The 45,862-nt window shown below is 73.3% G+C and carries 35 protein-coding genes and 2 pseudogenes; 25 read left to right on the forward strand and 12 right to left on the reverse strand.

From position 1 onward, the window contains the following. The first annotated feature begins 218 nt into the window (after nt 1-218). From ACFYOJ_RS10920 to ACFYOJ_RS10965, 10 genes and pseudogenes are all read left to right on the forward strand, one after another. A complete protein-coding gene (locus ACFYOJ_RS10920; RefSeq protein WP_356551568.1) occupies nt 219-611 on the forward strand; it encodes a cell division protein SepF in 393 nt (130 codons plus the stop codon). Nucleotides 612-835: 224 nt separating this feature from the next. After that, on the forward strand, nt 836-2,053 hold the full coding sequence (locus ACFYOJ_RS10925) for an ATP-binding protein (protein ID WP_356551570.1): 1,218 nt from the start codon (nt 836-838) through the stop codon (nt 2,051-2,053). Next, the gene (locus tag ACFYOJ_RS10930; RefSeq protein ID WP_356551571.1) at nt 2,050-2,469 is read left to right on the forward strand and encodes a nucleotide pyrophosphohydrolase; all 420 of its coding nucleotides are present in this window, start codon (nt 2,050-2,052) and stop codon (nt 2,467-2,469) included. The genes ACFYOJ_RS10925 and ACFYOJ_RS10930 overlap by 4 nt, the downstream gene beginning before the upstream one ends. Nucleotides 2,470-2,639: 170 nt before the next feature. Continuing rightward, nucleotides 2,640-3,104 (forward strand): annotated as a pseudogene (locus ACFYOJ_RS10935) (DUF6099 family protein); the annotation flags it as partial. Nucleotides 3,105-3,386: 282 nt separating this feature from the next. Further along, nucleotides 3,387-4,310 (forward strand): LLM class F420-dependent oxidoreductase, encoded by a 924-nt coding sequence (locus ACFYOJ_RS10940; RefSeq protein WP_356551573.1) that lies wholly within the window; start codon nt 3,387-3,389, stop codon nt 4,308-4,310. Between the two features lie 145 nt (nt 4,311-4,455). Further along, the gene (locus ACFYOJ_RS10945; protein WP_356551575.1) at nt 4,456-5,940 is read left to right on the forward strand and encodes a 3' terminal RNA ribose 2'-O-methyltransferase Hen1; all 1,485 of its coding nucleotides are present in this window, start codon (nt 4,456-4,458) and stop codon (nt 5,938-5,940) included. Further along, complete coding sequence (locus ACFYOJ_RS10950) at nt 5,937-8,504, forward strand: polynucleotide kinase-phosphatase (RefSeq protein WP_356551576.1); 2,568 nt, start codon at nt 5,937-5,939, stop codon at nt 8,502-8,504. The genes ACFYOJ_RS10945 and ACFYOJ_RS10950 overlap by 4 nt, the downstream gene beginning before the upstream one ends. Before the next feature lie 103 nt (nt 8,505-8,607). Then, complete coding sequence (locus ACFYOJ_RS10955) at nt 8,608-9,831, forward strand: arginine deiminase (protein ID WP_356551577.1); 1,224 nt, start codon at nt 8,608-8,610, stop codon at nt 9,829-9,831. A 125-nt stretch (nt 9,832-9,956) separates the two neighbouring features. Then, the gene (gene argF / locus ACFYOJ_RS10960; RefSeq protein ID WP_356551579.1) at nt 9,957-10,964 is read left to right on the forward strand and encodes an ornithine carbamoyltransferase; all 1,008 of its coding nucleotides are present in this window, start codon (nt 9,957-9,959) and stop codon (nt 10,962-10,964) included. 103 nt (nt 10,965-11,067) lie between these two features. Next, nucleotides 11,068-12,510 carry an amino acid permease gene (locus ACFYOJ_RS10965; protein ID WP_356551580.1) on the forward strand — a complete coding sequence of 481 codons (1,443 nt, stop codon included), beginning with the start codon at nt 11,068-11,070 and terminating at the stop codon, nt 12,508-12,510. Here the strand turns inward: ACFYOJ_RS10965 and ACFYOJ_RS10970 are convergent. Next, nucleotides 12,467-12,907, reverse strand: coding sequence for an ATP-binding protein (locus tag ACFYOJ_RS10970; RefSeq protein WP_356551582.1), 441 nt, complete (start codon nt 12,905-12,907; stop codon nt 12,467-12,469). The genes ACFYOJ_RS10965 and ACFYOJ_RS10970 overlap by 44 nt on opposite strands. A 546-nt stretch (nt 12,908-13,453) precedes the next feature. On the opposite strand from ACFYOJ_RS10970, the gene ACFYOJ_RS10975 reads away from it, so the two are divergent. After that, on the forward strand, nt 13,454-13,921 hold the full coding sequence (locus tag ACFYOJ_RS10975; RefSeq protein ID WP_356551583.1) for a DUF6299 family protein: 468 nt from the start codon (nt 13,454-13,456) through the stop codon (nt 13,919-13,921). A 149-nt stretch (nt 13,922-14,070) separates the two neighbouring features. Here the strand turns inward: ACFYOJ_RS10975 and ACFYOJ_RS10980 are convergent, their stop codons facing one another. From ACFYOJ_RS10980 to ACFYOJ_RS11000, 5 genes are all read right to left on the reverse strand, one after another. Then, entirely contained in the window at nt 14,071-15,339 is a 1,269-nt protein-coding gene (locus tag ACFYOJ_RS10980; protein WP_356551585.1) for an ABC transporter substrate-binding protein, read from the reverse strand. After that, the gene (locus ACFYOJ_RS10985; RefSeq protein ID WP_356551587.1) at nt 15,336-16,361 is read right to left on the reverse strand and encodes a hypothetical protein; all 1,026 of its coding nucleotides are present in this window, start codon (nt 16,359-16,361) and stop codon (nt 15,336-15,338) included. The genes ACFYOJ_RS10980 and ACFYOJ_RS10985 overlap by 4 nt, the downstream gene beginning before the upstream one ends. After that, nucleotides 16,358-17,746, reverse strand: coding sequence for a VWA domain-containing protein (locus tag ACFYOJ_RS10990; RefSeq protein ID WP_356551589.1), 1,389 nt, complete (start codon nt 17,744-17,746; stop codon nt 16,358-16,360). Before ACFYOJ_RS10990 ends, ACFYOJ_RS10985 begins: the two co-directional genes overlap by 4 nt. Nucleotides 17,747-17,867: 121 nt before the next feature. Then, nucleotides 17,868-20,276, reverse strand: a complete 2,409-nt coding sequence (locus ACFYOJ_RS10995; RefSeq protein WP_356551591.1) for a tetratricopeptide repeat protein — start codon at nt 20,274-20,276, stop codon at nt 17,868-17,870. Between the two features lie 4 nt (nt 20,277-20,280). Beyond that, nucleotides 20,281-21,603, reverse strand: coding sequence for a serine protease (locus ACFYOJ_RS11000; RefSeq protein ID WP_356551592.1), 1,323 nt, complete (start codon nt 21,601-21,603; stop codon nt 20,281-20,283). Nucleotides 21,604-21,706: 103 nt separating this feature from the next. Between ACFYOJ_RS11000 and ACFYOJ_RS11005 the strand changes: the two genes are divergently transcribed. From ACFYOJ_RS11005 to ACFYOJ_RS11015, 3 genes and pseudogenes are all read left to right on the forward strand, one after another. Continuing rightward, nucleotides 21,707-22,096 (forward strand): trypco2 family protein, encoded by a 390-nt coding sequence (locus ACFYOJ_RS11005; protein WP_356551594.1) that lies wholly within the window; start codon nt 21,707-21,709, stop codon nt 22,094-22,096. 138 nt (nt 22,097-22,234) lie between these two features. After that, nucleotides 22,235-22,936, forward strand: coding sequence for a GNAT family N-acetyltransferase (locus ACFYOJ_RS11010; RefSeq protein ID WP_356551596.1), 702 nt, complete (start codon nt 22,235-22,237; stop codon nt 22,934-22,936). A 17-nt stretch (nt 22,937-22,953) separates the two neighbouring features. After that, nucleotides 22,954-23,100, forward strand: a pseudogene (locus ACFYOJ_RS11015) (virginiamycin B lyase); the annotation flags it as partial. On the opposite strand, the gene ACFYOJ_RS11020 reads toward ACFYOJ_RS11015, so the two are convergent. Further along, nucleotides 23,097-23,735: a hypothetical protein gene (locus ACFYOJ_RS11020; RefSeq protein WP_356551598.1), complete on the reverse strand. Its 639-nt coding sequence runs from the start codon at nt 23,733-23,735 to the stop codon at nt 23,097-23,099. The pseudogene ACFYOJ_RS11015 and the gene ACFYOJ_RS11020 sit on opposite strands and share 4 nt — an antisense overlap. 14 nt (nt 23,736-23,749) lie before the next feature. Further along, nucleotides 23,750-24,976, reverse strand: a complete 1,227-nt coding sequence (locus ACFYOJ_RS11025; RefSeq protein ID WP_356551599.1) for a helix-turn-helix domain-containing protein — start codon at nt 24,974-24,976, stop codon at nt 23,750-23,752. Between the two features lie 128 nt (nt 24,977-25,104). On the opposite strand from ACFYOJ_RS11025, the gene ACFYOJ_RS11030 reads away from it, so the two are divergent. Then, nucleotides 25,105-26,541, forward strand: coding sequence for an alkyl sulfatase dimerization domain-containing protein (locus ACFYOJ_RS11030; protein ID WP_356551601.1), 1,437 nt, complete (start codon nt 25,105-25,107; stop codon nt 26,539-26,541). Continuing rightward, on the forward strand, nt 26,538-27,971 hold the full coding sequence (locus tag ACFYOJ_RS11035; RefSeq protein ID WP_356551603.1) for an amidase: 1,434 nt from the start codon (nt 26,538-26,540) through the stop codon (nt 27,969-27,971). Before ACFYOJ_RS11030 ends, ACFYOJ_RS11035 begins: the two co-directional genes overlap by 4 nt. A 58-nt stretch (nt 27,972-28,029) precedes the next feature. Here the strand turns inward: ACFYOJ_RS11035 and ACFYOJ_RS11040 are convergent, their stop codons facing one another. Next, on the reverse strand, nt 28,030-29,052 hold the full coding sequence (locus ACFYOJ_RS11040; protein ID WP_356551605.1) for an Lrp/AsnC family transcriptional regulator: 1,023 nt from the start codon (nt 29,050-29,052) through the stop codon (nt 28,030-28,032). A 104-nt stretch (nt 29,053-29,156) separates the two neighbouring features. Between ACFYOJ_RS11040 and ACFYOJ_RS11045 the strand changes: the two genes are divergently transcribed. From ACFYOJ_RS11045 to ACFYOJ_RS11065, 5 genes are read left to right on the forward strand one after another with little or no spacing between them, the layout of a single operon-like run. Further along, the gene (locus tag ACFYOJ_RS11045) at nt 29,157-30,725 is read left to right on the forward strand and encodes an ABC transporter substrate-binding protein (RefSeq protein WP_356551607.1); all 1,569 of its coding nucleotides are present in this window, start codon (nt 29,157-29,159) and stop codon (nt 30,723-30,725) included. After that, entirely contained in the window at nt 30,725-31,780 is a 1,056-nt protein-coding gene (locus ACFYOJ_RS11050) for an ABC transporter permease (RefSeq protein WP_356551609.1), read from the forward strand. The genes ACFYOJ_RS11045 and ACFYOJ_RS11050 overlap by 1 nt, the downstream gene beginning before the upstream one ends. Then, nucleotides 31,780-33,663, forward strand: a complete 1,884-nt coding sequence (locus ACFYOJ_RS11055) for a dipeptide/oligopeptide/nickel ABC transporter permease/ATP-binding protein (protein WP_356551611.1) — start codon at nt 31,780-31,782, stop codon at nt 33,661-33,663. The genes ACFYOJ_RS11050 and ACFYOJ_RS11055 overlap by 1 nt, the downstream gene beginning before the upstream one ends. Beyond that, on the forward strand, nt 33,660-34,610 hold the full coding sequence (locus ACFYOJ_RS11060; RefSeq protein WP_356551612.1) for an ABC transporter ATP-binding protein: 951 nt from the start codon (nt 33,660-33,662) through the stop codon (nt 34,608-34,610). The genes ACFYOJ_RS11055 and ACFYOJ_RS11060 overlap by 4 nt, the downstream gene beginning before the upstream one ends. Next, nucleotides 34,607-35,905 (forward strand): amidohydrolase, encoded by a 1,299-nt coding sequence (locus ACFYOJ_RS11065; protein ID WP_356551614.1) that lies wholly within the window; start codon nt 34,607-34,609, stop codon nt 35,903-35,905. The genes ACFYOJ_RS11060 and ACFYOJ_RS11065 overlap by 4 nt, the downstream gene beginning before the upstream one ends. Before the next feature lie 74 nt (nt 35,906-35,979). Here ACFYOJ_RS11065 and ACFYOJ_RS11070 read toward each other — a convergent pair whose 3' ends face one another. Together ACFYOJ_RS11070 and ACFYOJ_RS11075 are read right to left on the reverse strand one after the other, a co-directional pair. After that, nucleotides 35,980-37,509, reverse strand: a complete 1,530-nt coding sequence (locus tag ACFYOJ_RS11070; RefSeq protein ID WP_356551615.1) for a UDP-N-acetylglucosamine 1-carboxyvinyltransferase — start codon at nt 37,507-37,509, stop codon at nt 35,980-35,982. 119 nt (nt 37,510-37,628) lie between these two features. After that, nucleotides 37,629-37,826, reverse strand: coding sequence for a DUF4236 domain-containing protein (locus ACFYOJ_RS11075; RefSeq protein WP_356551616.1), 198 nt, complete (start codon nt 37,824-37,826; stop codon nt 37,629-37,631). Nucleotides 37,827-38,131: 305 nt separating this feature from the next. On the opposite strand from ACFYOJ_RS11075, the gene acnA reads away from it, so the two are divergent. After that, the gene (gene acnA / locus ACFYOJ_RS11080) at nt 38,132-40,846 is read left to right on the forward strand and encodes an aconitate hydratase AcnA (RefSeq protein WP_356551617.1); all 2,715 of its coding nucleotides are present in this window, start codon (nt 38,132-38,134) and stop codon (nt 40,844-40,846) included. 85 nt (nt 40,847-40,931) lie between these two features. On the opposite strand, the gene ACFYOJ_RS11085 is transcribed toward acnA, so the two are convergent. Next, a complete protein-coding gene (locus tag ACFYOJ_RS11085; RefSeq protein WP_356551619.1) occupies nt 40,932-41,462 on the reverse strand; it encodes a hypothetical protein in 531 nt (176 codons plus the stop codon). A gap of 950 nt (nt 41,463-42,412) precedes the next feature. Between ACFYOJ_RS11085 and ngcE the strand changes: the two genes are divergently transcribed. Genes ngcE through ACFYOJ_RS11100 form a run of 3 tightly spaced genes read left to right on the forward strand, consistent with a single transcriptional unit; the run spans nt 42,413 to nt 45,730 of the window. Further along, the gene (ngcE, locus tag ACFYOJ_RS11090; protein ID WP_356551894.1) at nt 42,413-43,756 is read left to right on the forward strand and encodes an N-acetylglucosamine/diacetylchitobiose ABC transporter substrate-binding protein; all 1,344 of its coding nucleotides are present in this window, start codon (nt 42,413-42,415) and stop codon (nt 43,754-43,756) included. A gap of 7 nt (nt 43,757-43,763) precedes the next feature. Beyond that, entirely contained in the window at nt 43,764-44,825 is a 1,062-nt protein-coding gene (locus tag ACFYOJ_RS11095; RefSeq protein WP_356551621.1) for a sugar ABC transporter permease, read from the forward strand. Next, on the forward strand, nt 44,822-45,730 hold the full coding sequence (locus ACFYOJ_RS11100) for a carbohydrate ABC transporter permease (RefSeq protein ID WP_356551622.1): 909 nt from the start codon (nt 44,822-44,824) through the stop codon (nt 45,728-45,730). The genes ACFYOJ_RS11095 and ACFYOJ_RS11100 overlap by 4 nt, the downstream gene beginning before the upstream one ends. Nucleotides 45,731-45,862: the final 132 nt, after the last annotated feature.

Genomic DNA, 45,862 nt, shown 5'->3' on the forward strand with positions numbered 1-45,862 from the left:
GCCGCGCCGCGCCCCCCCCGCGCCGGCCCCCGCCCCCCCCCCGCCCCCCCCCCCCCCCCCCCCCCCCCCCCCCCCCCCCCCCGCCCCCGTCGTTCCCCCACCCCCCTCACGGCGGCCGCTGGACGGTCGCCGCCCGTGTCGCTGTTGGGCCGAACGGGTGAGGTGGCGTAAGAATTGGCTGGTGCACGCATTGAAGGCGAGTGAAAACGGGGGAGCCGGTGAGCAGCTACGACGTCACCGATGAGCAATGGGAAGGGCTCGCCCAGGTCGTTCCGCTGCGCGGGCGCGACGCCTGGCCGTCCTCGGTCGGGCATCGCGCGATGCCGGAGGCGGAGACGGAGACACGCCGCCGTTTCGTCGTCCTGAGGGTCAACGTCTTCGCGGACGCCCGCGAGGTCGCCGAGACACTGATGTCCGGCATCCCGGTCCTCCTGGACCTGACCAACGCCGAGACAGAGGTCGCCAAACGCGTCCTGGACTTCAGCACAGGCGTCGTCTTCGGCCTGGCCAGCGGCATGCACCGGGTCGACCGCAACGTGTTCCTGCTGACCCCGTCCGGAACCGAGGTGAACGGCCTGATGGAGGGCGCGGCAGGGGTGCCGGGGATGTGACGGCGGCCCCGGGCGGACCCCCGAGGGCCGCCCGGGCACCGCGGTCCGGCGCCCGCGCCGAGGACGGCGGTCCCGCACCCGGCGCCGCCGGCTCCCACCACGAGCGGTGAGGATCGCCTCCGACGTGTGACGGACGTCCGTCACCTGACCGCCCGTCCCCCGATCGTAGGAACGCCGCGCAGGCGGAACGGTTCCGCGGGCGGGCGGAGCCCTACGGTCCGCACATGGCCGTCCCCCCTGCGCCGTCCGTGTCCGCGCCGACCGCGTTGCCCGCGCCGTCCGCGCCGTCCGTGTCCACGCCGGCGCCCGCCGTTCCCGCCCCGCCGTACCCGGCCCGACCGCGCGTCACGGAGCTGCGGCTGTCCGCCTTCGCCCGGCACCGGCGTGCCGAGATCCCGCTCGCACCGCTCACCCTGCTCGCCGGCCCCAGCGGCTGCGGCAAGACCAGTGCGCTGCGCGCGTACGAGGCACTGGCAAGGCTCGGCGGCGGCGCGGAACTCGGCGAGGTCTTCCCCGACCCGCTCGCCTGCGTCCCCGAGCGGGCCCGGCCCGACGCCCAGCGGCGCCGCGGGTTCCGCATCGGCTGCACGGTCGACGGCCCCGAGGGCCCGGTACGGCTCGACGTGGCCGTACAGGCGGAACCCGACCTGCGCATCGTGGGGGAACGGCTGGTGGCGGGCGGACTCGTCCTGCTGCAGACCGCCCTGCGCGACCCGGGCCGGCGCACCGTGCAGGCCGCCTGGCACACGGCCGGGACGGCGCCGGTGACCCGCGCCCCGCTGCCCGACGACCGGCTCGGCACCGCACTGCTGCCGCTGCGCGTGGCCGGCAAGACGGACGGACAGCGCAGAGTGCTGGCGGCGGCCGAACAGGCCGTGGTCGCCCTGCGGTCCGTCTTCCCCTGCGACCCGCGCCCCGGCCGGATGCGGGCACCCGTGCCCGTCGGGTCCGGCCGGCTGCTCGGCGGCTGCGACAACCTCGCCGACGTCCTGTGGCGCACCCGGGCCGAGTGCGGGCGGCGGCACGCCCAGTTCGTCGCCGCCGTACGCACCGGATGCGCGGGACCCGTCGCCGACGTCCTGGCCGAACCGGGCACCGGCGGGGTGGTCCGGGCGCTGCTGGACCGGGGGGACGGCGTCCGCACCGGTCTCGCGCGGCTCGGCTACGGTGAACTGCGCTACCTCGCCCTCGCCCTCGTGCTGTTCACCGGCCCCGGGGTCCTGGAGGTCGACCCGGCCGGCGAGGTGCCCGCCGCGCTGCAGGCCCTCACCGTCCTCGCCGACGGTCTCGACCGCGGGCTGGACGCGCACCAGCGCGCCGAACTGCTCGCGCTGGCGGCCAGGATGTGCGACCGCGGCCACATCCGGCTCGTCGGTGCCGTCGCGGACGCCTCCTGGGCGGAGGGGACGGAGGGCGTCACGGTGGTACACCTGGAGCCGTGACCGAGCACCCCGATGCTTCTCCCGGCTCTTCCCCCGCCCCTTCCCCCGTTCCCGATCTGGCCGCGCTGCGCCGCAGGCTGGCCGAGTTCGCCGCCGCGCGGGACTGGCAGCCGTACCACACCCCGAAGAACCTCGTCGCCGCCCTCAGCGTGGAGGCCTCCGAACTCCAGGAGATCTTCCAGTGGCTGACGCCCGAGCAGTCGGCCCGCGTCATGGACGACCCGGTCACCGCGCACCGGGTGCGGGACGAGGTCGCCGACGTGCTGGCGTACCTGCTCCAGTTCTGCGAGGTGCTCGGCGTCGATCCGCTCGCCGCCCTGGACGCCAAGATCGACCGCAACGAGGCCCGCTTCCCCGCGCCCGGACGTGCCGGCCGGCCGCCCCGGCGGGAGGGAGGGGACGAGAAAGAGGAGTGACATGCTCCGATATCACTCTACGAAGTCGACAAAGCGCCATGACTCCCATAGTTGTCCGAGAATTTCCGTCTACCTCTATCTTTTCTTCCCATATCACTTCACTCTGGGTAGTGGACAAGGGAGTTCGGGCGGACGCGTCGTGAGCGCGTCGGGACAGACGGGGGCAACGCATGGACGCGGTGCGGCTCATCGTGACGAGCGGGCGTGCCCTGGCCGCCGGCGGCGAGGTGTCTCAGATCCTGACGGAGGTGTGGCAGGCCCAGGCCCTCGCCCAGGCGATCGGCAGCCGGCTGGCGGTCCACGGACCGCCCGAACTGCGCGACGAGGCACTGGGGCTGACCGAACTGGCGGGCCGCGGCTGCGGAGTGCTGCGCACCCCGGAGCTGGCCCCGGGTGAGCTGCGCGCCGCCCAGCTCACCGAACTGGGGGACGCGCGCCAGGCCTTGGCGGGCCTCGGCGCCCTCCTCGGCGAGGTCGGCATCGCCCTCGTCGGCATCGCCTGTGCGATGGACGACGAGAGCACGTACTGGCAGTGCATGGAGGCCATCGACGCGGCGGACGAATCCCGGGACCGGGTCCGGGAGATGCTGCGCAAACTGGCGGACCGGGACGCCAAGGCACCCGGCCGGTCCGCGGCGCCACCGGAGCGGCGCGCGATATTACCGCCCCGGCCCGTGACCTCGTCCGACCGGGCCGCGCCCCCGTCCGGCCGGGCCACGGCGCAGTCCGGCCGGGCCACGGCGCAGTCCGGCCGGGCCACGGCGCAGTCCGACCGGGCCACGGCGTCACCACGGCGAGAAGCGGGGTAGTGGGGCAACCCCGGAACCGCGCCGCCCCGGCACCGGACCGGTGGACATGCGCCGCGCTTCCCGGGTGCCTGTCCGGCGCACTCCCCCCGACCGGGCAGGATGGAGGGCATGGAACTCCGTATCTTCACCGAGCCCCAGCAGGGGGCGACCTACGACACCTTGCTCACCGTGGCGAAGGCCACCGAGGACCTCGGCTTCGACGCCTTCTTCCGCAGCGACCACTACCTCCGCATGGGCGCCGTGGACGGTCTGCCCGGCCCCACCGACGCCTGGATCACCCTCGCCGGCCTCGCCCGCGAGACCAAGCGCATCCGCCTCGGCACGCTCATGACCGCCGGCACCTTCCGGCTCCCCGGCGTGCTCGCCATCCAGGTCGCGCAGGTCGACCAGATGTCCGGCGGCCGCGTCGAACTGGGCCTGGGCGCAGGCTGGTTCGAGGAGGAGCACAAGGCGTACGGCATCCCCTTCCCCAAGGAGAAGTTCGCCCGCCTCGAGGAACAGCTGGCCATCGTCACCGGCCTGTGGGCCACGGAGGTCGGCAAGACCTTCGACTTCCACGGCGAGTTCTACGACCTCACCGACTCGCCCGCGCTGCCCAAGCCGGCGCAGGCGAAGGTCCCCGTGCTCATCGGCGGCCACGGCGCCACCCGCACCCCGCGACTCGCCGCCCGGTACGCCGACGAGTTCAACATCCCCTTCGCCTCGATCGAGGACACCGAGCGCCAGTTCGCCCGGGTGCGGGCCGCCGCCGAGGCCGCCGGGCGCGGCGCCGACGCGCTGACCTACTCCAACGCCCTCGTCGTCTGCGTCGGCAAGGACGACGCCGAGGTCGCCCGCCGGGCCGCCGTCATCGGCCGCGAGGTCGACGAGCTGAAGGCCAACGGCCTCGCCGGCTCCCCGGCCGAGGTCGTCGACAAGATCGGCCGCTACGCCGCCGTAGGCGCCCAGCGGATCTACCTCCAGGTCCTCGACCTCGACGACCTGGACCACCTGGAGCTGATCTCCTCCCAGGTGCAGACGCAGCTGTCCTGACCAGCCCCGCGATAAACACAGGCGCCTCCCACAGGCGCCGTGCGATGGTGTGACCGTCGTCCTGCCGAGCCCCCAGGATCACCCTTCCTGGGGGCTCTCGCGTACGGCGGCGAGTCGTGTCCGTCCAGCCGGAGAGGCCCTCCGCATGTTCCTGACCGTCACCACCACCGGCACCCCCGAACGCCCCGCGACCGACCTCGGCTTCCTGCTGCACAAGCACCCCGACAAGGCGCAGGCGTTTACCACCTCCTTCGGCACGGCCCACGTGTTCTACCCCGAGGCGGAGGAGCAGCGCTGCACGGCGGCGCTGCTGCTGGAGGTCGACGCGGTGGCGCTGGTGAGGCGCGGCAAGGGCAAGGGCCGGAGCGGCGCCCCCGACGCGGCACTCGCGCAGTACGTCAACGACCGCCCCTACGCGGCCTCCTCCCTCCTCGCCGTCGCGCTGAGCAACGTCTTCTCCAGCGCGCTGCGCGGCGTGTGCAAGGCACGCCCCGAGCGCGCCGCCGAGCCGCTCCCGCTGCGCGTCGAGGTGCCCGCTCTGCCCGCCCGCGGCGGCCCCGACCTGGTCCGGCGCCTCTTCGAACCGCTCGGCTGGACGGTGGACGCCGAGGCCGTCCCGCTGGACACCGAGTTCCCCGAGTGGGGCGACTCCCGGTACGTGCGCCTCGTACTGGAGTCGGCGGCCCTCACCCTCGCCGAGGCCCTGCGCCACCTCTACGTCCTCCTCCCGGTGCTCGACGACGCCAAGCACTACTGGGTCGCCCCGGACGAGGTCGACAAGCTGCTGCGGGCCGGTGAGGGCTGGCTGCCCGGCCACCCCGAGCAGAAGCTGATCACCAGCCGCTACCTGTCCCGCCGCTGGTCGCTGACGCGCGAGGCCATGGAGCGGCTGGAGCTGGTCCGGCTGGCCGAGGCCGACGACAGCGAGGTCGAGGAGATCGACAACGCCGTCGCGCGGGAGGCGGCCCCGGAGACCGAGGAGAAGCCCACGCCCCTCGCCGTGCAGCGCCGCGAGGCGATCCTCACCGCGCTCCGCGACAGCGCCGCCGCCCGGGTCCTGGACCTCGGCTGCGGCGAGGGCCACCTGGTGCGCGAGCTGCTGGGGGACCCGCGGTTCACCGGGATCACCGGCGTGGACGTGTCGGTGCGGGCCCTGACCATCGCCTCCCGGCGGCTGAAGCTGGACCGCATGGGCGAGCGGCAGGCGGCACGGGTGCAGCTCTTCCAGGGCTCCCTCGCCTACACCGACAAGCGCCTGAAGGGCTACGACGCCGCCGTGCTCAGCGAGGTGATCGAGCACGTCGACCCGCCGAGGCTGCCCGCCCTGGAGTACGCCGTCTTCGGTGCGGCCCGCCCCCGCACCGTCGTCGTCACCACGCCGAACGTGGAGTACAACGTGCGCTGGGAGTCCCTCCCGGCCGGCCACGTCCGCCACCGCGATCACCGCTTCGAGTGGACCCGCGAGGAGTTCCGCGCCTGGGCGGAGAAGGCCGCCGAACGGCACGGCTACGGCGTGGGGTTCCGCCCCGTCGGCCCCGACGACCCCGAGGTGGGCCCGCCCACCCAGATGGCCGTGTTCACCCTGACCACCACCGACGAGAACAACGAGAAGGAGGCGAAGGCCGCATGACCACCACCGGCACCACCGGCACCACCGCCGCCACCGTACGGGCCCGCTCCCTCCCCGTCACCGACCTCTCCCTCGTCGTGCTCGTCGGCGCCTCCGGCTCCGGCAAGTCCACCTTCGCCGCACGGCACTTCAAGCCCACCGAGGTCATCTCCTCCGACTTCTGCCGGGGCCTGGTCGCCGACGACGAGAACGACCAGAGCGCCAGCCGGGACGCCTTCGACGTCCTGCACTACATCGCCGGCAAGCGCCTCGCCGCCGGCCGCCGCACCGTCGTGGACGCGACCAACGTGCAGCAGGACGCCCGGCGTCAGCTGATCGAGCTGGCCAAGCGGCACGACGTGCTGCCCATCGCCATCGTCCTCGACGTGCCCGAGCAGGTCTGCGCCGAGCGCAACGCCACCCGCGCCGACCGCGCCGGCATGCCCCGCCGGGTCGTCCAGCGCCACACCCGCGAACTCCGCCGCTCCCTGCGCCACCTGGAGCGCGAGGGCTTCCGCAAGGTGCACGTGCTGCGCGGCACCGAGGAGATCGAGCACGCCACCGTCGTCACCGAGAAGCGGTACAACGACCTCACCCACCTCTCCGGCCCCTTCGACATCATCGGCGACGTCCACGGCTGCTCCGCCGAACTGGAGGCGCTGCTCGGCAAGCTCGGCTACGCCGACGGCGTCCACCCCGAGGGCCGCACCGCCGTCTTCGTCGGCGACCTCGTCGACCGCGGCCCGGACAGCCCCGGCGTGCTGCGGCGTGTGATGACGATGGTGAAATCGGGCAACGCGCTGTGCGTCCCGGGCAACCACGAGAACAAGTACGGCCGGTACCTCAAGGGACGCAAGGTCCAGCACACCCACGGACTCGCCGAGACCATCGCCCAGATGGACGGCGAGAGCGAGGAGTTCCGCGCCGAGGTGCGGGAGTTCATCGACGGCCTGGTCAGCCACTACGTCCTCGACGGCGGCCGGCTCGTGGTCTGCCACGCCGGTCTGCCGGAGAAGTACCACGGCCGCACCTCAGGCCGGGTCCGCAGCCACGCCCTGTACGGCGACACCACCGGCGAGACCGACGAGTTCGGCCTGCCCGTGCGCTACCCCTGGGCCGAGGACTACCGGGGTCGCGCCGCCGTCGTCTACGGGCACACCCCCGTCCCCGAGGCGACCTGGCTCAACAACACCATCTGCCTGGACACCGGCGCCGTCTTCGGCGGCAGGCTCACCGCGCTGCGCTGGCCGGAGCGCGAGCTGGTCGACGTACCCGCCGAGCGGGTCTGGTACGAGCCGGCCAGGCCGCTGCGCACCGAGGCGCCCGGCGGGCACGACGGCCGGCCGCTGGACCTGGCGGACGTGCAGGGGCGCCGGGTGGTGGAGACCCGGCACGCGGGCCGGATCACCGTGCGCGAGGAGAACGGGGCGGCGGCCCTGGAGGTCATGAGCCGCTTCGCGACCGACCCCCGGCTGCTGCCGTACCTCCCGCCGACCATGGCGCCGACCGCCACCTCGGGCGTGGACGGCTACCTGGAGCACCCGGCGGAGGCGTTCGCGCAGTACGCCGCCGACGGGGTGGCGCGGGTCGTGTGCGAGGAGAAGCACATGGGCTCGCGGGCGGTGGCCCTGGTGTGCCGCGACGCGGAGACGGCGAGCCGCCGCTTCGGCGTGGAGGGCCCCACCGGGTCCCTCTACACCCGCACCGGCCGCCCGTTCTTCGACGACGCGTCCGTCACCGAGTCGGTCCTCGCCCGGCTGCGCACGGCGATCGGCGAGTCCGGCCTGTGGGACGAACTGTCCACCGACTGGCTGCTGCTGGACGCCGAGCTGATGCCGTGGTCGCTGAAGGCCTCCGGGCTGCTGCGCTCCCAGTACGCCGCCGTCGGCGCCGCCTCCGGCGCGGTCCTCCCGGGCGCCCTGGCCGCCCTGGAGGGCGCGGCGGCGCGGGGCGTCGACGTCGGCGAGCTGCTCGCCCGCCAGCGCGCCCGCTTTGCCGACGCCGCCGCCTTCACCGACGCCTACCGCCGGTACTGCTGGACCACCGACGGCCTGGACGGCGTCCGCCTGGCCCCGTTCCAGCTCCTCGCCGTCCAGGGCCGCAGCCTGGCCGCCCTGCCGCACGACGAGCAGCTCGCCCTCGTCGACCGGCTCGTCGAGCACGACGGCACCGGCCTGCTGCGGACCACCCGGCGGCTGTACGTCGACACCGGCGACGCCGAGTCGGTGCGCGCCGGCACCGACTGGTGGCTGGAGATGACCGGCCGCGGCGGCGAGGGCATGGTCGTCAAGCCCGTGGACGCCGTCGTCCGGGACGGGAAGGGCCGCCTGGTGCAGCCCGGCATCAAGTGCCGGGGCCGCGAGTACCTGCGGATCGTCTACGGCCCCGAGTACACGCGCCCCGAGAACCTGGCCCGGCTGCGGCAGCGGTTCCTGAACCACAAGCGGTCCCTGGCGATCCGCGAGTACGCCCTCGGCCTGGAGGCCCTGGACCGGCTCGCGGACGGCGAGCCGCTGTGGCGGGTGCACGAGGCGGTCTTCGGCGTCCTCGCGCTGGAGTCCGAGCCGGTCGACCCGCGGCTGTGACCCTGTTCCCGGCCGGCCGCCCGCGAAGGGCCGGCCGGGAACACCGCACACGGGTCCGCGCGAGCGGGGGGTGAACGCGCGCCCGAATGGTCAGGATGGAGACATGGGATTCCACGTCGACTCCGAGGCCGGGCGGCTTGGCCGCGTCATCCTGCACCGGCCGGATCTGGAGCTCAAAAGGCTCACCCCCAGCAACAAGGACGCCCTTCTCTTCGACGACGTGCTCTGGGTGCGCCGGGCGCGCGCCGAGCACGACGGGTTCGCCGACGTGCTCCGCGACCGCGGGGTCGAGGTGCACCTCTTCGGCGACCTGCTCACCGAGACCCTCCAGGTCCCGGAGGCCCGGCGGCTCGTCCTGGACCGGGTCTTCGACGAGAAGGAGTACGGAGTGCTGGCCACGGACCACCTGAGGGCCGCCTTCGAGACCCTGCCCGCCCCCGAGCTGGCCGAGGTCCTGGTCGGCGGCATGACCAAGCGGGAGTTCCTGGAGGCGCACACGGAGCCGGCCTCCGTGCGCTTCCACGTGATGGAGCTGGACGACTTCCTGCTGGGACCGCTGCCCAACCACCTCTTCACCCGCGACACCTCGGCCTGGATCTACGACGGCGTCTCCATCAACGCCATGCGCTGGCCCGCCCGGCAGCGCGAGACGGTCCACTTCGAGGCGATCTACCGGCACCACCCCCTCTTCCGCGACGAGACCTTCCCCCTGTGGTCCGAGGGACAGGCCGACTACCCGTCCACCATCGAGGGCGGGGACGTGCTGGTCATCGGCAACGGCGCCGTGCTCATCGGCATGAGCGAGCGGACCACCCCGCAGGCCGTGGAGATGCTCGCCCACAAGATGTTCGCGGCCGGCTCGGCGCGCACGATCGTGGCCCTCGACATGCCCAAGCGGCGGGCCGTCATGCACCTCGACACCGTGATGACGATGGTCGACGGAGACACCTTCACCCAGTACGCCGGGCTCGGCATGCTCCGTTCGTACACCATCGAGCCGGGTGTGGGGGAGAAGGAGCTGAAGGTCACCGACCATCCGCCCGAGCACATGCACCGCGCGATCGCCGCCGCGCTCGGACTGGGCGAGATCCGCGTCCTGACCGCGACGCAGGACGTCCACGCGGCCGAGCGCGAGCAGTGGGACGACGGCTGCAACGTGCTGGCCGTCGAGCCGGGCGTCGTCGTCGCCTACGAGCGCAACGTCACCACCAACACCCATCTGCGCAAGCAGGGCATCGAGGTGATCGAGATCCCGGGCAGCGAACTGGGCCGGGGCCGGGGCGGGCCGCGCTGCATGAGCTGCCCGGTGGAACGGGACGCCGTCTAGCGGAACGGGACGCCGTTCGAGGGAGGGGGAGCGGGGCGCGGTCCGGAGAGAACAGGCTGTATATAAATTCAGAAGTTCGTATACACTTCCAGAAGTCCCTGTCCCTGTACCTCTGGAGCGCCCCCATGGCGACAGTCCCGACCGCCCTCGCCGGCCGCCACTTCCTCAAGGAGACCGACTTCACCGCGGACGAGTTCCGCGGCCTGGTCGAGCTGGCCGCGGAGCTGAAGGCGGCCAAGAAGGCCGGGAACGAGACACCGTACCTGCGGGGCAGGAACATCGCGCTGATCTTCGAGAAGACCTCCACGCGCACCCGCTGCGCCTTCGAGGTCGCCGCCGCCGACCAGGGCGCCTCGACCACGTACCTGGACCCGTCGGGCTCGCAGATCGGCCACAAGGAGTCGGTGAAGGACACCGCCCGCGTCCTCGGGCGGATGTTCGACGGCATCGAGTACCGCGGTGACAGCCAGCGGAAGGTCGAGGAGCTGGCCGCCCACGCCGGTGTGCCCGTCTACAACGGCCTCACCGACGACTGGCACCCCACCCAGATGCTCGCCGACGTCCTCACCATGACCGAGCACAGCACCAAGCCCCTGCCGGAGATCTCCTTCGCCTACCTCGGCGACGCCCGCTTCAACATGGGCAACTCCTACCTGGTCACCGGCGCCCTGCTCGGCATGGACGTGCGCATCGTCGCCCCCAAGGCCTACTGGCCCGCCCAGGAGATCGTCGACAAGGCCCGCGAGCTCGCCGGGGCCAGCGGGGCACGCGTCACCCTCACCGAGGTCCTGGACGAGGGCGTCCGCGGCGCCGACTTCGTCGCCACGGACGTCTGGGTCTCCATGGGCGAGCCCAAGGACGTGTGGGCCGAGCGGATCGCCGCGCTGTCCCCGTACGCGGTGACCATGGACGTCCTGCACGCCACCGGCAACCCGGACGTGAAGTTCCTGCACTGCCTGCCGGCCTTCCACGACCTGGGCACCGAGGTCGGCCAGGAGATCTTCGAGGCCCACGGCCTGGACTCTCTCGAGGTCACGGACGAGGTCTTCGAGTCCGCGCACTCGGTCGTCTTCGACGAGGCGGAGAACCGGCTGCACACCATCAAGGCCGTACTGGTCGCCACACTCGCCTGAGCAGCGCCTTAAGCTGACCGGCGGCCCGGAGCCACCCCTTCCGCGCCGCCGGCCGCGACCACCGTCGCGCCCCCCGCACCACCAGAAACGAGCACCACCCGCAATGCCCGCTCACCGCATCAAACCGCCCGCGCTCCTCGTCGCCGAATCCGGCGCCGACCGTGAGGGCCACGGCCTCAAGCGCACCATGGGGCTGTTCCAGCTCGTCTGCTTCGGCGTCGGGGCCATCGTCGGCACCGGCATCTTCGTCGGCCTGTCCGACTCGGTCGCCGAGGCCGGCCCGGCCGTCGTCGTCTCCTTCGTCCTCGCCGCGGTCACCTGCGTCTTCACCGCGTTCGCCTTCGCCGAGCTGGGCGGCGCGATCCCGGTCTCCGGCTCCTCGTACTCCTTCGCCTACGCCGGCCTCGGCGAGCGCACCGCCTTCCTGGTCGGCTGGTGCCTGCTGCTGGAGTACGGCGTGTCGGTGTCCGCGGTCGCCGTCGGCTGGAGCCAGTACGTCAACGAACTGCTGGACAGCGTCATCGGCCTCCGGCTGCCGCACGCGCTGTCCTCCGGCCCCGCCGACGGCGGCCTGGTCAACCTCCCCGCGGTGATCGTCATCGCCCTGGCCTGCGTGCTGCTGGTGCGGGGCGTGCGCGAGAGCGCCCGGGCCACCGCCGCGATGGCCGTCCTCAAGCTCGCCGTCCTGGTCGCCTTCTGCGCCATCGGCTTCTTCGCCTTCGAGGACGGCAACCTCACCCCGTTCTCCCCGGCCGGCCTCGGCGGCATCGGCGCCGGCACCACGGCCGCCTTCTTCTCGTACATCGGCTTCGACGCCATCACCACCGCCGGCGAGGAGGCCAAGAACCCGCGCCGGGACATCCCGGTCGCGATCCTCGTCTGCATCGGCCTGGTCACGCTGCTGTACTGCGCGGTCGCCGTCGCCGCGATCGGCGCCGTCGGCGGACCCGAGGTCGGCGACCGGCCCGCCGCGCTGTCCTACGTCGTGGACGAGGTCACCGGCTCCGCGATCGGCGGCGGTGTCGTCGCCTTCGGCGCGGTCGTCGCCATCGCCTCGGTGGTGCTCGCCGTGATGTACGGCCAGACCCGCATCCTGCTGTCCATGTCCCGCGACGGACTCGTCCCGCCGGTCTTCGAGAAGGTCTCGCCGCGCACGGCCACGCCCGTCGCCGGCACGCTGATCGTCGGCGTCCTCTTCGCGCTCCCGGCCGCCTTCGCGCCGCTGGACGCGGTGGTCAACCTGTGCACCATCGGCACCCTGGCCACGATGGCCGCCGTCAACGTCGCGGTGATCGCCCTGCGCCGCCGCGAACCGGGCCTGGCCCGCACCTTCCGCGTCCCGCTGTACCCGGTGACGCCGCTGCTCGGCGTCGGCTTCTGCCTCTACCTGATCTACGAGACGGGCGTCACGACCTGGCTGCAGTTCGCCGCGTTCCTCGCGGTGGGCCTGCTGGTCTACTCGGCCTACGGGCGCCGGCACTCCCGGCTCGCCCGGGCCGCGCTCACTCCTGAGGACGCCGCGGAGCGGGTACCGCAGGAAGCCTGAACCAGACCGCCTTGCCGGAGTCGGTGGGGCGGTGACCGCAGGACGAGCTCAGGGCGCGGATCAGCAGCAGACCGCGCCCGTGCTCCTGCCAGGGGTCGGGCGGTTCCTTGTCCGGGACGGTGAGATCGCCCGGCGGCCGCGGGTCGGGGTCGTGCACCTCGACCTGGCAGCCGGTCGGCAGCAGCTCCACCACCAGCTCGATCGGGGCGCCGCCGGCGGTGTGCTCGACCGCGTTGGCGACCAGCTCGGCCGTCAGCAGCTCCGCGGTGTCGCCGTCGGCCGTGTGCTCCAGCTCGGCCAGCGCCGTGCGGATCAGGGCACGGGCCACCGGCACCGCCGCGGTGCTGTGCGGCAGCGTGATGCGCCAGAGGGCGGGGGCGGAGGAGCGATCGTGCACGGCGAGTCCGTTCTGGAGCAGGCGGTCCTGTCCTGCCTACGACCCTATGAATGGTACGGCGCTGTCCGGCAGGGTCCTTCGACGGGCACCGCCCGGGACCTTCGTCCCGAGCCGGGGACGGCCCGCCACCGGCACCCTCCCTCACCCGCACGGGTGACCCGGCCGGGGCCCGGCCGGGGCCTCGCGGGCCGGCACGACAGGCCGGGAGGCCGAGGACCGGTGCCGCCCCGCGGCAGGCCGGAAGACCGCGGGCCGCGGCCCCTTCACGGCACTCCGGCCGCGTCCACCGGCGTCCTCCGGGCCCCGGCCGGTCCCGCGCGACGCGGAGGACGCCGCGAAGGGTCTCCCCCACCGCGGGCGGGGGCGGGCGCGTGCCACGGCGGTGGGGCGGTGCGTGCCACGACGGGGCTCCGCGTCGAGCACGCCGGTGTCCGCGGATCCGGGCCGGCCGGCGCGGACTCGCCACCGAAGGGGTGAGGGTCACCCCCGCCGGCCCCTTCGCCCGGTACCAGTGGAACCCCTCGTTCCGACCGACCGGGAGGTCCCATGTCCGTACGCCCCGCCGCCCTCGCCGCGGCCGCCGGCGCCGTCCTGCTCCTGCTCACCGCCCCCGCGGCGACCGCCACGACCGCCCCCGCCACGACCACCGCGGGCCTGGTCACCGATGCGGTGACCGTCGACGCGACCGGCCGCATCGCCGCCGACGGCACCGTCACCCTCTCCGGCACCTACCGCTGCACCGCCGCCACCGGCCCCGTGTTCGTCAGCTCCTCCGTGAGCCAGGGCGGTGAACCGCACCAGGACAGCATCGGCGGCAGCCGCGCGGTGTGCGACGGCCTGGAGCGCCGCTGGACCCACACCGGCCGGCCCACCACCAGCACCTCCGCCGACGCCCTGCGGGCCGGTACGGCCCGGGTCGAGGCCACCGTGCTGGAGCTGCGGCCGGTCGGCATCGTGCCGCTGCCGCACTTCCACGCCCGGCACACACAGGACGTCACCCTGGTCCAGGGCTGAGCCGGGTCACGGCCGGCCCGGCCCCCGTCGTTCCGCCGAGCCACGCCACCCCGCCGCGCCGGACCCGCCAGGAGACCGCCGGGCCCGGCGCGGACACCCCCGTACGCGCCCCGTATACGTGTCCCCCGTCCGCACGACGGACGCCGCGCTCACCGCGTGCTGCACACCGTCCTCGGCGCCGCCCTGGTGGTGGCACCCTGCGCGGACTGCGCGTCCTGCACCCGCTGCACGTCCTGCAGAAGGTCCGCGATGCCGGGTTCCTGACCGGCGGCGGTCCTCGCCAGGGTCAGCAGGACGGCCTCGTAGAAGGCGTCCCGCACCGCGGGCGGCATCACGTCCGAGGCGTCCAGACAGCGGGGCCCCGCCCCCAGACGCCGGGCGATCTCCCGCTCGACCGCGCCCCCCTCCGCCGTCACCCGGCGGTTCGCCGAGAAGACGTCCGCCAGATCGGCCCACTTCTGCTGGCCCTCGGCGGAGGCCAGCCGCCGGACGAGCGCACGGGCCTCGGGACGGTCGCCGAACAGCGCCGCGAAGTCGCCGGTCACCTCGTGCGCCCGCACCCGGCCGCGGCCCCCCGGCAGCAGCGGGGCGGAGTCCGTGACGCGCGCCTGCGGGGCCCTCTCCGCGTAGAAGGAGGACGCGAAGGAGCCCTGGTGCTCCAGCGTGCACCCGCCCCGGCCCTCGAACAGCAGCCCGTTGCCGCCCGGGGCGCCGCGGTGGTCGGTGAGCAGGGCCCGCCCGGCCGCGGCCCTGTCCTGCCGGAGCAGATCCGCCCACGCCTCCCAGGCGCCGCGCACCGCGTCGCTGCGCCACCACCGCACCCCGCCCGAGCCCAGCGCCCACTTCTCGTAGGTCTCCGGCCCCTCCCGCTGCAGGACGAGATCCTCGATCCAGTCGGTGCCGGGCCAGCCGGACGCGCCGTCGTCGCCCATGCCGACGCACCAGCTCCCCGGCGGCGCCGGACGGCCGGGCGGCTCGTGGCCCTGCCGGTACCAGACGATGCTCTTCAGATCCGCCTTGACCGGCACCCAGTACACCTGCTCGGAGGGTGAGCCGGTCGGCTTCCACGGCGCGCCGTACTCCTGCGGGTCGTAGAGACCGTTCAGCGGTTCGAGGAGGCCCTGGTCCGCGTACTCGGCGAGCTCACCGATGCCCGGCATGATCACGATGTCGGGGGGTTCCCCGGACTGCACCTTGGAGAGCAGCACCTCCCGCTGGGCGGCGGTGCCCTGGTAGCGGAAGGGGATGCCGAAGCCCCGCAGCAGGGACTCGAACCGCTCCGCCTGCTCGGCCGTCCATGTGCCGAGGATGGTCACCGGCTGCTTCTCGTCCTGCTGCGCCCAGACCACCACCAGGCCGCCGGCGGCGAGCAGCAGCATGACCACGACGAAGACCAGCATGTGGAACCGCCGTGTCACCGTCGCCTCCAGTAGTCGTTGTCGAGCCGCAGCCCGAGCCCCAGCGCGGGCAGCACGATGGCCAGCAGGCTGCCGACGAGCGTGCCCTGGTACACCGTGTCGGGCCAGGTGCCGTCGGCCGTCCCGCGCCGGACCTCCTCGGACAGCTCCGTGACCCGCTGCTGCGCGACGGCCACCCCGGACCCGTCGCTCCGCCAGGACACCGCGGTGATCTGCCGCAGGCCCTCCAGGGCACCGTCGAGGGCGCTCCCGGTGGAGGACGCCGTCGTCACGGGCACCACCGCGAGCAGCACGGTGAGGACGAAGGCCGCCAGCAGGTACGGATTCCAGTCGCGGCCGCAGCGGTCGCGCAGCACGAACAGCGCCGACAGCAGGGTCAGGAGCACCGCGGCCAGGGCGAGTTCGGCGGCCCACCAGCCAGCGCGCTGCCACCGCCCCATGGCGGCCGAGGCCTCGGCGTGCTCCAACTGCACCCGCTGCAGCGCTTCCAGGCGCGGGACGAGCCCCACCGTCTCGCGGGTGAGCAGCGACCGCGCCTCCTGGAGCTTCTGCTCCCGCATGTACGGCTGGTCGCCGTAGCGGGACGTGCCGAGGCCCAGCGAGTTGCTGTAGGTGGCGAGCAGGCCCTTGACCGTGCCGAGGTCCTGGTCCGTGCGGTCGGCGATGCGGGACAGGCCCTGGTCGGCGGCCGACAGCTGGGACCGGTAGGTCTCGCCGGAGCCCGCGACACCGAGCAGGTCCAGCCTGACCAGGGTGCGGGCCTCCTCGTCGGCGCGCAGGACCGCGAGCCGGGTGGCGGCGAGCCCCTGCACGGCGGGCGCCTCGCGGGAGGCGAGCGTCTCCGCGCCGAGCTGGGCCTGACGGCAGGAGAGGAACAGGGCGGTCGAGGCGACGGCCGTGAGCACGAACAGCAGCACCAGATGCGCCTCCAGCAGCCGGCGGGTCCGCCAGGGCCTCAGCCGCGCGCGCCAGTACGCGGCGGGGGAGTACCGGCGCCGGGAGCCGGTGCGTGGCGCCGTCACCGCAGCTCCCTTCCGCACACGATGCAGTAACGGGCCTCGCCGCCGGCCGGATGCCGGCAGACACGGCAGCACCGGCCCGGGCGGGGCCCGGCGACGGGGGGCGGGGGAGCGCCGGGGCGGGAACCGGCGCGCAGGATCATCGGGCCGAGCGCCCCCGTGTCGAACGCGCGCAGCCGCACGTGCCCCGCGGCCGCCTCCTCGATGTCGGCGACCGCGCGGATCTCGTCCAGCACCCAGTCGGTGCCGAACCGCGCCGCCAGCCGGGCGGCCTCCCCCAGACGGTCCTCGGCGACGCTCCGGTGGTGCTTCTGCAGCGCGACGAGCCCCTCGCGCAGGGCGCTGCGCATCCGGGCGGTGGCGTTGATCTCGCGCACGCTGTCGGCGCCCGCCCGGGGCTGGGGCGGGGAGTGCCCGGGCAGGTGCCAGCGGGCGACGACGGGCCTGTGGACGTCGCCGATGGAGACCATGGCGAACTGCAGCTCGGTCTCCAGCGGGTCGTCGTCGGCGTCGGCGGTCAGGGTGAGCAGGTAGTCGCGGCTGCCCTGCTCCCACTGGTAGGTCGGGAAACTCCACCGGCCGGGCCGGCCGGGCGGACGCAGCGCGCCGAGACGGTGCGGCCGGGGCGCCTTCTCGCTGAGCGAGACCTGACGCACGCAGGGCCGGGCGGTCACCTCGATCGGCAGCTGCGGGGTGTGCACCCGGCGCAGCCGCCGGATGGCGGCGGTGACCGCGCGGCCGAGCCCGTCGTCCACGAACTCGGCCGTGCCGTGCAGCCGTTCGGCCAGGGCCAGCAGGGGGTCCGGCGTCCAGTCCGCTCCCACGGCGAACACGTCACAGGTGAACCGGCCCGCACAGGACGTCAGTTCCTCCTCGAGCCGGGTCTCGCCGGCCGCGCTGCTGCCGTCGGTGATCAGCACCAGGTGACGCACCGACACCGGCCGGGCGGCGAGCATGCCACGCGCCCGTGCCACCCAGGCGGCGTATCCGGCGGGACGCGGCCCCCGCCGGTGCAGCGGGAGCGAACCCGCGGCGAAGGCGGCCCGGCGCCGCTCGTCCCCGTCGGCCACGGCCCACTCGTCGCCGCCCCGCGGATAGCAGCGGACCGGCTCGGGGCCGCTGCCCAGCACGGCGAAGGAGATGCCGTCGGGCAGTGCCCGCAACGCGGCCGGCAGCGCGTGCCGGACGGCCGCCCGGTTGTCCTCGGCGACGTCCACCGCGATGATCACGGCGAGCTGGACCGCGGGCAGTTCGGTGGGAGCGCCGCCGGCGGCCACGTCGACCCGCAGACGGGCCTCGATCCGCGCGCTGCGGCGCGGACGCAGGTCGCCGTCGAGGTCGACGCGCAGGCGGATGCCCGGCTGCGGCGGCCTGATGTGGCTGCTCATGTCGTACGTCACCGCTCCTTCACCCTCGTCACCGGGCGCACCGCCTGCCGGGTCCCGGCCCGCTCCGTCCCGCCGTGCCGCCGTCCCGCGCCGTGCCATGCCGTGCCGTGCTGCCGTGCGGTCAGAACACGGTCTGCGGACGTATCGCGTGCATGAGGTCCACGAGGCGCTCGTGGTCCTCGGCCGGCTCCTGATGGTGTTCCGCCAACCGCCGGTAGAGCGCCTCCAGTTGCTCGCGCAGTGCCCGCTCCGGGGCACCCAGCCGCCTCAGGCCGCGGGCGTCGAGGCGGCGGTACCCGCTGCCCGGGACACCGGGCCGGTCGCCGAGGCCGTGCACCGCGTCCAGTTTCCACTCGTGCAGTTCGGTGCGCAGGCGCAGCGCCTCGTCCGCGGACAGGCTCGGCTGTCCCGCACCCGGGCCGAGGTCCTCCAGGGCGTGCAGGTCGGCCAGCGCCGCGTCGACCTCGGCGGGCGGGGGCAGCGGATCGCCGGCGCCCGGCAGCCGGGCCGCGCGGATGCGCAGGGAGGCGATCCGGGCGACGGTGTGGTCCAGCGTGCCCGGCCGCACCCGGCCGAGCACGTCGAGGGCCGCCCGGCGGTCGCCCGCGCGCAGCGCCAGCCTGGCCAGCCCCAGGGCGGCGCCCCCGTGCGCGGGGTTGCGCGCGAACACCGCCTCGTACAGCTCACCGGCCGTGGGCTCGGACGTGTCGTCACCGAGCCACTCCGCGCAGTGGGCGAGGGCCAGCTTCGGGGCGTACTCGCCGGGCAGTTCGAGGTGGACCTGTGCGAAGCGGGCCCGGGCCTCGGCGACCTGCCGCGGGTCGTCGTCCAGGCCGGCGCTGCACAGGGCGAGCAGGGCGCGGTGCCACTCCAGCCGCCACCGGCGCACGGCGGGCGGCCCGGGGATGGAGTCGGCCGTGTCCAGTTCCTCCTGGGCCCTCTGCAGGTCCTCACGCGTGTCGCGGCCCAGCAGGACACGCACGTTGTGCAGGCAGATCTCCACCGAGCGGGGGCGCTCGTCCTCCTGCGCGAGGAGCTGGCCCGGGTCGAAGCCGCTGCTCACCGCGAACCGGGTGGCCTGCGGATCGCCCGGGTACGGCCTCGGCACCGGCAGACAGCCGGCGATCTCCGCGGCGGTGGGGGCGCCGAGGTCGAGCGCCGGCGCAACGGGCGGCTCGTAGCGGTCACGGCGGGGCCGGTCCAGCCAGTGCCCGATGCCCGGCACCGTGCCGAGCCGGGCGCCGGGCAGCCGCGTGGACGGCAGGAAGTAGTCGGAGGGCTCGGGCGGGTCGCTCTTGCCGCGCAGCGCGCGGATCTCCCGCAGGGCGCCGCGGAGCTGGCCGAGCATCTCCCGGGCGTCGGCGAAGCGGCGCCCCGGATCGGTCCGCACGGCACGGTCGACGACCCGGTGGAAGGACGCGGCGCCGAGACCGGGCACCTCGGTGACGGCCCAGCGGGCGAGCTCCCGCAGGGTGGCGCCGACGGTGTGCAGGTCGTGGGCGACGGTGGGCGTCGCCGACGTCCCGGTCTCGGGCGCCATGTAGTCGGGCGTGACGTGGGCGGGCGGCTGCGTCTGGCCCTGCTCGCGCATGCCGCCGAGGTCGATGACCTTGACGCCGTCCTTGTGGTGCACGACGTTGGAGGGCTTCATGTCGCCGTACACGAAGACCCGCCCGCCGTCGGCGTGCAGGTGGGCGAAGGCCTCGAGGATCTGGCAGCCGTACGCCGCGACGTGTTCGATGTCGAGGACGGACTCGCCGCGCCGGACCTCCTCGGTGACCTTCGCGAGGGTGCCGTCACCGACGTCGTCCATGACGATGTAGCCGCCGGTCACCGCACCGGTGCCGTCCCTGCGCGCGACGAAGTCGCGGATCTGGACGATGCGGGGATGGCGGATGGCGACGAGGTTGCGCCGCTCCACGTCGGCGAGGCGGGCGCCATCGTGCTCGTACCGGTTGAGCAGCCCCTTGACGGCGACGACGTCACCGAGGTGGGTGTCCTCGGCGAGGTAGACCCAGCCCTGGCCGCCGTGCGCGATGGGGCCCATCACCCGGTACTGGTCGCGCAGCAGGTCGCCCTCGGCGAGTTCGGGCCGGTACGAGTAGGGCTCGCGGCAGACCGGGCAGAAGCCCGCGACCGGCACCGGGCCCTCGGTGTAGGGCGGGGCGAAGGTGATGCCGCAGTCGGCGGACGAGCAGCCCATGAGGACACGCAGCGGCGCCTCGGGGTCGACGAGCCGCTCCCCGGCCGGACGCGGCTCCCGCTCCGGGAGCGAGAGGAGTTCGCGGGGGCCGAGGTCCCGCGGGTTCTCGGGCAGGGCGGGCAGCCGGGGACCGTCCTGCGCGCGGCCGCACACGGCGCAGTGACCGGTGGGCAGGACGGTGCCGCCGCAGGGGGCGCCGGAGAAACGCCGGTGCGGGCAGGGCGTCGTTCCCCTGTGGTTCTCCTGCTCCGCCCGGGGGTGTGCCCGCAGGCGCGCCTGGGGGTGCGTGGGGGGAGGCGCCTGGGGATGTGTCTGCGGGTTCGGCATCGTCTCACCTGCCCTCGTGCCGGCTCAGGTCGGCGCGCAGGGACCTGAGGAGCGCGCGCAGCCGGACGAGCTGCTGGTGCGGGTCCCGCACGTCGTCGATCAGGCGGCGGGCGGCCCGGTGCCGGTCGGCGGTCTCGGTCGCGGAGGCGAGGGAGGCGCTGTCGACGATGTCGCGGCGCACCGCCCGGCTGAACTCCGCCCGCCGCAGACGGTCGAGCAGCGTGTCCGCGTGCGACAGCAGCGCGGGGCGCAGGAGCCGGTCGCGGCAGGCGGTCCAGCCGGGGCCGCCCTCGTGCCGGAAGACGATCAGCAGCCGGAAGCCGAACACCCGCAGCCGGACCAGGATGTCGATCAGGAGATCCGGCCGGGGCTCCAGATCGAGACCGTCGACGAGCACGGTGACCGGCCGGACGGGCGCGCGGTCGGCCGCCCGGGCGGGCAGAGGCCCCGCGCCGCGCAGCCAGTCCCAGTACCCCAGGTACTCACCGGCCGGGAAGGCGACCTGGTCCAGCGCGTGGTCGACGAGTTCCGGCCGGCTGGCGCCGCCCCGGTGGACGACGTCCGCGCGGTGCGCCAGATGACGCAGCGAACGCTCCTTGCCGCTGCCCGGGGCCACCACGGTGATCTTCACCGGGTCCTCCTCCGGATCGTCGAACCACCGGGTCAGCCGTTCCTCGAAATCGTGGTCCCAGGCCCGCGGATCGGACAACTCGGCCACAATGGGCGACAGTTCGGCGATGCGTTCGATGGGGATCAGGTAGGAGAAGGAGAGCCGGTTGTCCTCGGGCAGCAGCGCGCCCAGGTCGCCGCGCCAGCTGACGACGAGGCCGACCACGCGTACGGGCCGGTCCTCACGGGGCCGGGTGCACACGGCGGCGCCGCTGAAACCGGCGCGCACCACCTCCGCCCTGGTGACGGCGTCGAGCTGCACCCGCTCCCCGCTGACGCCGCCGATACGCCCCCACAGGCTCATGCCGTCGTCAAAGCCCTCCGCGTATCCCGTCGCGTACACCTCCATGCCGCCCCACAGCCCGGTCTGCAGCGGCGCGGGACGCGCCTGCGGACGGGGACTGTCCAGGCGCAGCACGGCGACGTCCTCGCCGCCGGGGCCGTCCGCGAGCCAGCCGCCGGGCACGACCCGCGCGGAGACCGGCCGGATGCCGTTGTTCTCGGCGAACTCCAGCCACATGACGGCGTCCGGGCGGCGCACCACGTGCGCGCAGGTCAGCGCCGTGTGCTGGTCGATGAGCACACCGGCGCCGCAGACGGGGCCGCGCGCGTCCTCGCGCCGCAGCCTGAGCCTCCAGTCCGCACGCAGTTCCCCCATGCCGTCTCACACTACGTGCAAGGCGTGGTGCGTCCCTAGACTTGTGAGCAGACTCGTGAACACGTCCGAACGGCCAATCGACGGAAGACGGCGGTGCGTTGACATGGGGGACTTGGAACCGATCGGGCTCGCCGACGCCATCGGCGCGGTGCGCGCGGAGTTGGCACGTGCCCAGGCCGAAGGGGCGCGCAGCGACTGGCGGTTCAGCGTGGAGCAGGTCAGCCTGGAGTTCTCGGTGCAGTTCCACCGGGCCGGCGAGGGCGGGGCGGGGCTGCGCCTGGGGGTGGTCGAGGCACGCCTGGGCGGCTCGGTCAGCCACGACTCCACGCACCGCATCGAGGTCGCCCTCAAACCCCTGCCCCGCCCCGACGGCCGCCACCACGAGGTGAGCCGCGAGGACACCGGCACCCCCGGCCGGGTCTTCCCGCAGGGCGGCTCGCACCCGCAGGACGGCCCGTACCGGCAGGACGGCCCGCACCCGCTGGACCGGTGACCCGCCGGGCAGCCCCCGCGGGCCGCCCGCCCGCGACCTCCCGCGCCGCGCACGCTTAGGATCACAGGCGGCCCCACCGGCCCGCAGGGGACGGCCGGGGGCGACACGAGCCCGAGGCGCTGGGAGGCGGCGTACCCGATGAACGACGACGTTCCCGCCCTCGACGACCCCGTGGGCCGGTCGCTGCGCGGCCCTCACGCGCACTTCGCCCGGCGGCGCGGCCGGGCGGTCGCCTACCTGCCGGACGTGACGACCTTCTCCTCCGTGCCCGCCGACGCGGACGCCTCGGACTGGGACGACCTGGCCGGGCTGCTCGGCCCGGGCGCGCTCGCCGACCTGTTCAGCTGCCCGGCCACCCCGCCCCCGGACTGGGAACCGGTCTTCCGCCTCGAGGGCCGCCGGCTGGTCCTGCCCCGCGGGGCCCCGCTCGGGCACCCCCGCGCCCCGTCCGGCACCGGCGTGACCGAACTCGGCCCGCACGACGTGCCCGAGATGCTCGGCCTGGTCGCGCGGACGGAACCGGGACCCTTCTGGCCGCGCACCCGTGAACTCGGCACCTACCTCGGCGTCCGCGTCGACGGCACGCTGGTCGCGATGGCGGGGGAGCGGCTGCGGCCCCCGGGCTGGTCAGAGATCAGCGCCGTCTGCACCGCCCCCGAGGTGCGCGGACAGGGCCACGCGGCGCGCCTGGTCACGGCCCTCGCCGCCCGGATCACGGCCCGCGGCGAACGCCCCTTCCTGCACGTCGCCGAGACCAACACCGCCGCGATCACCCTCTACGAACGCCTCGGCTTCACCACCCGCGAACAGGTGACCTTCCGGGGCTTCCGCATCCCGTGACGGACGACGGCCGCGCGGACGGCACCGTCACCATCCACGACCTGCCCACCCCGGCGTCCGAACCGCACGGCATCACGGTGGGCCCCGACGGCGCCCTGTGGACGGCCCTGGAGACGGGCGCACTGGCCCGCGTGGCCCCGGGGGACCGGCCGTCGGACGCCTAACAGCCGCCCGCCTCCCCGCTGTTCACGAACGATTCGACGTCGACCGAGTAGCCGGCCCCGGCGGTGAGGTCGGGGCGGTTCCCGTGGCCGTCCGCCGCGAGGCCCTCGGCGGTGAGGAAGACGATCCGCAGGGTCATGTCCTGCTTGGTGAAGCACAGGCCGCCGGACGCGGTTCCGGGACCGGGACGCCATCCGTCGCGTGCCGCCGCCGTCCGGTAGTGGGCGGCCACTTCGGCCCGCGTGCCGGGGAAGGCGTAGGTCCGGCCGGCGTACACCGACACGTCGCCGCTGTCCGCCCAGCAGCCGGCGTCGGCCTCCTCGAAGCCCCGGGGGACAGTGGCCCCGGCGGGGCGGGAGCCGAGGATGCCGAGCGCCGCCGTCTCCTCCACCCGGCCGTCGGTCCCCTCGCAGCCCTCGGCGAGTCCCCGCAGCGCACAGCCGGTGAGCGCCGCGGCGCCGAGGGCGGCCGACAGGAGCAGGGACGCCGGGAGGGCGATGTTTCTCCACGGGGACAGAGCGGGCTCCAGGAGGAAGGCCGGGGCGAGGAGGGCCGCCGGGCAGCGGAAACGACCGCGCCGCACCTGAGCGGCACCGCCCAGTCCTACCAAGGAGCCGTACTCCCCGGCGAGGGGCACCGGCGCTCTGCCGGTCAGCCGCGCATGCCCGGGGTGCGGTGCCGTTCCCCCGCCCCGGCGCGCAGCAGGGTGGCGGCGAGGGCCAGGGCCGCCCCCTGGTCGGTGGTGACGTCGATGCCGGTCAGGGCGGTGAAACGGGCCAGGCGGTTGTCGACGGTGTTGGGGTGGACGCCGAGTTCGCGTGCGGTGGCGCGGCGGTTGCGGGCCAGCCTGAGGTGGGTCCGCACGGTGTCGGTCAGCTCCGGCCGGCCGGTCACCGGGTCCAGGAGGGCCGCGATGCGGTCGCCGCTCTCGCCGGGCCGGGAGAGGTGGTACTCCAGCAGCACGTCCCGCAGTTGGTGGACGCCCGGGGGCCGGCCGCAGGCCAGCGCGACGGTCAGCACCCGGTCCGCGGTGCGGGCCGCCGACGCCACCTCGTCCGGCGTCGCCGCCGGGGCCAGGCCGGCCCGGGGGCACCGGCCGCCGAAGACGGCGCCGAGCCGCCGTTCGAGGCCGGCCGCGTCCTGCGGGCCGGGCAGCAGGGCGTAGGCCCGCGCCCGGTCGAAGGCCACGGGCACCTCCGCGTCCAGCGCCCGGCCGAGAGCGAGACGCACCCGGCGTTCACGACGGCGTGCCGTGACGGGATCGTTGCCGTCGCCGTCCTCGGGCAGCAGGAGCACCAGTACGCCGATCCCGTCCGCCCCGGCGAGCACGCCGAGTCCGTGGGGGCCGGTCGGTGGCGTGCCGTCGAGCAGCGCCCTCACCAGGGACTCCTGGGCCGCCCGGACGTCGTCCGCGAGCGTCGCCCGGGCACGCAGATAGCTGCGGGTGAGGGTGCCCACCACGTCCTCCTGGGCGGCGAGCAGGGCGTGCAGCAGCTCGGCGAGCGCCTCCTGCTCGCCGGGGAGCGCGGTCTTCCGCAGCAGCCGCGCGAGGACCCGGGCACCGCGCAGATAGCCGCGGAGCAGCAGGTCCAGCGGCATGCCCTCCTCGGCACGCTGCTCGGCACGCTCCTCGAACAGGGTGCGTTCCGAAGGCTCGCGGGTGTCCTCCTCGTCCCGCGCGTCCTGCGCGTCCTGCGCCAGAAAGCGTCGCAGACCGTGCCGTACGGTCGCGGCGATCTCCACGTCCTTCATGTCGTCGGGCAGACCGGCGTAACCCGGCAGGCTCTCGAAGTCACCGCGCGACGCGTCCCGGGCCACCTCGTTGACGTGGGTCAGGCAGCGGGCGGCCAGGCCGCGGGCGGAGTCGGACAGTCGCACCCCAGGACTGTGACAAGTCACAGTGCCGCACGGCAAGAGCTGTGACGCGGTGCCGTTCCGGGGCGGGCGCACCCCGCGCACACTCGTGCGCAGGCACTGCCAGCGCAGCACGGGAACGGAGAGACACCATGACGAAACCGCCTGCCGACCGCACCGCTCATGCCGAACACGCCGCCTACGCCGCCTACGCCGACCGGGTCTGGCACGGCGAGGAGGACCTCACGCGGCACCTGTCGGGCGCCTTCACCGCCGGCGGACTGGTCCCGCTCGGCGAACGGACCGGCATGTTCGCCTCGTTCGCCAACGTCTTCGTCTTCGACACCGGCGACGGACTGGTCCTCGTCGACTCCGGCGACCTGCGCACGGCCGAGCCGCTGCACGCGGCCGTGCGCGCCTTCCGCGGCCCCGGCACCCCGGTGCGCTCGGTGGTGTTCACCCACGGCCACGTGGACCACGTCCTCGGGGTCGCCCCGTTCGACGCGGACGCCGCACGGGGCGCGGGGGAGCGGCCCACCGTGATCGCCCACGAGGCGGTCGCCGGCCGGTTCGACCGGTACGTCGCCACCGCCGGGTACAACTCCCGGGTCAACCAGCGGCAGTTCGGCGTCCCCACCCTCCGGTGGCCGACGGACTACCGCTACCCGGACGTCACCTACCGGGACCGGTACACCCTGCGCCGGGGGGACCTGACCTTCGAGCTGGTGCACGCCCGCGGGGAGACCGACGACCACACCTGGGTGTGGATCCCGGAACTGTCCACCCTGTGCACCGGCGACCTGTTCATCTGGCACGCGCCCAACGCGGGCAACCCGCAGAAGGTCCAGCGCTACCCCGAGGAGTGGGCGGCGGCGCTGCGGACCATGCGGGACCTGGGCGCCGAGGTGCTGCTGCCCGGCCACGGGGTGCCCGTCACCGGCGCCGAACGGGTGCGCCAGGCCCTCGGGGAGACGGCGGAACTGCTGGAGACCCTGTGCGAGCAGACCCGGACCCTGATGAACGAGGGACTGCGGCTCGACGAGGTCGTCCGGCGCGTCGCCCTCCCCGAGGACCTGCTGGCCCGCCCCTACCTGCGCCCCGCCTACGACGAACCGGAGTTCGTCGTCCGCAACCTGTGGCGGCTGTGGGGCGGCTGGTACGACCAGAACCCGGCCCACCTCAAGCCCGCCCCGGACGCCGCCGTCGCCGCGGAGTTCGCGGCCCTGGCCGGCGGCGCCACGGCGCTGGCCGACCGGGCACGGGAGCTGTGCGCGAAGGGCGACCTGCGGCTCGCCGCCCACCTCGCCGAGGCCGCCGCGCTCGCCGCGCCGCGGGACACGTCGGTGGCCGCCGCCCGCGCCGAGGTCTACGCCGCCCGCGCCGCCGCCGAGACCTCCACCATGGCGCGCGGGGTGTTCGCCTGGGCCGCCGCCGAATCCGCCGCGGTCGTCCACGGCACCGACGTGGCCACCGAACTGACCCGCACCCCCGAGGGGCGGCGCCGCGCGGAGGGCGTCATCGGCGTGGGGCTGACACCCGCCGAGACCGCGGCCGCCCGTGCGAGCCGGACCGCGGGGGAGAACGCGTGAACACCGAGGACCTGGCCTACCTCCCGGCCGTCGAGGCGCTGCGCCTTTTCCGGCGGCGCGAACTGTCCCCCGTGGAGCTGATGCGTGCCGTCGTCGAGCGCGCCGAACGCACCGAGCCCGTCGTGAACGCGTTCGCCGAGCGGCTCTTCGACGAGGCCCTCGACCAGGCCCGGCGGGCCGAGGCGCGCTACGCGGCCGGCTCCCGCCTTCCGCCCCGGCCGCTGGAGGGGCTGCCGGTCGCCGCCAAGGAACTGCACGCCATGGCCGGACGCCCGGTCACCAACGGCTCACTGGTCCCACCCGGGCCGCCACCGCGGGAGAACGCACCGGTGATCGACCGGGTCCTGGCGGCGGGCGGCATCGTCCACGCCCGCACCACCCAGTCGGAGTTCGGGGTGTCCACCTTCACCCACTCCCGGCTGTGGGGCGTCACCCGCAACCCCTGGCAGCCCGAGTACAGCCCCGGCGGCTCCTCCGGCGGGTCCGCCGCCGCGCTCGCCGCCGGGTCGGCGACGCTGGCCACCGCCTCCGACATCGGCGGCTCGATCCGCATCCCGGCGGCCTTCACCGGCCTGGCCGGCTTCAAGCCGCCCCACGGCCGGGTGGCCGCCGCGGGGACCGGCGGCGCGGACACCTACCGTTCCGACGGCCCGCTCGCCCGCACGGTCGCGGACTGCGCCCTGCTGCAGAACGTGCTGTGCGGCCCCGACCCGCGCGACCACCACGCGCTGCGCCCGGCGTACGTCCTGCCGGACACTCACGCGCCGGTGGCCGGGGCACGCCTCGCGCTGTGCGTACGGCTCGGCGACTTCCGGGTACACCCGGAGGTGGAGAAGAACACCCGGGCCGTGGCCGACGCCCTGCGGGAGGCAGGCGCGGTCGTCGAGGAGATCACGCTGCCCTGGACGGTGGAGCGCGTCCTGCACGCCGCCGCCCCGCACTTCGCCGCCCGCTTCGGAGCCGGCGTGGTGGAACTCGCCGAGGCCCACGGGGACCTGCTCACGCCGTACACGCTCCGGTTCGCGGAACAGATGCGCACCGTGGCCGAGCAGGCCGGCCCGCTGTACGGGCTGCAGCGCGAGGCGGAGCTGCAACGGGAACTCGCCGAGGCAATGGCGGAGTTCGACGCCCTGCTGTGCCCCACCACCACCGTCCCGGTCTTCCGGGCCGGCGACGACATGCTGGACGGCTGCGTGGTCGACGGCACCGACTACGGGCCGTGGAACCTGCAGAGCATGACCCTGCCGTTCAACGTGGCGGGCAACTGCCCCGTCCTGACCGTACCGAGCGGCCGGTCCTCGCACGGCGTCCCCACCGGCGTGCAGATCGTCGGGCACACCTTCGACGACGCCACCGTCTTCCGGATCGGCCACGCCCTGGAGAAGCTGATGCCCGCCCCGTACGCACCGGAGCACCGTCCCGCCCTGTGACGACGGCCGGGACGGCGGCGCGCCCCGACCCGGCGCGCCCCCGACCCGGCGCGCCTCGTCACGGCGTGTCGTCGTCCCGCGCGTTCATCGGCACATAGGCCAGGCTGCGTCCCATGCCGTCCAGGATGCGGCCCATCCGTTTCACCCAGACGAGGGTGACGCTGCGCTCCACCACCCGGGCCGACGGCCGGTGCTCGGCGAACTGCGCCTCGAAGCGCGACAGTTCGCTCAGGCTGTGCAGCCACACCTGCACCAGCAGGTTGGCCTCGCCCGACACCGAACACACCAGCCGCGGTTCGCGCATCGCGGACAGCGTCTCGGCGGCCTGCGCCAGCTCGCCGGGCGGCACCGCCAGCCACAGCGTCGCGGTGACCCGCCACCCCGCCAGGAGATGCGCCGTCTCGCAGCGCAGCACCGCCCGGCCGCTGCCCAGCGCGGCCGCCAGCATCCGCCGCACCGTGCTCTCCGGACGGCCCAGCGTCTCGCCGAGCCGCGCATAGGACTGCCGGCCGTCCGCCGCCAGCACGACCATCAACTGCTGCTCGTCCACGCCCGACGGGCCCGAGTCCGCCCGTTCGGCCGCCGCCTTCTCCAGCCCTCGCTGCTGACGCTGGCTCAGCGCGTCCATCCGCCACCTGCTGGCCTCGCGGTAGATGCGCTGCACCAGATGGGTGCGGGTGCCGGTGACGCCGGGCAGCCCGCCCAGCCGGCGCAGCACGTACGCGGCGAGCGCCGGCAGATCCAGCGCGGCCACCGTCAGCAGCAGACCGTGACCGCCCGCGGTGATCTCCACGCTGTACACCCGGCCGTCCCGGGCCAGCACCCGCGCCAGCTCCTCACAGGCGCCGGGCGCACAGGCGACCTGCACCAGCGCGAACGCCGCGTACTCGGCCTGCGCGCCGCCCGGATAGCAGGTGACCCACGCGCTGCCGCTGTCCCGCAACCGGGCCCAGCGCCGGGACAGGGTGGCCGGATCCAGCCCCAGCGGACCGGCCAGCCTGCTCCACGGAGCGCGCGGATCGAGCTGGAGGGCGTTGATCAGCGCGAGATCTGCCTCCGTCAGAGTGGCGGATTCCTGCACAGACCCTCGTCCTCCTGCGGATTCGTGCAATTCGACGGCCCCGGCCCGTGGGGTGCCGATTCTGTCAGCCATTCGGGTTCGCCCTCGCACAGGGGAGATGCGTCATGCCACGTTCCCGCCTGACCGCAAGTGCCGTCCTGGCCCTTTCCGTCGGCCTTCTCAGCTCCGCGTGCACCACCTCCTCCGGCCCCGAGGGAGCCGGCGCGTCCGGCCCGGCCGGGGCCGGCACCATCCGCTACGGCGTCACCTCCGACGTCTCCACCTTCGACCCGGCCAAGGCCACCGCGGCGACGGAGTACACGTTCGCCCGCCTCACCTACGCCACCCTGGTCGGCCGGGACAACGGCGGGAAGATCATCCCTCAGCTCGCCCGGACGTGGAAGGCCACCCCCACGTCCGCCACCTTCACCCTGCGCGAGGACCTGACCTGCTCCGACGGCAGCCCTCTCACCGCCGGACAGGTCGCGGCCTCGCTGCGGCGCTACGCCGACCCGCGGAAGGGTTCCAGCAGCTCCGGTCTGGTCTTCGGACCCGGCGGCACACCCGAGATCACCGCGGACGACAGGGCCCGCACCGTCTCGGTCGAGCTGGCGAAGCCCTGGTCCGACCTGGTACCCGGACTCGCGCTGCCCGTCACCGGCATCGTCTGCGCACCCGGACTGGAGGATCTGACGGCCCTGGCCAAAGGTTCGGTCGAGGGCGCCGCCACCGGCGGCTACACCCTGACGAAGGCGCAGCGCGGCACCTCGTACACCTTCGAACGGCGCAAGGAGTACGCGGCCTGGCCGCCCTACGAGCAGCAGCCCGAGGGCGAGCCGGCTGACACCTTCGCCGTCTTTGTCGTCGGCAACGAGAGCACCCTCGCCAACCAGGTGAGCACCGGCGCACTGGACTACGCCCCCTTCACCGGCCCCGACGCCACCCGCTTCCAGGGCGGCGAATGGCGCACGAAGACCGCGCCGATCCTGCGCATGTACCTGGTCCTCAACGAGCGCGAGGGCCATCCGGGCGCCGACCCCGAGGTCCGCCGGGCCGTCGCCCAGGCCGTCGACGCCGCCGCCTACAACAAGGTGCACGGCGGCCGCGGCGAGCTGATGAAGAGCTTCGCCGACTCGTCCGCGCCCTGCGTCAACACCGACGCCTCCCTGCTGACCGGGCACGACCCGGCCGCCGCGAAGAAGGTGCTCACCGGGATCCCGCTGAAGATCACCGGCACCAACGCCATCGCCGGCGGGGCGGGCAACGACTACGTGCAGGAGGTCCTGCGCTCCGCGGGCGCGAAGACCGAGCTGCGCAACGTCGACAACGCCACCTGGGCCACCGAGGTGCTCGGCGGCAAGGGCGACTGGGACGTGACCGTCATGGCCCACCTGAACCTGTCCGGCACCCTCACCAACGCCGCCCCGCTGCTCTCCGGCCAGGCACCGCCGGCGGGCCGCAACTTCGGGGACGTGCAGAACCCGGGCTTCGTCGAGGCCTTCGGCCGGGCCATGGCCACCGTCGACGAGGAGGAGAAGTGCGCGAACTGGCGCAGCGCCCAGAAGGCGCTGCTGGAGCGGAACGACGTGGTGCCGCTGGCGACGGTCCCGGTCACGTACGTGCTGAGGAAGAACATCGACGGCGCGATGGCCATGGGCTTCATCGACCCGACGACCCTGCGCGTCAGCCACTGATGGCGGCCGCCCCGAACCCGGCCGCGCCGGCCGGAGCGCCGCCGGCGGGAACCCCCGCACCCGCCGCGGGCGCGCGGCGGGCCGGGACGGACCCGCGCCCGGCCGCCCGGCCCTGGACGGCCTTCCTGGTCCGCCGCCTCACCGGCCTGCTCGCCGTGCTCGTCACCCTCGTGACCGTCACGTTCCTGCTGGTCCAGCTCGTCCCCGGCGACCCGGCCCGCGCCGTGGCCGGAACCGACGCCACCCCGGCGGAGATCGCCCTGCTGCGGCACGAGATGGGGCTCGACAAGCCGCTCGCCGAACAGTTCACGTCCTACGTGGGCGGGCTGCTCCGGGGCGACCTCGGCACCTCCTTCCAGACCCGGCAGCCGGTCGTCGACGTGATCGCCGAGCGGCTGCCGTTCACGGCGCAGCTCGCCTTCCTGTCCATCGCGGTCGTGCTGGCCGTGTCGGTCCCGCTCGGGATGGCCTGGGCCGTGGCGACCAGGGGCGGACGCAGGCCGCGCCTGAACCACACCCTCACCTTCGTCACCGGACTGGTCAGCGCGGTGCCCGAGTACGTGCTGGGCACCCTGCTGGTCCTCGTTCTCGCCGTCTGGGCGCCGCTGCTGCCGGCCGCGGGCGCCGCCAGCCTGTCGGCGATGGTGCTGCCCGTCACGGCCATCGCCCTGCCGGGCGCCTGCGTGATGGCACGGGTGGTACGCAGGGAGACCGCCGGGGTGCTCGAGCAGGACTACCTGCGCACCGCCCGCGGCAAACGGCTGCCCGGCACCCTGCTCCACACCCGGCACGCGCTGCCCAACCTGCTGACCGGCACCCTCACCCTCGGCGGACTCAGCCTGGTCGCCCTGCTCGGCGGCACCGTCGTCGTGGAGAGCGTCTTCGCCTGGCCCGGGATCGGCACCCGTGTGGTCCAGGCCATCCTGAGCCGCGACTACCCCGTCGTCCAGGGCATCGTGCTCGTCCTCGGACTGCTCGCCGCCGTGGTCAACCTGCTGGTCGACGTCCTGCTCGGGCTCCTCGACCCGCGCACGCTCACCGGGAGGAACGACTGATGGCCCTCCGGAAGGAACAGGGAGAACAGAAGGAACGGACGGCCCTCCGCGGCGGCACCCCGGCGCTGAAGGCCGCGCTCACCGGACTCGCCCTCGTCGCGCTGCTCGCCGTGGTCGCCCCCCTCATATGGGGCGACCAGGCGCAGCAGCTGTCCGGCGCGGCCCGCCAGGGCCCCTCCGGCGACCACTGGCTCGGCACCGACGCCCTCGGCCGCGACGTGCTCGCGCGCACCCTGGTCGCCACCCGGCTGACCCTGCTGATGACGGTGGCGACGACGGCCGTCGCCGCGACGCTCGGCATCCTGCTGGGCGGCGCGGTCTGCGTCGTCGGGCCGCGGCTGCGCCGCGCGGGGTTGCGGATGATCGAGGTCATGGTGTCCTACCCGGCGGTCATCCTCGCCCTGATGGTCGCCGCGGTGCTCGGCGCCGGCACCACCGCCGCGGTCGCCGGCATCGGCCTGGCCTGGACCCCCGCCTTCGCCCGCCTGACCGCGAACCTCGGAGCCTCCGTCGCCGGCCGGGACTTCGTCTCCACGGCCCGGCTCCTCGGCGTACCCGCCCGCCGCCTGCTCACCCGGCACCTGCTGCCCAACATCGCCGGCCCGCTGCTGGTCCTGCTCTCCGTCGTCTTCGCCGGCACCCTCACCGCGCTGTCCGCGCTGTCCTTCCTCGGCCTCGGCGTGCAGCCGCCGTCGTACGACTGGGGCGCGCTGCTCAGCGGCGGCCTCCAGGCCCTCTACACCAACCCCGCCGAAGCCGTGGGCCCGGCGCTGGCGATCACCGTGACCGGCGTGCTGGCCTGCTTCGCGGGCGACGGGCTGGCCGCACTCGGCGACAAGGACCGCCAAGCCGCCGCACGTCGCCCGGCGAAGGAGAGCCCGGCCGCCACGGCACCGCGCGAGCCGTCCGGCGCGGCACCCGAGGGGGCACTGCTCGAGGTCGACCGCCTGGACGTCGAACTCCCGGACGGCACACGGCTGGTGGACGGCGTCAGCCTGCACGTCATGCCCTCGGAGATCGTCGGCGTCGTCGGCGAGTCCGGCTCCGGCAAGAGCATGACGGCCATGGCCGTCGCCCGGCTGCTGCCCGACGGCGTCACCGGCCGCGCCGCCCGGCTGCGGCTCGGCACCATGGACCTGACCGGCCGGCCCGACCCCGCCCGGCTCGCCACCGAACTGGGCATCGTCTACCAGGACCCCTCGGCCTCCTTCAACCCGGCGCTGCGCGTCGGCGGCCAGCTCACCGAGGTGCTGCGCAGACACCGCGGCGTCCCCCGCGCCGAGGCCGCCCGGCGTGCGGTGGCCGCCCTGGACGAGGTGCGGATCGACCAGCCGCACGCGGTGGCCCGCCGCCATCCGCACGAACTGTCGGGCGGCATGCGCCAGCGCGCCATGATCGCCACAGCGCTGATGACGGAACCCGCGCTGCTGATCGCGGACGAACCCACCACGGCCCTCGACGTCACCGTGCAGGCCGAGGTCCTGGACCTCGTCCGCACGCTCAACCGGGAGCACGGCACCTCCGTGCTGTTCATCTCCCACGACATCGGCGTGGTGACGAGCCTGTGTCACCGGGTCGTCGTGATGTACGCGGGACGCATCGTGGAGGAGCTGCCCGCCTCCGACCTGCGGGCGGGCCGGGCCCGCCACCCCTACACCCGGGCGCTGCTCGCCGCCACGCCCCGGCTGGGGGACGAACGGCCGCAGGGCCCCCTGGCGACCGTTCCCGGACGCCCGCCCAAGCCCGCGGAACGGCCCGGGGGCTGCGCCTTCGCACCGCGCTGCCCGGTCGCCCTGGACGTCTGCGCCGGCACCATGCCCGCGACGGTGCCCCTGGGCGAGGACCGCAGCGCCGCCTGCCACCTCCTGGAGACCGCCTCATGAAGCTGCTCCGCAGACGCCCCGCCACCACCACTGCCGCCCCGGAACCGGTCCTCGGCGGCCTCCGTCAGGGCACCGGGCCCGTCACCACCACCGCGGACGGAGGACCCGGCCACGGCACCGCCCCGACGGCCCGGATCGCCGTCGAGGACCTCACCGTCACCTTCGGGCACGGCTCCCGCGCCCACACCGCGCTCCACGGTGTGACCCTGTGCGTGGCGCCCGGCACCGCCCTGGGCGTGGTCGGCGAGTCCGGCTCCGGGAAGTCCACCCTCGCCAGGACCGTCGTGGGCCTGGTCCGCCCGCGCGCCGGACGCGTGCTGGTCGACGGCCAGGACGTCGTCGGCCTGCGCGGCGCCGCCCTGACCCGCATGCGCCGCCGGGTCCAGCTCGTCCCCCAGGACCCGAACGCCTCCCTGAACCCGAGGATGACCGTGGGCCGGGCCGTCGCCGAGGCCATCGACCCGGTCCGGGCCGACACCCGGCGGTACGCCGCCGACGTCGCCCGCTGGCTGGAGACGGTCGCCCTCGACCCGGACGCCGCCGACCGCTACCCGCACGAGTTCTCCGGCGGCCAGCGCCAGCGGATCGCCGTCGCCCGCGCGCTGGCCGCCGAGCCCGAGGTCGTCATCGCCGACGAGGTCACCTCGTCGCTGGACTGCTCGGTCCAGGCCGAGGTGCTCAACCTCCTCGCCGACCTGCGCGTACGGCTCTCGCTGACCCTGCTCTTCATCTCCCACGACCTCGCCGTCGTACGGCACGTCTGCGACGAGGTCGCCGTCATGCACCGGGGCCGGGTCGTCGAGCACGGGCCCTGCGCCGAGGTGTACCGGGAGCCGGAACACCCCTACACCCGGCGCCTGTTCGACAGCATCCCCGCCCTCGCCCCGCTCCCGGACGAGAACGGCCGGCCCGGCACACCCCCCGACCACGAGGACAGGAACCGATGACGCTGCCCCCGACCACCACCGCCGCCACCACCGCCTCCGACGGCCCCGGCCCCGGGAACCAGACCCTGACCGCCTTCTACGAGGACCTCCACGCGCACCCGGAGCTGTCCATGCGCGAGCACCGCACCGCCGCGCGCCTCGCCGCCCGGCTGCGCGGGGCGGGCGCGGACATCGAGGTCACGGAGGGCGTCGGCGGCACCGGCGTCGTCGCCGTGCTCCGCAACGGCCCGGGCCCGGTGGTGATGGTCCGCGCCGACATGGACGCGCTGCCGGTCACCGAGAACACCGGCCTGCCCTACGCCAGCACGGAGCCCGGTGTCATGCACGCCTGCGGCCACGACGTCCACCTGGCCTGCGCGGCGGGGGCGGTGGAACGCCTGTCCCGCGAGCGCGAGACCTGGAGCGGCACCCTGCTGGTCGTCGGCCAGCCCGGCGAGGAGACCGCCGAGGGCGCCCGCGCCATGCTCGCCGACGGACTGTTCACCCGCTTCCCCCGCCCCGACGTCATCCTCGGCCAGCACGCGGGCCCGGCCCCCGTGGGCACGGTCGGGCACCGGAGCGGGCTGCTGATGTCGGCGGCGCTGGACGTGGAGATACGCGTGTACGGCCGCGGCGGACACGGCGCGTCCCCCGAGAACTGCGTGGACCCGGTCGTGACCGCCGCCTACCTCGTCACCCGCCTGCAGGCCCTGGTCTCCCGGGAGATCTCCCCGCGGGAGGCCGCGGTGGTGACCGTCGGCACCATCCAGGCCGGCACCAAGGCCAACGTCATCCCCGACGAGGCACGGCTCACCCTCAACATCCGCACCCGGAACGACGCCGTGCGCACCCGCGTCCTCGACGCGGTCCGCCGGATCGCGGAGGCGGAGTGCGCCGCCTCCGGCTGTCCGCGCCCGCCGCGGCTCACCGTCTCCCACGACTTCCCGGTCACCAGCAACGACACGGCGACCGTCGAACTCGTCCGCGCCGCGCACCGCGAGACGTTCGGCGCACAGGCGGTGGCGGAGTACGAACCGCTCATGGGCAGCGAGGACTTCCCCGTCTTCGGCATGGCGGAACACAACGGCGGCCCCGCCATCCCCTACGCCTACTGGTTCCTGGGCGCCACCCCGTGGCCGGTGTGGGAGGCGGCGGAGGGCACCGAACCGGCGGAGAAACTCCTCACCGTGCCCGGCAACCACACCTCCGGCTTCGCCCCCGACCCGGCCGTCCTGACCGTCGGCGTCACCGCCCTGACGACCGCCGCCCTGGCCTGCTTCCGCACCACCCCCGGAAGCACCACACCACCGTCCTGACCCCACCCGCGCACCTCCTCCGGTCTGCCGGCCACGGCAGACCGGAGGAGGCACGACAGCGCCTCCCGGGACCGTCAGATGTCCCGGAACGTCTCGATCTGCGCCCCGATCGAGTTCAGCCGCTCCGCCAGGTCCTCGTACCCGCGGTTGATGACGTACACGTTCCGCAGCACCGACGTGCCCTCCGCGGCCATCATCGCCAGCAGGACGACCACCGCCGGACGCAGGGCCGGCGGGCACATCATCTCGGCGGCGCGCCAGCGGGTGGGGCCCTCGACCAGGACGCGGTGGGGGTCCAGGAGCTGGAGGCGGCCGCCGAGGCGGTTGAGGTCGGTCAGGTAGATGGCGCGGTTGTCGTAGACCCAGTCGTGGATGAGGGTCTTGCCCTGGGCGGCGGCCGCGATGGCCGCGAAGAACGGGACGTTGTCGATGTTCAGGCCGGGGAACGGCATCGGGTGGATCTTGTCGATCGGCGCCTCCAGCTTGGAGGGCCGCACGGTGAGGTCCACCAGGCGCGTACGGCCGTTGTCGGCGACGTACTCGGGGGTGCGGTCGTGGTCGAGGCCCATCTCCTCGAGGACCGCGAGCTCGATCTCCAGGAACTCGATGGGGACACGACGCACCGTCAGCTCCGACTCCGTCACGACGGCGGCGGCCAGCAGGCTCATCGCCTCGACCGGGTCCTCGGAGGGGGAGTAGTCCACGTCGACGTCGATGTCGGGCACACCGTGCACGGTGAGGGTGGTGGTGCCGATGCCCTCGACCTTGACGCCGAGCGTCTCCAGGAAGAAGCACAGGTCCTGGACCATGTAGTTGGACGAGGCGTTGCGGATGACGGTGACGCCGTCGTGCCGGGCGGCGGCCAGGAGGGCGTTCTCGGTGACCGTGTCGCCCCGCTCGGTCAGCACGATCGGGCGGTCCGGGCGGAGCTGCCGGTCGACCACCGCGTGGTAGTGGCCCTCGGTCGCGGCGACGTCCAGGCCGAACCGGCGCAGCGCGATCATGTGCGGCTCGATGGTGCGGGTGCCGAGGTCGCAGCCGCCGGCGTAGGGCAGCCGGAAGCGGTCCATACGGTGCAGCAGCGGGCCGAGGAACATGATGATGGAGCGGGTGCGGACGGCGGCCTCGGCGTCGATGGCGTCCATGTCCAGCTCGGCCGGCGGCACGATCTCCAGGTCGGTGCCCTCGTTGACCCAGCGGGTGCGGACGCCGATGGAGTTCAGCACCTCGAGGAGACGGTAGACCTCCTCGATGCGGGCGACCCGGCGCAGCACCGTGCGCCCCTTGTTGAGCAGCGAGGCGCACAGCAGGGCCACGCAGGCGTTCTTGCTGGTCTTGACGTCGATCGCGCCGGACAGTCGCCGGCCGCCGACCACGCGCAGGTGCATCGGACCCGCGTAGCCCAGGGAGACGATTTCGCTGTCCAGCGCTTCGCCGATACGGGCGATCATCTCAAGGCTGATGTTCTGGTTGCCGCGCTCGATGCGGTTGACGGCGCTCTGGCTGGTGTTGAGCGCCTCCGCAAGCTGTGACTGCGTCCAGCCACGATGCTGCCGGGCGTCACGGATGAGCTTGCCGATGCGTACGAGGTAGTCGTCTGCCATGCGCTTGAGGCTATCTCAGATATGAGATCACGCCTCTCGGGGGGTCCGTTCGGGTGATGCGGCGTCAAGGTGCGCCGAAGACGCGCCGGGAGCGTGCCGCGGCCGCGCCTGCGGACACCTCAGCGGCGCTTGGCGGTGGTCGTGCGGCGCCAGCCGAAAGGCCCCGGCAGGTCCATCGACGTCGTGCGCCGTCCCGTGCTGCTGCGGGTGTGGCGCGGGCCCTTCCCGCCGCCGGTCGTGATCGACCAGGAACGCCTGTTGAGGTTCAGCCGTACTCCGGGCAGGATCCGGAAACTCTTGCGGAACGTGAGCGGCATCGTGCCTCCTCCCGAGTGGTGCCGGGTGGTCCCGGCGCACATCGGATACCCCGGATCGGCGTGGAGATGGCCCGCGGGGTCACTCGGGTGGGGCGCACGCCATATCGCGTCCGGGCATGACCAGTCCGCCCCTATGTACTAGAGTTATCTCGACATCGAGATATCTGCCGAGGCGCGCCGCAGTCGCACGCCGCTATCGGATCTAGTGGTAAGGGTTACCTAACTTAGCCCTACCTTAGCGGATCGGCCGGGGCGGCGTGGCGGCAGGATGCGGTGGTACGCGCACATGAATGAAGGAGACTGTCGTGTCGGCGAACAGCTTCGACGCCCGCAGCACGCTGCAGGTGGGCGACGAGTCGTACGAGATCTTCCGGCTGGACAAGGTCGAGGGCTCCGCGCGCCTTCCCTACAGCCTGAAGGTGCTGCTGGAGAACCTGCTCCGCACCGAGGACGGCGCGAACATCACCGCCGACCACATCCGCGCCCTCGGCGGCTGGGACTCGCAGGCCCAGCCGTCGCAGGAGATCCAGTTCACGCCCGCCCGCGTGATCATGCAGGACTTCACCGGCGTGCCCTGCGTCGTCGACCTCGCCACCATGCGCGAGGCCGTCAAGGAGCTGGGCGGCGACCCGGCGAAGATCAACCCGCTGGCCCCGGCCGAGCTGGTCATCGACCACTCCGTCATCGCCGACAAGTTCGGCACCAACGACGCCTTCAAGCAGAACGTCGACCTGGAGTACGGCCGCAACAAGGAGCGCTACCAGTTCCTGCGCTGGGGCCAGACCGCCTTCGACGAGTTCAAGGTCGTCCCGCCCGGCACCGGCATCGTCCACCAGGTGAACATCGAGCACCTGGCCCGCGTCGTCATGATCCGCGACGGCAAGGCCTACCCCGACACCCTCGTCGGCACCGACTCGCACACCACCATGGTCAACGGCCTCGGCGTCCTCGGCTGGGGCGTCGGCGGCATCGAGGCCGAGGCCGCCATGCTCGGTCAGCCGGTCTCCATGCTGATCCCGCGCGTCGTCGGCTTCAAGCTCACCGGTGAGCTGCAGCCCGGCACCACCGCCACCGACCTGGTCCTCACGATCACCGAGATGCTGCGCAAGCACGGCGTCGTCGGCAAGTTCGTCGAGTTCTACGGCGAGGGCGTGGCCGCCACCAGCCTCGCCAACCGCGCCACCATCGGCAACATGTCGCCGGAGTTCGGCTCCACCGCCGCGATCTTCCCGATCGACGACGAGACGCTGAACTACCTGCGCCTGACCGGCCGCAGCGAGCAGCAGGTCGCCCTCGTCGAGGCGTACGCCAAGGAGCAGGGCCTCTGGCTGGACCCGGCCGCCGAGCCGGACTTCTCCGAGAAGCTCGAGCTGGACCTGTCCACGGTCGTGCCCTCCATTGCCGGCCCGAAGCGCCCGCAGGACCGCATCGTCCTCGCCAACGCCGCCGAGCAGTTCAAGCAGGACGTGCGCAACTACGTCGACAGCGTGGACGAGGCGGGCCAGGAGTCCTTCCCAGCCTCCGACGCCCCCGCGGTCACCAACGGCGTGCCGTCCAACCCGGTCCCGGTCACCGCCCCCGACGGCACCACCTACGAGCTGGACCACGGTGCGGTGACGGTCGCGGCCATCACCTCCTGCACCAACACCTCCAACCCGTACGTCATGGTCGCCGCCGCCCTGGTGGCCAAGAAGGCGGTCGAGAAGGGCCTGACCCGCAAGCCGTGGGTCAAGACCACCCTCGCCCCGGGCTCCAAGGTCGTCACCGACTACTTCGAGAAGGCGGGCCTGACCCCCTACCTCGACAAGGTCGGCTTCAACCTGGTCGGTTACGGCTGCACCACCTGCATCGGCAACTCCGGCCCGCTGCCGGACGAGGTCTCCAAGGCCGTCAACGAGCACGACCTCGCCGTCACCTCGGTCCTCTCCGGCAACCGGAACTTCGAGGGCCGGATCAACCCCGACGTCAAGATGAACTACCTGGCGTCCCCGCCGCTGGTCGTCGCCTACGCGATCGCCGGCTCCATGAAGGTGGACATCACCAAGGAGGCCCTGGGCACCGACCAGGACGGCAACCCGGTCTACCTGAAGGACATCTGGCCGACCGAGGCCGAGGTCAACGAGGTCGTCGCCAACGCCATCGGCGAGGACATGTTCTCCAAGTCCTACAGCGACGTCTTCGCCGGCGACGCCCAGTGGCAGGCGCTGCCGATCCCGACCGGCGACACCTTCGAGTGGGACACCGAGTCCACCTACGTCCGCAAGCCCCCGTACTTCGAGGGCATGCAGATGGAGCCGGCCCCGGTCGAGGACATCACCGGCGCCCGCGTGCTCGCCAAGCTGGGCGACTCGGTCACCACCGACCACATCTCCCCGGCCGGCGCCATCAAGGCCGACACCCCGGCCGGCAAGTACCTGACGGAGCACGGCGTCGAGCGCCGCGACTTCAACAGCTACGGCTCGCGCCGCGGCAACCACGAGATCATGATCCGCGGCACGTTCGCCAACATCCGCCTGCGCAACCAGATCGCGCCGGGCACCGAGGGCGGCTACACCCGCGACTTCACCCAGGACGGCGGTCCGGTGTCGTTCATCTACGACGCCTCCCGCAACTACATCGAGCAGGGCATCCCGCTCGTCGTCCTGGCCGGCAAGGAGTACGGCTCCGGCTCGTCCCGTGACTGGGCCGCCAAGGGCACCGCGCTCCTCGGCGTCAAGGCCGTCATCGCCGAGTCCTACGAGCGCATCCACCGCTCGAACCTCATCGGCATGGGCGTCCTGCCGCTGCAGTTCCCGGAGGGCCAGTCCGCGGCCTCCCTCGGCCTGACCGGCGAGGAGACCTTCTCCGTCTCCGGCGTCACCGAGCTGAACAACGGCACCACCCCGCGCACGGTGAAGGTCACCACCGACACCGGCGTCGAGTTCGACGCGGTCGTCCGCATCGACACCCCCGGCGAGGCGGACTACTACCGCAACGGCGGCATCCTGCAGTACGTGCTGCGCAGCCTGATCCGCAAGTAGGCGCCGGCGCACAGCGGCCGAGGGCCGCACCCCCGTCGCGGGGGTGCGGCCCTCGGGCGTTCCGTGCGGCGTCCGGCGTCCGGCGTCAGGCGACCGCCCCGCCCGTGCCGCGGGCCGCGGCGATGTAGTCGGTGCGGCCGGACCCGTCGTACAGCGTGATGTCCACGTACGCGCCCTCCGGGATGTCGAAGTCCTTCACCGTGAGGTCCACGGTCTCGGAGGTCCCCGGCGCGGAGAAGGTGCCCAGGTCGTGGTACGAGCCGCCGGAGGAGTAGCCGACGGCGACGTAGAAGGTGTCGCCGTCGTTCTTCGTGTCGTAGACCCAGAGCTTCTCGTCGTTCGGATGGAACTCCACCTTGCCGACGAACCAGCCGGCGTCGTTCAGTTCCATCTTGACGGCCAGCCCGCCCGCGTCGTGCGCGAAGTGGGTGCCGTCGAAGGGGTCGGTGAGTGTGCCGCCGCTGCACGGGCAGCCGTCGGTGTCGCGGTAGTACGTGGAGACGCCGGGATCGGGGTCGTACGCCTGGGCCGGCGCGGCCGTCGCGAACAGGGCCCCCGTGACCAGCAGCGCGCCCGTGACCAGTCCTGTGAACCGTCTGCCGACATTCGTCCGCATATGTTCCCCCTCCGATGACGCGTGACGCGCCGTCCGGCGGCCGCCGGACGGCGCCCGCTCATTCTGGTGCATCCGTCACGCACGGGGAATGGGGCGCCACACAGGAGTGGGGGGGGGGGGGGGGGGGGGGGGGGGGGGGGGGGGGGGGGGGGGGGCGCGCCCGGCCCCCGCCCCCCCCCCGCCCCCCCCCCGCCCCCCGCCCGGCCGCGCCCGCCCCCCCCCCCCCCCCCCCCCCCCCCCCCCCCCCCCCCCCCCCGCTCCGACGGGGTCCGCTTACGCCGGCAGTTCCCCCGTCGGTCGGACAACGTTGTCAATGAGGCGCGCAAGAGCCAGTGGTGGACCAAGTGAACCGTGGTGTCAAGGGGGTTGAAGACGGCATTCCAGTCCGACGGAAATGATCTTTCCACGGGGGAACGTGCCGGAGCCCGATATTTCCGTGAGGTCTCAACTCGGAAAAGACCGGAGGTGACCTTGTATTCAATCTTGATCCATCGGCGGGAAGTGGACTATACCTGTCGGCACTCCGGGGCATCTTCACCGCACCCGACCTTGTACGGCCGCATTTCCTGCACGACCCAGCTTGACCCGAACGCGGTGCCGGGGAGGATCCGGTTCACCGCCTGAGTCCTGGAGAAGGCGAGGACTTGAGCATGGGATCCATCACCGGTGTGGGCCATCGCGATCTGATCAGGCGGAGCGCGACCGCCGCTCCGGCCCCGGCGACTGTTGTGCCGGCATCGCTCAGCTGATCATCGGTGCTGCACCGCGGCTCCGAGACGACGGCGACAACGCCCCACGTGCGGCCGGCGCAGGACCGGTCCGGCCACGGCGGGCGCACACGCAGCACACCCGTACAGATCCAATCGATCAGTGAGGATGCAGAGATGAGCATTCGTGCCGGCTCTCTTGACAGGCGGACGCTCCTGCGGGGGGCCATTGCCACCGCGGCGATGGGCTCGTTCGCGGTCGCGTGCAGCTCTCCCTCCGGCAAGGACGGCGACGGCGACGGCGGCCCGAAGGGCGAGAAGAGCGCCGAGAACCCGTTCGGTGTCGCCGCGAACTCCACGGTCGAGGCGGCCATCTTCGACGGCGGCTACGGCACCGACTACGTCGACTACACCAACCAGGTGCTCGGCAGCCAGGTCAAGGGTCTCAAGGTCCAGGTCAAGCCGGTCGTCGACATCGCCCCCCAGCTCCAGCCCCGCTTCGTCGGCGGCAACCCGCCGGACCTCATCGACAACTCCGGTGAGGACCAGATCGGCTTCCTCGGCATCCTCGACCAGTTGGAGGAGCTCGACGACCTCTTCGAGGCCAACACCTACGAGGGCAAGAAGATCGCCGACATCGTCTACCCCGGCGTCAAGGCCCCCGGCACGTTCAAGGACAAGTTCGTCGCGCTCAACTACGTGATGACCGTGTACGGCGTCTGGTACTCGAAGACGCTCTTCGAGGAGAACGGCTGGACTCCGCCGAAGACCTGGGACGAGGCGCTCGACCTCGGCCAGAAGGCGAAGAAGAAGGGCAAGTACCTCTTCGTCCACGGCAAGGAGGCGGCGACCTACTACCGCACGCTCCTGATCGACTCGGCGATCAAGGAGGGCGGCGACGAGGTCCGGCTCGGCCTGGAGAACCTGGAGAAGGGCTGCTGGTCGCACCCGGCCATCCAGGGCGTCATCAAGGTCATGGAGACCATGGTCAAGCAGAAGATGTTCGTCCCCGGGGGCTCCGGCACCCAGTTCCAGAAGGCGCAGGCGATCTGGAGCAACGACCAGAAGGCGCTGCTCTACCCGTCCGGTGGCTGGATCGAGAACGAGATGAAGAAGGCCACGAAGGCGGACTTCCAGATGACCGGATTCCCGTCGATGACGCTCACCGACAAGCCGCAACTGCCCTACGAGTCGCTCCGCGCGGCCGCCGGCGAGCCGTTCATCGTGCCCAAGCAGGGCAAGAACCCGGCCGGCGGCAAGGAAGTGCTGCGGGCGATGCTGTCGGAGAAGGCGGCCGCCAACTTCTCCAGGACGAAGCTGGCCCCGACGATCGTCAAGGGCACCGTGCCCGCCGACGGTTACGGATCGACGGCCCTCGTCTCGCAGACGAAGATGCTGGAGGCCGCGGGCACCAACATCTTCAACTACATGTTCGTCGAGACCTACGGGCTGAACACCGACCAGCTGGTGCCGTGGAACTCGTTCCTCGCCGGTGACCTCGACGGCAAGGGGCTGACCTCGGCGCTGCAGAAGATCTCCGACAAGGTCCGGGAAGACGACTCCGTCGACAAGGTCAAGGTCAGCTAGCACCGCGATGAAAGACACGATCCCCACTGCCGGAACCGCGAGCCGCCGGCCCGAGCCGGCCGCTCGCGGCGGGCGGCCACGGCGCCGCAAGCTCACGTTCGACCGGGTGACGTTCTTCCTCGCGTTCCTCGGTGTCCCGCTGGCCATCTTCGTGATCTTCGTCCTGATCCCGTTCGGTCAGGCGATCTTCTGGGGGATGACCGACTGGCGCGGCTTCAGCCCGGACTACAACTTCGTCGGCTTCGACAACTTCACGAAGATGTTCCAGGACGACGTCTTCCTGAAGGCGTTGCGCAACGTCGCGCTCCTCGCGGTCTTCGTGCCGCTGGTGACGCTGACGCTCGCCCTCGGGGTCGCCGTGGCCATCACCCTGGGCGGGCCCAGCAGGGGCCCCGTCCGAGGGATCCGGGGAGCGTCGTTCTACCGGATCATCTCGTTCTTCCCCTACGTCGTGCCGGCGATCATCGTCGGTCTGATCTGGGCGCAGATGTACGACCCGAACGCCGGCCTGCTCAACGGCGTTCTCACCGGCCTCGGCCTCGACCGGTTCGACACGTTCGCGTGGCTGGGCGAGAAGGCGACCGCGATGCCGTCCGTGATGTTCGTCATCGTCTGGGGGCTCGTCGGGTTCTACGCGGTGCTCTTCATCGCCGCGATCAAGGGCGTTCCCGCCGAGCTGTACGAGGCGGCGAGGATCGACGGGGCCGGCCGGTTCCGCACCACGGTCTCGATCACCCTGCCGGCGATCCGGGACAGCGTGCAGACGGCGTACATCTACCTGGGCATCGCCGCCCTCGACGCCTTCGTCTACGTCCAGGCGATGGTGCCGAACGGCGGCCCGGACAACTCGACCCTGACGATCAGTCAGCGTCTGTTCAACGTTGCTTTCGCCAAGCAGCAGTTCGGCTACGCCACCGCGATGGGCGTCGTCCTCGCCGTCGTCACCCTGGTGTTCGCGGCGCTGGTGTTCCTCGTCAACCGCCTCACGGGCGGCGGCGAGGGCGAGAGCAGGAGGAAAGCACCTGGGTCCAGAGCTCGGCGTGCCGCAGCCAAGGGAGGCGCCCGGTGAGCGTCATTGCCGCCGACCGGAAACCGGCCAGTGACCGGAAACCGGCGAGAGACCGGAAGCTGACGCGCGTCGCCGCGAGCAGCGACCGCAGATTCGCGGCGATCTCGCACGCCCTGCTGATCCTGTGGTCCGTGATCGTGATCGTGCCCATGCTGTGGGTGCTGATGTCGTCGTTCAAATCGACCGGCGAGATCCTTTCGTCGCCGTTCTCGCTGCCGGATCGCTGGCGGTTCGAAAACTATGCGAACGCGTGGACCGACGCGAGCATCGGAAGGTACTTCCTGAATTCCGTGATCGTCGTGGTATCGGCACTGATCCTGGTGATGCTGCTCGGCGCGATGTGCGCCTACGTTCTCGCCCGGTTCGAGTTCCCCGGCCGCCGGCTGATCTACTACGTGATGCTCGCCGGCCTGACTTTCCCGGTCTTCCTGGCGATCGTTCCGCTCTTCTTCCAGTTGCAGAACTTCGGGCTGCTGAACACGCGTTTCGGACTGATCCTCACCTATGTCGCGTTCGCGCTGCCGTTCACGATGTTCTTCCTCTACTCGTTCTTCCGTTCGCTGCCGCACGACGTGTACGAGGCCGCGCTGATCGACGGTGCCGGGGACTGGCGGGCGTTCTTCCAGGTGATGCTGCCGATGGCCCGTCCGGGCATGGCGGCGGTGGCGATCTTCAACTTCCTGGGCCTGTGGAACCAGTTCCTGCTGCCGGTGGCGCTCAACACCGACCAGGACATGTGGGTCCTCACCCAGGGCATGGCCGCCTACGCGTCCTCGCAGGTCTACGACATCGACTACGGCGCGCTGTTCGCGGCGATCGTGATCACGGTGGTGCCCGTACTGATCGTGTACTGCGTCTTCCAGCGACGGATCGCCGGTTCGGTGTCGCAGGGCACCTTCCGCTGACGCCCACCGCCGCTCCACCCGTCGTACGCAGGGGTGGGGGGGGGGGGGGGGGGGGGGGGCGGGGGGCGGGGGGGGGGGGGGGGGGGGGCGGGGGGGGCGGGGGGGCGGGGGGGGGCGCGGGCGGGTGAGGGG

The organism is Streptomyces sp. NPDC006384 (assembly GCF_042870695.1).
Taxonomy (GTDB): domain Bacteria; phylum Actinomycetota; class Actinomycetes; order Streptomycetales; family Streptomycetaceae; genus Streptomyces.

Excerpts from the sequence above, each read along its gene's own strand:
- ACFYOJ_RS11075 (WP_356551616.1), bottom strand. The coding sequence starts at position 37,826 with ATGCCGCTCACGTTCCGCAAGAGTTTCCGGATCCTGCCCGGAGTACGG.
- ACFYOJ_RS11070 (WP_356551615.1), bottom strand. The coding sequence starts at position 37,509 with ATGGCAGACGACTACCTCGTACGCATCGGCAAGCTCATCCGTGACGCC.
- ACFYOJ_RS11030 (WP_356551601.1), top strand. The coding sequence starts at position 25,105 with ATGACGAAACCGCCTGCCGACCGCACCGCTCATGCCGAACACGCCGCC.
- ACFYOJ_RS10965 (WP_356551580.1), top strand. The coding sequence starts at position 11,068 with ATGCCCGCTCACCGCATCAAACCGCCCGCGCTCCTCGTCGCCGAATCC.
- ACFYOJ_RS10925 (WP_356551570.1), top strand. The coding sequence starts at position 836 with ATGGCCGTCCCCCCTGCGCCGTCCGTGTCCGCGCCGACCGCGTTGCCC.
- ACFYOJ_RS11005 (WP_356551594.1), top strand. The coding sequence starts at position 21,707 with ATGGGGGACTTGGAACCGATCGGGCTCGCCGACGCCATCGGCGCGGTG.
- ACFYOJ_RS10975 (WP_356551583.1), top strand. The coding sequence starts at position 13,454 with ATGTCCGTACGCCCCGCCGCCCTCGCCGCGGCCGCCGGCGCCGTCCTG.
- ACFYOJ_RS10940 (WP_356551573.1), top strand. The coding sequence starts at position 3,387 with ATGGAACTCCGTATCTTCACCGAGCCCCAGCAGGGGGCGACCTACGAC.
- ACFYOJ_RS11000 (WP_356551592.1), bottom strand. The coding sequence starts at position 21,603 with ATGGGGGAACTGCGTGCGGACTGGAGGCTCAGGCTGCGGCGCGAGGAC.
- ACFYOJ_RS11045 (WP_356551607.1), top strand. The coding sequence starts at position 29,157 with ATGCCACGTTCCCGCCTGACCGCAAGTGCCGTCCTGGCCCTTTCCGTC.
- ACFYOJ_RS11095 (WP_356551621.1), top strand. The coding sequence starts at position 43,764 with ATGAAAGACACGATCCCCACTGCCGGAACCGCGAGCCGCCGGCCCGAG.
- ACFYOJ_RS11010 (WP_356551596.1), top strand. The coding sequence starts at position 22,235 with ATGAACGACGACGTTCCCGCCCTCGACGACCCCGTGGGCCGGTCGCTG.
- ACFYOJ_RS11055 (WP_356551611.1), top strand. The coding sequence starts at position 31,780 with ATGGCCCTCCGGAAGGAACAGGGAGAACAGAAGGAACGGACGGCCCTC.
- ACFYOJ_RS11050 (WP_356551609.1), top strand. The coding sequence starts at position 30,725 with ATGGCGGCCGCCCCGAACCCGGCCGCGCCGGCCGGAGCGCCGCCGGCG.
- ACFYOJ_RS11065 (WP_356551614.1), top strand. The coding sequence starts at position 34,607 with ATGACGCTGCCCCCGACCACCACCGCCGCCACCACCGCCTCCGACGGC.
- argF (WP_356551579.1), top strand. The coding sequence starts at position 9,957 with ATGGCGACAGTCCCGACCGCCCTCGCCGGCCGCCACTTCCTCAAGGAG.
- ACFYOJ_RS10990 (WP_356551589.1), bottom strand. The coding sequence starts at position 17,746 with ATGAGCAGCCACATCAGGCCGCCGCAGCCGGGCATCCGCCTGCGCGTC.
- ACFYOJ_RS10945 (WP_356551575.1), top strand. The coding sequence starts at position 4,456 with ATGTTCCTGACCGTCACCACCACCGGCACCCCCGAACGCCCCGCGACC.
- ACFYOJ_RS10995 (WP_356551591.1), bottom strand. The coding sequence starts at position 20,276 with ATGCCGAACCCGCAGACACATCCCCAGGCGCCTCCCCCCACGCACCCC.
- ngcE (WP_356551894.1), top strand. The coding sequence starts at position 42,413 with ATGGGCTCGTTCGCGGTCGCGTGCAGCTCTCCCTCCGGCAAGGACGGC.
- ACFYOJ_RS10955 (WP_356551577.1), top strand. The coding sequence starts at position 8,608 with ATGGGATTCCACGTCGACTCCGAGGCCGGGCGGCTTGGCCGCGTCATC.
- ACFYOJ_RS10950 (WP_356551576.1), top strand. The coding sequence starts at position 5,937 with ATGACCACCACCGGCACCACCGGCACCACCGCCGCCACCGTACGGGCC.
- ACFYOJ_RS11085 (WP_356551619.1), bottom strand. The coding sequence starts at position 41,462 with ATGCGGACGAATGTCGGCAGACGGTTCACAGGACTGGTCACGGGCGCG.
- ACFYOJ_RS11060 (WP_356551612.1), top strand. The coding sequence starts at position 33,660 with ATGAAGCTGCTCCGCAGACGCCCCGCCACCACCACTGCCGCCCCGGAA.